Origin of the sequence: Enterococcus sp. DIV0755f (assembly GCF_051713725.1) — a bacterium.
In the GTDB taxonomy this organism is placed as follows: Bacteria; Bacillota; Bacilli; order Lactobacillales; family Enterococcaceae; genus Enterococcus_D; species Enterococcus_D casseliflavus.
In genome coordinates, this window is the sequence record NZ_JBIOQL010000001.1 from 1,912,672 (window position 1) to 1,970,342 (window position 57,671).

At 42.3% G+C, this 57,671-nt stretch carries 45 protein-coding genes, 1 pseudogene, 1 riboswitch and 1 other annotated feature (2 of these 48 only partly in view); of the genes and pseudogenes, 3 read left to right on the forward strand and 43 right to left on the reverse strand.

From position 1 onward, the window contains the following. Together IGI73_RS08705 and IGI73_RS08710 are read right to left on the reverse strand one after the other, a co-directional pair. Window positions 1-212, reverse strand: partial view of a cyclophilin-like fold protein gene (locus IGI73_RS08705; RefSeq protein ID WP_428207234.1) — the beginning only. Its footprint begins 301 nt before the window's first position; 212 of the gene's 513 nt are visible here — the first part of the coding sequence; the start codon lies at window positions 210-212; the stop codon falls past the left edge of the window. A 122-nt stretch (window positions 213-334) separates the two neighbouring features. Next, window positions 335-1,432, reverse strand: a complete 1,098-nt coding sequence (locus IGI73_RS08710; RefSeq protein ID WP_428207233.1) for an alpha/beta hydrolase — start codon at window positions 1,430-1,432, stop codon at window positions 335-337. Between the two features lie 211 nt (window positions 1,433-1,643). On the opposite strand from IGI73_RS08710, the gene IGI73_RS08715 reads away from it, so the two are divergent. Next, window positions 1,644-2,528 carry a LysR family transcriptional regulator gene (locus IGI73_RS08715; protein ID WP_428207232.1) on the forward strand — a complete coding sequence of 295 codons (885 nt, stop codon included), beginning with the start codon at window positions 1,644-1,646 and terminating at the stop codon, window positions 2,526-2,528. A gap of 157 nt (window positions 2,529-2,685) precedes the next feature. Here the strand turns inward: IGI73_RS08715 and IGI73_RS08720 are convergent, their stop codons facing one another. The 26 genes from IGI73_RS08720 to IGI73_RS08845 all read right to left on the reverse strand — a co-directional run bounded on the left by IGI73_RS08720 (window position 2,686) and on the right by IGI73_RS08845 (window position 36,375). Further along, the gene (locus IGI73_RS08720; protein ID WP_428207231.1) at window positions 2,686-3,030 is read right to left on the reverse strand and encodes a VOC family protein; all 345 of its coding nucleotides are present in this window, start codon (window positions 3,028-3,030) and stop codon (window positions 2,686-2,688) included. A 316-nt stretch (window positions 3,031-3,346) separates the two neighbouring features. Then, entirely contained in the window at window positions 3,347-3,805 is a 459-nt protein-coding gene (locus IGI73_RS08725; protein WP_428207230.1) for a DUF3788 family protein, read from the reverse strand. 48 nt (window positions 3,806-3,853) lie between these two features. After that, window positions 3,854-4,318 (reverse strand): hypothetical protein, encoded by a 465-nt coding sequence (locus tag IGI73_RS08730; protein ID WP_428207229.1) that lies wholly within the window; start codon window positions 4,316-4,318, stop codon window positions 3,854-3,856. Window positions 4,319-4,376: 58 nt separating this feature from the next. After that, window positions 4,377-4,679 (reverse strand): antibiotic biosynthesis monooxygenase family protein, encoded by a 303-nt coding sequence (locus IGI73_RS08735; protein WP_074535245.1) that lies wholly within the window; start codon window positions 4,677-4,679, stop codon window positions 4,377-4,379. Between the two features lie 179 nt (window positions 4,680-4,858). Beyond that, complete coding sequence (locus tag IGI73_RS08740) at window positions 4,859-5,203, reverse strand: hypothetical protein (protein WP_428207228.1); 345 nt, start codon at window positions 5,201-5,203, stop codon at window positions 4,859-4,861. A 287-nt stretch (window positions 5,204-5,490) separates the two neighbouring features. Beyond that, entirely contained in the window at window positions 5,491-6,474 is a 984-nt protein-coding gene (locus IGI73_RS08745; RefSeq protein WP_428207227.1) for a serine hydrolase domain-containing protein, read from the reverse strand. A 140-nt stretch (window positions 6,475-6,614) separates the two neighbouring features. Then, the gene (locus tag IGI73_RS08750) at window positions 6,615-7,166 is read right to left on the reverse strand and encodes a CDP-alcohol phosphatidyltransferase family protein (protein WP_428207226.1); all 552 of its coding nucleotides are present in this window, start codon (window positions 7,164-7,166) and stop codon (window positions 6,615-6,617) included. 128 nt (window positions 7,167-7,294) lie between these two features. Beyond that, window positions 7,295-7,987, reverse strand: coding sequence for a M23 family metallopeptidase (locus IGI73_RS08755; protein ID WP_213336471.1), 693 nt, complete (start codon window positions 7,985-7,987; stop codon window positions 7,295-7,297). 323 nt (window positions 7,988-8,310) lie between these two features. Then, window positions 8,311-10,284 (reverse strand): FtsX-like permease family protein, encoded by a 1,974-nt coding sequence (locus tag IGI73_RS08760; protein ID WP_428207225.1) that lies wholly within the window; start codon window positions 10,282-10,284, stop codon window positions 8,311-8,313. A 3-nt stretch (window positions 10,285-10,287) separates the two neighbouring features. Further along, complete coding sequence (locus IGI73_RS08765; RefSeq protein WP_010749611.1) at window positions 10,288-11,046, reverse strand: ABC transporter ATP-binding protein; 759 nt, start codon at window positions 11,044-11,046, stop codon at window positions 10,288-10,290. 93 nt (window positions 11,047-11,139) lie between these two features. Then, window positions 11,140-12,123 carry a sensor histidine kinase gene (locus IGI73_RS08770; protein ID WP_074932632.1) on the reverse strand — a complete coding sequence of 328 codons (984 nt, stop codon included), beginning with the start codon at window positions 12,121-12,123 and terminating at the stop codon, window positions 11,140-11,142. Further along, entirely contained in the window at window positions 12,116-12,808 is a 693-nt protein-coding gene (locus IGI73_RS08775; RefSeq protein WP_428207224.1) for a response regulator transcription factor, read from the reverse strand. The genes IGI73_RS08770 and IGI73_RS08775 overlap by 8 nt, the downstream gene beginning before the upstream one ends. A 109-nt stretch (window positions 12,809-12,917) precedes the next feature. Further along, window positions 12,918-13,748: a prenyltransferase gene (locus IGI73_RS08780; protein ID WP_438759185.1), complete on the reverse strand. Its 831-nt coding sequence runs from the start codon at window positions 13,746-13,748 to the stop codon at window positions 12,918-12,920. Window positions 13,749-14,082: 334 nt separating this feature from the next. After that, the gene (locus IGI73_RS08785) at window positions 14,083-14,511 is read right to left on the reverse strand and encodes a VOC family protein (protein ID WP_010749608.1); all 429 of its coding nucleotides are present in this window, start codon (window positions 14,509-14,511) and stop codon (window positions 14,083-14,085) included. Between the two features lie 73 nt (window positions 14,512-14,584). Next, window positions 14,585-16,246, reverse strand: a complete 1,662-nt coding sequence (locus IGI73_RS08790) for a phosphoenolpyruvate carboxykinase (ATP) (protein ID WP_438759186.1) — start codon at window positions 16,244-16,246, stop codon at window positions 14,585-14,587. A 424-nt stretch (window positions 16,247-16,670) separates the two neighbouring features. Continuing rightward, window positions 16,671-18,038: a 23S rRNA (uracil(1939)-C(5))-methyltransferase RlmD gene (gene rlmD, locus IGI73_RS08795; RefSeq protein WP_428207221.1), complete on the reverse strand. Its 1,368-nt coding sequence runs from the start codon at window positions 18,036-18,038 to the stop codon at window positions 16,671-16,673. 240 nt (window positions 18,039-18,278) lie between these two features. After that, on the reverse strand, window positions 18,279-20,117 hold the full coding sequence (gene typA / locus IGI73_RS08800) for a translational GTPase TypA (protein ID WP_005230064.1): 1,839 nt from the start codon (window positions 20,115-20,117) through the stop codon (window positions 18,279-18,281). 127 nt (window positions 20,118-20,244) lie between these two features. Further along, window positions 20,245-21,582, reverse strand: coding sequence for a GHKL domain-containing protein (locus IGI73_RS08805; protein WP_428207220.1), 1,338 nt, complete (start codon window positions 21,580-21,582; stop codon window positions 20,245-20,247). Between the two features lie 27 nt (window positions 21,583-21,609). After that, window positions 21,610-22,311, reverse strand: a complete 702-nt coding sequence (locus IGI73_RS08810) for a LytR/AlgR family response regulator transcription factor (RefSeq protein WP_087627605.1) — start codon at window positions 22,309-22,311, stop codon at window positions 21,610-21,612. Between the two features lie 197 nt (window positions 22,312-22,508). After that, complete coding sequence (locus IGI73_RS08815) at window positions 22,509-22,970, reverse strand: hypothetical protein (protein ID WP_128488913.1); 462 nt, start codon at window positions 22,968-22,970, stop codon at window positions 22,509-22,511. Continuing rightward, a complete protein-coding gene (locus IGI73_RS08820; protein WP_428207218.1) occupies window positions 22,967-26,038 on the reverse strand; it encodes a glycoside hydrolase family 3 C-terminal domain-containing protein in 3,072 nt (1,023 codons plus the stop codon). Before IGI73_RS08820 ends, IGI73_RS08815 begins: the two co-directional genes overlap by 4 nt. 81 nt (window positions 26,039-26,119) lie before the next feature. Then, complete coding sequence (locus tag IGI73_RS08825; RefSeq protein WP_142973270.1) at window positions 26,120-27,694, reverse strand: MFS transporter; 1,575 nt, start codon at window positions 27,692-27,694, stop codon at window positions 26,120-26,122. Then, a complete protein-coding gene (locus IGI73_RS08830; RefSeq protein WP_428207217.1) occupies window positions 27,691-30,252 on the reverse strand; it encodes a family 78 glycoside hydrolase catalytic domain in 2,562 nt (853 codons plus the stop codon). The genes IGI73_RS08825 and IGI73_RS08830 overlap by 4 nt, the downstream gene beginning before the upstream one ends. Before the next feature lie 10 nt (window positions 30,253-30,262). After that, on the reverse strand, window positions 30,263-32,647 hold the full coding sequence (locus IGI73_RS08835; protein WP_428207216.1) for a glycoside hydrolase family 2 TIM barrel-domain containing protein: 2,385 nt from the start codon (window positions 32,645-32,647) through the stop codon (window positions 30,263-30,265). Window positions 32,648-32,840: 193 nt separating this feature from the next. Further along, the gene (locus tag IGI73_RS08840) at window positions 32,841-33,851 is read right to left on the reverse strand and encodes a glycosyltransferase family 2 protein (RefSeq protein ID WP_144809155.1); all 1,011 of its coding nucleotides are present in this window, start codon (window positions 33,849-33,851) and stop codon (window positions 32,841-32,843) included. A 91-nt stretch (window positions 33,852-33,942) separates the two neighbouring features. Next, window positions 33,943-36,375: a glycoside hydrolase family 3 C-terminal domain-containing protein gene (locus tag IGI73_RS08845; RefSeq protein WP_428207215.1), complete on the reverse strand. Its 2,433-nt coding sequence runs from the start codon at window positions 36,373-36,375 to the stop codon at window positions 33,943-33,945. Window positions 36,376-36,609: 234 nt separating this feature from the next. On the opposite strand from IGI73_RS08845, the pseudogene glf reads away from it, so the two are divergent. Next, window positions 36,610-37,738: pseudogene (glf, locus tag IGI73_RS08850) on the forward strand (UDP-galactopyranose mutase). 135 nt (window positions 37,739-37,873) lie between these two features. On the opposite strand, the gene IGI73_RS08855 reads toward glf, so the two are convergent. The 3 genes from IGI73_RS08855 to IGI73_RS08865 all read right to left on the reverse strand — a co-directional run bounded on the left by IGI73_RS08855 (window position 37,874) and on the right by IGI73_RS08865 (window position 40,035). Next, entirely contained in the window at window positions 37,874-38,641 is a 768-nt protein-coding gene (locus IGI73_RS08855) for an inositol monophosphatase family protein (protein WP_142974091.1), read from the reverse strand. Between the two features lie 8 nt (window positions 38,642-38,649). Next, window positions 38,650-38,922 carry a UPF0223 family protein gene (locus tag IGI73_RS08860; RefSeq protein WP_008381425.1) on the reverse strand — a complete coding sequence of 91 codons (273 nt, stop codon included), beginning with the start codon at window positions 38,920-38,922 and terminating at the stop codon, window positions 38,650-38,652. Between the two features lie 207 nt (window positions 38,923-39,129). Further along, on the reverse strand, window positions 39,130-40,035 hold the full coding sequence (locus IGI73_RS08865; RefSeq protein WP_087627612.1) for a hypothetical protein: 906 nt from the start codon (window positions 40,033-40,035) through the stop codon (window positions 39,130-39,132). A 188-nt stretch (window positions 40,036-40,223) separates the two neighbouring features. On the opposite strand from IGI73_RS08865, the gene IGI73_RS08870 reads away from it, so the two are divergent. Beyond that, window positions 40,224-40,748 (forward strand): type 1 glutamine amidotransferase domain-containing protein, encoded by a 525-nt coding sequence (locus tag IGI73_RS08870; RefSeq protein ID WP_005230058.1) that lies wholly within the window; start codon window positions 40,224-40,226, stop codon window positions 40,746-40,748. Window positions 40,749-40,820: 72 nt separating this feature from the next. Here IGI73_RS08870 and IGI73_RS08875 read toward each other — a convergent pair whose 3' ends face one another. The 12 genes from IGI73_RS08875 to purH all read right to left on the reverse strand — a co-directional run. After that, window positions 40,821-42,020 (reverse strand): MFS transporter, encoded by a 1,200-nt coding sequence (locus IGI73_RS08875; protein WP_428207214.1) that lies wholly within the window; start codon window positions 42,018-42,020, stop codon window positions 40,821-40,823. Between the two features lie 162 nt (window positions 42,021-42,182). Continuing rightward, entirely contained in the window at window positions 42,183-43,454 is a 1,272-nt protein-coding gene (locus IGI73_RS08880) for an O-acetylhomoserine aminocarboxypropyltransferase/cysteine synthase family protein (RefSeq protein WP_438759187.1), read from the reverse strand. A gap of 50 nt (window positions 43,455-43,504) precedes the next feature. Beyond that, window positions 43,505-43,758, reverse strand: a binding site (T-box leader). A 110-nt stretch (window positions 43,759-43,868) separates the two neighbouring features. Then, window positions 43,869-45,275 (reverse strand): dihydrolipoyl dehydrogenase, encoded by a 1,407-nt coding sequence (lpdA, locus tag IGI73_RS08885; protein ID WP_005230052.1) that lies wholly within the window; start codon window positions 45,273-45,275, stop codon window positions 43,869-43,871. A 7-nt stretch (window positions 45,276-45,282) separates the two neighbouring features. Beyond that, on the reverse strand, window positions 45,283-46,929 hold the full coding sequence (locus IGI73_RS08890; protein WP_005230050.1) for a dihydrolipoyllysine-residue acetyltransferase: 1,647 nt from the start codon (window positions 46,927-46,929) through the stop codon (window positions 45,283-45,285). A 25-nt stretch (window positions 46,930-46,954) separates the two neighbouring features. Further along, entirely contained in the window at window positions 46,955-47,932 is a 978-nt protein-coding gene (locus IGI73_RS08895) for an alpha-ketoacid dehydrogenase subunit beta (RefSeq protein ID WP_005230047.1), read from the reverse strand. Between the two features lie 2 nt (window positions 47,933-47,934). Then, on the reverse strand, window positions 47,935-49,044 hold the full coding sequence (gene pdhA, locus IGI73_RS08900; RefSeq protein ID WP_005231936.1) for a pyruvate dehydrogenase (acetyl-transferring) E1 component subunit alpha: 1,110 nt from the start codon (window positions 49,042-49,044) through the stop codon (window positions 47,935-47,937). 434 nt (window positions 49,045-49,478) lie between these two features. Continuing rightward, a complete protein-coding gene (mgtA, locus tag IGI73_RS08905; RefSeq protein ID WP_010749598.1) occupies window positions 49,479-52,070 on the reverse strand; it encodes a magnesium-translocating P-type ATPase in 2,592 nt (863 codons plus the stop codon). Between the two features lie 187 nt (window positions 52,071-52,257). After that, window positions 52,258-52,429, reverse strand: a riboswitch (M-box (ykoK) riboswitch). A gap of 390 nt (window positions 52,430-52,819) precedes the next feature. Continuing rightward, window positions 52,820-53,920 carry a non-hydrolyzing UDP-N-acetylglucosamine 2-epimerase gene (gene wecB, locus IGI73_RS08910; RefSeq protein WP_284591660.1) on the reverse strand — a complete coding sequence of 367 codons (1,101 nt, stop codon included), beginning with the start codon at window positions 53,918-53,920 and terminating at the stop codon, window positions 52,820-52,822. 121 nt (window positions 53,921-54,041) lie between these two features. Then, window positions 54,042-55,019: a GMP reductase gene (gene guaC / locus IGI73_RS08915; protein WP_005230038.1), complete on the reverse strand. Its 978-nt coding sequence runs from the start codon at window positions 55,017-55,019 to the stop codon at window positions 54,042-54,044. 210 nt (window positions 55,020-55,229) lie between these two features. Then, window positions 55,230-56,144, reverse strand: coding sequence for an aldo/keto reductase (locus IGI73_RS08920; protein WP_016611032.1), 915 nt, complete (start codon window positions 56,142-56,144; stop codon window positions 55,230-55,232). A gap of 169 nt (window positions 56,145-56,313) precedes the next feature. Further along, entirely contained in the window at window positions 56,314-57,600 is a 1,287-nt protein-coding gene (purD, locus tag IGI73_RS08925; protein WP_225001098.1) for a phosphoribosylamine--glycine ligase, read from the reverse strand. Window positions 57,601-57,616: 16 nt separating this feature from the next. Next, on the reverse strand, window positions 57,617-57,671 hold the 3' portion of the coding sequence (gene purH / locus IGI73_RS08930; RefSeq protein ID WP_015509884.1) for a bifunctional phosphoribosylaminoimidazolecarboxamide formyltransferase/IMP cyclohydrolase. The gene runs 1,481 nt beyond the window's last position; 55 of the gene's 1,536 nt are visible here — the last part of the coding sequence; its start codon lies off the right edge, out of view; it ends in the stop codon at window positions 57,617-57,619.

Sequence of the window (57,671 nt, forward strand, 5' to 3'; positions counted from 1 at the left end):
GACGCCTCATTTTCATAAAACTTCGCTATAAAATCCTGTTGACCAACCGTAATGACCACAGCTGTTGCTGATTCAATCGTCGGTTGATCATGATCCTGACTTGCCTCAGAGGAAGTTTCGCTGGCAGACAGCGCATGCCTCTCCTCTGTTCCACTTGTCCCACAGGCACTTAGTAGGAACAGCAAGACAGCAGGGATGAGTTTTATCAACATGGCTTCGCTCCTTTCTGCTGATGATTCGATGTAGCGGCGGGCAACGGAATGCTTATTTTCTAAAACACGACTGCTCAGCAGAAGATATGGGACTGAACAGTCGTGCAGCTGGTTGTTGCTGTTTAATTCAAATGCTCTTGGAAGAATTCGGTCATTTGGCCAAAAGGAATCACCTCTATTTGATCGTATAGATCAACATGCGAAGCATTAGGAATGACAGTCAGCTCTTTGTTATCGCCTTGTAATTGCTCAAAGGCGTCTTGACTGAAATAAAGTGAGTGGGCTTCTTCTCCATGAAGCAATAAAACGGCGCTTTGGATCTCATCAATGTAAGACAAAAGTGGCATATTCAAGAATGACAGCGAAGACGTGACATTCCAACCATCATTAGAGTTCAAGGAACGTTCGTGGTAGCCTCGTTCTGTTTTGTAATAATCAAAATAATCCTGCATAAAGACCGGCGCATCTTCTGGCAGTGTATCTGGTACCCCACCTGCTCGTTCGTAGCTGCCATTGGCAAAATCAACTGTACGTTGGGCGTTTAGCTGCTGGCGCAATTCATGGCGTCCTTCAGCCCCCATTTCATCAAAATACCCTTGAGCATTGACTCTCGACATGTCATACATGGTGGCAGAAACAGTCGCTTTCACACGGGTATCGATAGCTGCGGCATTCAAAGCTAGACCACCCCAGCCACAAATCCCGATCAAACCGATTCTTTCTTCATCTACGTTTTCTTGGACAGATAGAAAATCGACGGCTGCTTGAAAATCTTCTGTATTAATGTCTGGGGAAGCCACATAGCGTGGTTCGCCACCGCTTTCACCTGTATAGGACGGATCAAAAGCGATCGTAACAAAACCACGCTCTGCCATCGTTTGCGCATATAGACCAGATGTCTGCTCTTTGACTGCTCCAAAAGGTCCGCTAACGGCGATTGCTGGAAGTGGTCCTTGCGCATCAATTGGTTCATAAAGATCCGCAACTAAAGTGATCCCGTAACGATTCTGGAAAGTCACTTTTCGGTGATTCACCGTGTCACTTTCTGGGAAAACTTTATCCCATTCATCTGTCAATGAAACATTTTCTGTCATCGTTTCTCCTCCTGAGCTGGCTTGCGGCTCTTCATTCGTCTCCTCATTATTGCTGCTACAAGCACCTAAAACCAACGGTGCCAGCACAACTAAAGACACAAGGGCCTTCTTTTGCCAGTTTTTCATTTCATTCGCCTTCTTTCTCGGTCAACTATCCTGTACCTTAGGGCGATTCTCCAATGTTTCTCAAATGATCAAGGTCTGGATGATCGTTTTTTCTTGATCGCTTGAGCTATTTTTGGATAAACCTATTGTACTTGCCGCATCTTTCTATGTAAAATACTAATATTAAATACCTAACTATTCATATATAGCATAGAAAAAGGAGTATAGACCTATGGAATTAAAAAGTTTAACCACGTTTCTAGCAGTTGCAGAAAAAGAAACGATTTCAGCTGCCGCAAAACATCTGCATCTCTCGCAACCATCCCTGTCACGACAGTTAATGGAGTTAGAAAAAGAATTAGGTGTCACGCTGTTCACCAGAGGCAATCGCAAAATTACGCTGACGGAAGATGGCCTCTTGTTTCGTAAGCGGGCGGAAGAAATTGTAGAATTGTTAGAAAAGACCCGTTCTGAATTTTTGTCGCCTCGAGATACGATTACCGGTAACGTGTCGATCGGTGCTGGAGAAACCTACGTGATCCAGCTGTTGGGAAAAATCATCAAGGAGATTCAAGTTGAGTACCCTAACGTCAAATTTCATTTATTTAGCGGCAATGCTGACGAGGTCAAAGAACGGTTGGACAAAGGATTGTTGGATTTTGGCGTCGTGATCAGCCCCGTCGACGTCAAAAAATACCATTCCTTGCGCTTACCTGCCAGAGACACCTGGGGCGTCTTGATGCGAAAAGACAGTCCCCTTGCTAGTAACGAAGTCATCACACCAAAGGATCTCTGGGAGGTTCCCTTGATTACTTCACGACAAAGTCTGGTCAGCAGTGAGCTTTCTAAATGGTTAAAAAAAGACATGAACAACTTGACTGTCGTTGCCACGTATAATCTCGTGTACAATGCGTCAAAGTTGGTTGAAGAAGGCGTCGGCTATGCATTGACCCTCGACAAATTAATCAACTTCACCCCTGACAGTCCTTTATGCTTTAGAAAATTGAGTCCCACTCTTGAATCAGATCTTGCAGTCATTTGGAAGAACACCCAAGTTTTTTCAAAAGCCTCTGGATTTTTCTTGGAGCGGATGAAGGAACGCTTTATAGAGGAATGATTTCAAATAAAAAAAGATTTATCTCAAAACAATTATGAGATAAATCTTTCTTTACGTTTTTTTCTGATTCTTTTTGAATGTGAACTCTTTAGACACCGCCATCCTCCAAGCTTAGCAAATTTCCTTCTGGATCGCGGAAATAGGCAATATGAAAAGCTTAGTCCCCTTCCCCCAAAATGGTTTTACTCACTTCAAACACTACACCAGCATTGTTCATTCTCGTATAATCTTCTTCAAAATCCGTGGTGTGAAACGTTGCCGAAAGCGTATCAGATGAAATCCGATTATCCGAAATCGGATAGCCCTCCATTTGATCGATCACGGCATCCACTTGGAACATACCAAAAAAAGGCGCCTCCTCTTTCTTCGATGCAAAGCTTGTATAAGGACCTGACTCATCGCCATAAGTTGGTACCAAACCAACTTTTTCCGTATAAAAATGATAACACTTCTGATAGTCTCCTTTGACTTGAACGCAAGCTGTGATTCGTTGAATAGTCATTTGTCTTTTCTCCTTTTCCAATGTGTCTTCCATCAATTCAAAAGTAATTAAAGCATATTTTACCCATAATAGCATATTTAGCGAGTAAAATTTGTTTCATTGTGAATTTTATTCGATAATCTAATCAAAATTAGCGTTGGTTTTCCCAAGAGTTACTTATATTAAAACCCAATCAGAGGAAAGGCGATAAACTTAGAGTCTTCTGATTGACTTTTACTTTTCTTAACCTAAAAAATGGGTAAACTATAACGAAGATTCCTTTTTGATAGATGTAATAAAATCAGACTATCCAAGTTAAATAAATCATACTCTTACTTTATTTACTTTTTTTGAACACGATCAATTCGGTGATATCTTCAAAGACTGATGGATTAGCGACATCAAAAATCACAGAAAAAAACTTCATTTTCGTGCCATTAGTTGGCGCCTTAAGAATGGTTTCCTTTGTCTCATCGCTGACTGGTAAAGACAATAACTGTGTTCGGACTTTCTCGCTAAAGTGAAAGGAGACTTTGAAGAAGTCCTCCCACATCGAGAGCCAAAAAATTGGTTTCACTTTATTCGTTCCACGAGTCGTTGTCCATTTGTATTCGCCTTTGGACAACCACGCTTTTCCATCTTGGTAATAGCGCCAATCCATAAGAGAGATGCCCTCGTTTTCAAGGGTTTCGATAAAACGTTGATAAATGACATATCCTTCACCCAAAGATTCTGCAATCAGCTGCTCTGTTGGTTTCACGTTTTTGTCTCGAAACAATTGCTTTTTGCCTTCCATCCTTCCACTCAACTCCTTTGCGCTTCGTTTTTTAAGGTTTTCGCTACGTTACAATTTGATTTTGTTGATATCATCTGTGATGACCCAATCATCCATATTTTTTTCACGATTGTACTGAAATGGTGTTATTTCTTCTAATTCAGCGATTTCATAGACCGCTAGATACTTTTTCCCTGCCCAACGATCGACTTGTTTTTTCGATAAATTCAACTCTTTTTCATAGCGTTTTACAAAATCTATGGATTCTTCTTTCGTCATCTTTTCAGATTCAATCACGTTGGCAATGATGCCCCGATGAGTGATGGTCAAATCGCCGCCAGTCTCCACAAAATACACAAGATCGTTGATTTTGGCTCTTCCTCCTAAAGGTGATTTTCTGCCGGCTGCCCCCCGAATGATCATTGTTTTGTCACCGTGAATCAGTTTCTCAAGCTCTTTGGCTTCCTTATTTAAATAGACCAAATGTTCTGCCCGACCGACTTTTCCTTGATACCATTCTGCTGGTTTTGTCATAAGAAGTTCCTCTTTTCATATGAATTGTTTTTTGAGCTGTTCATTCCATAGTGGCTAGTTATTGGAACGTTTTTTTAATGGTGTATAGGTGAGAGGTGCAACTGTTTAGATTGATGAATGAATAAAACTTTTGTGCAAAGGCATTAGGCGTGCCGCATCGGGCAAATGTTTCCGCATCTTCTTTCGTTTCGAACTTGGTGATGTCCGCCCAAGTTTCTCCATCTACGAATAATTCAAAAGAAAGGTATCCTCTTTGTTTGGAAATGTATTCTCGGTTTAATTGTTCAACGACACGAACAAATTCCGCTGTTGAAACGCCTTTTTTTAATTTGTACGAATTATGAAAAGCAACCTGTGCCATCGGGGCTTCCTCCTTTTAGATTCCATCAAGTAATAGAGCGTTTAAAAAAAACTAACAGTTCTCCATTCAACCGTTCAAATGACTTTTTTAACGTCCGTTGTATTTCTACCCTGTCCTTTCTTAACAGTTGCAACAAAAAGTCCGTTCAGCAGGAGAGCATTTGGTACTAAAGCGAGCACTCAAGAACTTCCCCCCAATAGTTTGTCGTGGGGAACGATCAAACATTTCTCCATTGCTTTCCAGTAACTTTCATACAACTTTTTTTGAGCTTTGCCATAATTTTCTTCGCTATCAAACTCCCAATAGTGAGCATATTTCACACATTTTATGACTCTCGTCAATGGATCTGGCAGGCGACCTTCCTTGATGGTCCTCATTTCTTTGATGTAATGGGTTCGTTTCATTAATCGAAAGAACAAAGCCCCCTCCATGGCCTTCATTGCCTCTGTTGCTTCTTGCTTGACTGCTTCAAAGGTCTCAACACTACTGGGTTTCACTTGATAGATACTGATTTCTGAAAACACCCCGACCGCTCCTTTCACTTGTGATTTTCTTCTCAATTATAGTATACCAAGTTTACGTCGTTGATAGTTTGGTCATTTTATTCATTTCTCATTTATCTTCCGTTTATTATTGATTTAGCCTCCTACCTGCGGGATCAAATTGCTAAATTATAATTTCATAAAAGGCTAGCAGCCGAGCTTTATCAGTAGGTCACCTGCCTGCCATAGTCACAAAAGGGATCATTAAGCTTTCGCCTACAAAAAAAGCAATCAACTTTTGACAGCAGACTGCTTTTTCTTAACGCTCATTAGTGCAAAAGGAACGGTTTTAGCTCTGTCTCGATAAAGTCGATGCGATCAAAGACAGTTGGCTTAAAATACGCCGTAATGGCGATAACAGTCTCTGATTCGGGATCAATATAAAGGACATTTCCACTATTGCCGATGGCGGCATAGGTGCTTTTCTCAGCATCCAAGATCCACCATAAATACCCATAACTCATATTTTGAAATTTCTCTATGTTTGTCTCTAGCGGATTGACCATTTCAGTGAGCCATTGTGAAGAAATCACTTGTTGTCCTTGATGGATGCCTTGGTTCAAGCATAGCTCACCGATTTTGGCTAAATCTTTTGCTGAAAGACAAAGCCCGTAACCTGCAGTGCCAATATTTAAAGGATCGCAAAACCAAACCGGTTTTTTTGGTGCCTTGCTCATCGTAAAGTGCTTATGCTCTTGTGCCGTTTCCGCATAATAATTGGTCAGTTCGGCTACACCAAGAGGTCGAAATAAATAATGGTTCGCATAATCAACGGTCGTCATTCCAGAAGCTTTCGCTAACAAACCAGTGAGGATCTGCAGACAAACGGTTTGATAATTGAATTCATTTGTCACCCCTTTTCTTCCTCCCAATAAGTCAAGCGAGGCGCTGGTCCAGTCGTCACTCGAACAAACCTTTGTCCATGGATCACCTTTGCATTTATACGGGGCTCGCATCGTTAATAGGTGTTTGATCGTAATATCCTGAATCGTTTTTTCGCCCCGTTTTACTTGATAGTCTGGAAAATAATCGAGGACTTTGTCATTGACACTCCTGATGAGGCCTTGATCGATCGCTATCCCAACTAGTAGAGAAACGATACTTTTCGTAGCGGACATAAGGTGGCAAGTATCCTCTGGCTTATACTCATGCCATTCATCCGAGTAAACTTCCTTTCCATTTTGGTAGGCAGCAATTTGGCAAATATTAGGCTGGTTTTTACTGATACATGCATGCAGTTCTTGTCTATTCATTTGTGAAGCCTCCCTTCAAAGATAAGCATAATACCATTAAAAATTGTTTTCAATGTTATTTTTAAAATTGTTTTTGAAGGGTCTTTTAAAAGACTATTAGCGATGAATACGCAAAAAAGGCCCTCAATGATAGAGGCGCCTTACTTAAAACTTACGAATATCGATTTTTGATTTCTATCCAGATTTTTTGAGAGGATCGTTATCAGCAATTCTTCTATTGCGGAAACAGTGGCGATGGTCCCCAAAATCAAGACAACAATTTTTGCATGACTCACCATGAGCAGCAATGGGTAAATACCTAAAAGAAAACCGACTGCTTTGTTGAGCCATGTATGCAGACTACTAAAAGACCGATATTTTACATAGCCAATCAGATAACTGACAAAACGAATCATAGCAATCACTATTAGCCAGACCCAAAGCGTATGTGCCGCCAACAGCTGTGGTAGAAAAGAAAGAAAAACTGCGAGAAAAAAGCTTACATCTGCGAAACTATCTAGTAAGGCACCCACCTCACTCGTAAGATTCATCCTTCTTGCAAGCAGCCCATCGACGAGGTCGCTTAAAAAACAATAGGAATAGAGCAGCCAAAACCAGCCAGACATTGGCTGAAGGAATAGTATAAGTGGTGCGAGAATCAGTCGAGAAGTGGTAAGGATATTGGGTAAATGATTCATTTGTTCTCCCTGCATTTCATTTTCTTCACAAATTTTGAAAACCTAAGATTATTTCACGTACTTAAAAGTAGTCCAAAGACTTTTAAACGTTTTTTCTTTTGAGCATCCTACAAGCCCTGATCCGAATGTTTCAAATCTGGTCCTTAGTCTTCCTTCAACAATCGTATCCGATCCGTACTTCCTGGTATCCGATTCTGCACCTTTGTCCATCTCCCTGCTTGGTACACTTCATATTCTTCAAAGCGGCAAGGAAGACCTTTTGCATGGGCGATATCACTTGTGTCCATCACTTGAAAATGCAGATGAGGCGAAGTCGAATTTCCTGAATGGCCGACGTTTCCGATCACCATCCCTTTGGTGATGTTTTGTCCTACGGAAACAGTGACAGATCCTTTTTGCAGATGGACAAATGCCATATAAACGCCCTCAGAAGCTTTTATCACAATGTAGTTGCCAGCTATTTGTTGATAATCATCTTTGTGTTCATTAAAAAACAAACCATTTTTTACAGCGATCGAAAAGTCTCTGATCCAGTGAACGATTTTCCGTTCCCGATAGCCATCTCTTGCAACAATTACTTCGCCATCACAAGGTGCATAGATTTTTTCGCCCCAACAATAACAGCTCTCCAGCGGAACCCCTAAGAAGAAATAGCGCAGAAAGCTTCGATTATGAAAAGCTTTGGTTTTCCCCTCAAAATTAACTTGTAAAAAATCAAAGGCATAACGCAACCCCATTCGATCGGTACCATGGCTAGGAATCTTCTCGGCTGGTGTAGTCGGCGCAAGCCACTCACCTCTTAAGGGGAATCCAATGGTTATCGGCTGCTCTTTCATAAGGCTTTCTCCTTTTTGGATCACATGATCTCTTTTATTTTGAAATGACTATCAATCGCGCGGCACTCTATACCCGTGATTTACTCCTTTTCACTATAGGTCACCTAAGGCTTTTTTTCAACTCTAAAAAAGTGGGCTAGCGGGCGTGCCTATCAAAAAAACACCTCAATCATGTAGTGATTCCAAACTGTTAGACCAAAAATTCTAACTTCTGAGCGTCGCTTCATGGATGAGATGTTCTTACATTTTATTTTTTTGTAGCTCTTGGCGGTGACGACTAATCCATCTAGCTATCGTCTGACAAAATAACATTTGTCCCCCCGCTACTGTTTGCGCTCCACCAATCGATAGTAGACTCTTGCGGTGATGAAATACACCAGTAGATAAATCATTGTAAACAATAGGACAGAAATAATCGTTACCGTGATCAATAAGTTACGATCCGTCAGACCAAAAAGAATCAGTAATTTTCGAATCATTGGTAAAGCAAACGCCAAATGGATGATCGCTGCCACCAAAGGAAATGAGAAGATCATCAAAACTTGCTGCTGGATCACTTGCTTGACTTCCTTATGGCTTAACCCAACTTTTTGCAAGATCTCGAAACGTTCTTTGTCCTCCATCCCTTCGGAAACTTGTTTATAATAAATGATCAATGCAGCAGCTAAAATAAAGATCACACCAAAAATCAAGCCTAAGAAGAAGAAGCCGCCGGTAAAGGTTTTTGTCTCAACTTCAAAAAGATCTTTTGATTCAACGCTCGCATGAGCATCTGCTGCCAGAAGTTCGCTGCGAATCTCTTTTGCGATGGCTTCGCGATCGCTTGCTTCTTCTGTTTGAAAATTAAAGACTGTTGTTGTCACTGGTTGCTGGTAAAGTTGAAACTCTTCGTTTTGATACCAAGAGCTTAGCTTTTCGGCAAGCCACTGATCATCCGCCACGAGAACAAGATGCTGAACGGGGTTTTCTACTTTCGTGAATGTTGGCAGTTCTTTCAATTCCCGCAAGCGAAATTGACGATCATCGATCGTCGTCTTTTCTGGTAACGCTTGATGCGTCCAGGTGGCAGGAAAAACGAATAATTCGTCGTCAGCGGGTCCTGTTTTCCCGGTGATTTCATGGTATTCAGAACTGGTAAGAAAAATAAGATACACGGCTTTATCTAAACTACCGCTATTTTCTTCAAAAGTGGTTGAGGGAACAAAATTTGGTTCCTCAAAGGTAAAAAGCAACGGTCTTGTTGTAGTGACTTGCTGGCGCTCTTTGATCGTTAGCTTCTCTTCAAGTCCATTAATTGCTGTGTTGATTTGCTGGGAATCAGCCGCTGACTCAATTTGAACATCGTAAGGAAAACGGGTTTCGATCACATTCTTTTGTCCAAAATAAAGACTGGCGGTCGTAGCAACGGTCACTAACACCATTGTTGATAAAATACAAATACTTGCTAAACCAGCCGCATTTTGCTTCATCCGATACAACATGGTAGAGACATTGATAAAATGAGTCGTTTGATAATAATAGGTCGTTCGTTTTCTTAAAAACTGCAATGCTTTGATACTGCCCGCAATAAACAACAAATAGGTAGCCAAGATTACGAGGACGACGGCGACAAAGAACAGGCCTAATGCACTGATAGGAGACTTGATCGTCACAGAGATCGTATAGCCCGCCACTAAACAAAGGACACCTAATAGTGCCAAAATACCTTTTGCTCGTGGTTCTTTTTCATTTCGCTTGCTTCCCTGCAGTAATTGAAGTGGATTGGTTTTGCGTACTTGCAGTATGTCAAATAAAAATAAACAACCAAAGACGAACATAAAATACAGGATCACCAAGCCAATACTCTCAAATGACAGTTTGAAGACAAAGAACTCGCCTACGGCTAAGATTTTCTTCAGTATCAAAAATCCTAATCGTGCAAACAATAAGCCACTGATCAGTCCGGCGGCAAGGCTAATGAGAAAACTGTAAAAGAGTTCCCAAAAGACCACGAAGGCTATCTCACGTTTTCCTAGTCCTAAAACATTGTAGAGACCAAATTCTTTTTTTCGCTGCTTGATCAAAAAGTTATTGGTGTAAAAGGAAAAGATCGCCGCAAAAATCATGAGGATGATATTTCCTAAACGAAACATGAAGATGGCGCTTTGACTACTAGGAAGTTCCTTCATTCCTGGATTGTTCACGATGATTTGCGTCATCATCAAAACAGCCACCAAGAAACTCATAGATAATAAAAAGGGTGTGTAAGCTTTGGCATTTTTACGCAAATTGGAGAAGGCGATTTTTTGAAAGAACATTGGTTACTCCTCCTTTGCAAAGACAGCAGTCATTGTTTCGGCTATTGCTTCTAGAAAAGCGGTATTGCTGCGATCCCCTCGATACAGCTGGTGAAACACATACCCGTCTTTGATAAACAAGACGCGTTGTGCGCGACTGGCTGCGATCGAACTGTGAGTGACCATCACGATCGTCTGTCCATTTTGATTGATCTGTTGAAATAATGTCAGTAATTGATCAGAGGTTTTCGAATCCAGCGCTCCGGTTGGCTCATCTGCTAATAGCAGTTCCGGTTTTGTGATGATTGCTCGTGCGACAGCAACTCGTTGTTTTTGTCCGCCAGACAATTCATACGGATAGTGCTGCAATAAATCGGCGATCCCTAAAGTTTGTACGATAGGCTGAAGCTGCTTTTCCATTTGTTTGACGGAAACTTTTGATAAAACTAATGGCAATAAAATATTGTCTTTTACCGAAAAGGTGTCCAATAAATTAAAGTCTTGAAAAACAAAGCCTAAGTGATCCCGTCGAAAACTCGCTGCGTCTTTTTCTTTGATCGTGGTCAGATCGATGCCATTCAGCTGCATTTCACCCGCTGTTGGTTGGTCTAACGTCGCCATCAAGTTCAGCAACGTACTCTTTCCCGAACCTGATTCCCCCATGATAGCGACATATTCCCCTTCTTCTACCATAAAGGTAATATTTTTCAACGCTTCAACGGGTTGTCCGTTCAGCTGGCTTTGATAGATTTTTTTTACTTGTTGAATGTTTAAAAGTGTCATCTTGTTCCCTCCTTCCTTTTTAGAATAAGCTGACTGGCAGAAAAAAGCGACTTACAATAAAAACCGCAAACTTACAGTGTTGAAAGTTTGCGGCTATCGGTTATTTGTGGTGGGAAAATGAAGTGTGACGATGGTTCCCTGTCCCACTTCAGAATCAATCGCTAAACGGCAGCCGATTTTTTCAGCCGCTTGTTGACTCATATATAAGCCTAGCCCGCTCGCTCGTTGCTGAAAGCGACCATTTTGTCCCGTATATCCTTTCTCAAACACCCTTGGCAAGTCTTCCTTACGAATACCAATGCCGCTATCTTGAATCACTAAGGCATTGTCTTTAGTGAAAACGTTGATGCCACCAGTTTCGGTATATTTCAAGCTGTTGAAAAGAACCTGTTCAAAAATAAAAACGAGCCACTTTCGATCGGATGTCACCGTCAAATCCACCGCCATGTCCAGTTGCAGATTCTTTTTCGAGAAAAACAAGGCATACTTTTTGATCGTTTGACGAACGAGGGGCGCTAAAGCAATCGACTCAAAGACAAAATCTTCATTCGCTAAATTTTGTCGTAAATAATTCAACATCATTTGCAAGTAATCATTCACCTTAAATAATTCCGCTTTGACCTCCGTCGGTGACAACGAATCGCTTTGGACCAAAAGATCTAGCGCAGCTAGAGGCGTTTTGATTTGATGAAGCCATAGGCCGAAATCTTCATAAATTTCTTCATTTTTTAACGCTGCCTTGTAATCAGAAGTGGTTTTTTCTCTTGCCAATTGTTTAAGAAGGGCTTGGTATTCGTCTTCTAAACGATTTCGAGTGGCAGGCAAGAACGCCAACGCCGCTTCCGTCATACGTTCTTTTCTTAATAAATGCTGCAGCTGCTTTCTTTTTTGTGCGTAACGAAAATAATGAAAAAGGGAAAGTCCCCCTAAGATCACCCCTGAAAAGACCACATAGTCAATGAAGGGCTCCAACGAAAGGCTGTGGAGAAAGAATAGCCCAAATAGGCCCGCACTAAACAGCAGGTAAACGAGATAAAACTTTCCATAAAGGACGAAATATTCTTTCACGTTAGTCATAGGCGTGTTCCTTTTCTATCAAATACCCTTTATTCTTTACCGTCTGGATCAAATCGGATAGTTCGATCTGGCTTAATTTTTTTCGCAAGCGGGTCATATTGACCGCTAATGTGTTATTATCGATGAATTCTTCACTATTCCAGAGCATTTCAATGATGGTCTCTTTGGCTACGATCTTCCCTCGATGCTGCAAAAGCAAGGAAAGAATCCGAGCTTCATTTGGAGACAGTGGCAACTGTTCCCCCTGTTTTTTTAATACATTTTCTGTGGGATAAAAGGTTACTTGCCCTATCTCAAAGGTCAGCGCTTGTTGGTGGCTATACTGATAGCTCCGCCGCAGCAATGCTTGGATTTTTGCCAAAACGAAGGCTAAATCAAAGGGTTTTGTTAAATAATCATCTGCTCCCATGTTCATCGCCATGATCTGATTCATCTGTTGATCCATCGACGAAAGGAAAATGATCGGCACTTCTGACTTCTTGCGAATTTCTTGGCACCAATGATACCCGTTGTAATAAGGCAGCGAAATATCTAAAAGAACGAGATCCGGTTTGATCTCATGAAACTCTTGCAAGATGCTAGCAAAATTCTTCGCGGAAAAACATTCGTACCCCCATTGCTGCATATATTCTGCTAGAACAGAGACGATCGTTGCATCATCTTCAACAAGATATATTTTTTGCATGTCTTTCTCCTCTCTGTTGATTAATCACTTGCTTCTTTACAGACAGTGTACCAGAAAAGAAAAAGAATCGTCTAGATGGGGGAAACCTTTCAAAGGGCTGTTTTTTTCCTCAATCCTCTGCCAATCGAGCAAGAATTTCTTGGTAACGCTGTGTGGCAAAGGGACTGATATGCCCTTTTTGGCAAAAATTCAGTTTCCCCAGTTTGGGTACGACCCGTTCTACGATGACATTGCCATTTTGAACTTTCGATTCAAACTGCTGCAAAGCCTCCAAAAATCGTGCGTCTTTTCTGGCAGAAGGATAAAAAGACAAGACATACAGATAATAAAAAAGATTGTATCCTCTAAAGGGATATTCTGTCTGCATAAATAATGTACCCATCCCATAATGACAGGGACTGATTGGCTGACGGATCTCCCAATGAGCAAGCAAAAATTCGCTTGCTTGCTTAAGCGTTTCCATTTGTTCACGATCATGAGTATAGCGAAAAGCATCAAGGACCGTTAACGTCGCCATTGGCGTGGAAAAGTGGGTCTCAGGGCCGCGACCAAAACTATACTTATTGCACTTCCAGCCGCCATCTGCTTCCTGAGTAGCAAGAAAATAGTGAAAGGTCTGTTGCAGCCGCTGGTCCCTTGTGTAACCAAGAGCACACAGCGTTCGCAAAGCCAACGCTGTATGACATGGATAGATCCCCCCTGACGGAGAAATTTTAAATCTGCCGTCTTCTCTCCATCCTTGAAAGATCAATGCGGCTGTCTCTTTTAATAAGTTCTCCTCACGTGACATGCCAAGTTCAAGTAAATAAAGAGGACTTTCTAAGGTCGTAAAGGGTGCTCCTTTTAGTAATTTATGGTCTGACGTCGACCATAAATCGGCGCCATGATCATATTGATGGGAAATGATTGCTTCGATGTCTTGCTGAACCCTCTGATCCATATTGATCTTCCTCCATCTCTTAAGTGTCGTGCAATCAACCCAATAATCCTCATTAACCCACGGTGCACTCGCTTCTAGAATGATAAAAATTCGAACGTTTTTTAACACATGAGTTAAGTTTTTGTTTTTGAATTGTCCAAATGAATTTTAGAAATCAAATAGTTTTTCCCGACGGACGTACTTTTAAAAAGAATGTTCTAGTTTTCCTGATGACAGGTTTTAAAAAAGTTTGTCTCTGAAATCGCATGATCATCCGAACCCCATAATGAAAGATCACCTGAATAAGAACACGCTCACGCAACAAGTTCATGCCCCACTCTTTTAGTAAAAGGAATCAGGCATAATGAAATAATTCAAAACGAATGCCTTCTGGGCTTTCAAAGAATAAGGCATAGTAGTTAGGGGCGATGCGCTCTTTGTATTCCATTGGTCGATCGTGAAGGATCTTTACCCCTAAAGCTTTTATTTTGGGAAAGATCGCATCTACGACTTCGCGGCTTTCCGCCTTAAATGCTATGTGTTGAACAGAGCCCGGTTTTCTTGAATCGATTTTCTCGTTCTTCCATTCTTTTCGTGGGGAACAAATGCCGAAATCAAATGAATCGCCTATATATTCTACAACTTCCATATCGGCATGTTCTAAGTACCCAGAATATTTCTTCTGAAGGTCAAAACCTAATAGTGCAAATAATTGATCATAAAAGCCTTCTGCTTTTTTTACATCATTGACTGTGATTTGGATATGGTGAAACTGAATGTTCATATTCGCTCCTTTCTGGCTAACAAATTAAGTGTTTCAGGAAAAAAGCCGCTTGCGGAAGTTTGATTCAACTAAATTAGCTAGGAAGCTCACTTAATGTAGAAATCACCTTTTCCATTGCCGTTGCTACTTCTTTAGGCAACTTATTATAGCCATCATTTTCTGTCTCTTGAGCCAAAATAAAGTCCAGCCGACCTTGCATCCGCTCTCTTAAATGAGCCACATAGGAGGCATCTTGAAAATCGACTTTAAAGCCTGTTACTGGCAGGAAACTCATTTCGGTGATCCCACCGAAATTTTTAAATTCAGCCTCGCCTTCCACAATTTTTTCAATCGATGTTAGTGTGACTTCAGGCGTGACTTTCTTGCCTTTGTAAAAGCCTGTATTTAGAATGTAACAAGCCGTTTGGTTTTCTTTAAACAAATGCATGAAATGGGCAAAATCTTCCCCCAAAGGATAGACTCTAAATGGATTGGCATAAGGTTCGATGACCAGTTTATCTATGTCCGTGGTCTCGACAATATGTTCAGCTGTCGTGCGCTTCGTAGCTAAGGTCAAACCAAAAACAGCGGCTAATATCGGATCGTCAATTTTTACTACAGGAGGCAGCGTGTCATCTTTCATGATCCAACATACGGCATCGATCGGCGAATCTAAATGGTCCACCCGATTAGGTGTGACATACCGTGATTTGACGGTTCGACCATTCCCATTACGAATATCTTGGGTCACGAGGACCTTTTTTCCTTTCTCGTCTAAAGTAACCCCAACATTTTGACAGGTGATAAAGTAGCGGACATTTGGGTTGGTTAGTGGATAGTCTTGCGTTTTATCAAAATAAGAAGGCTCCAGTGCAGTGGAGGCACCATTTGTTTGATTAATCACAAATGCATCGTCATGCAGAACCTTGATCTCATATTTGCCACCATGTTCTGCCAATGTGATAGTCGATTTTCCTGATCCTGAAAGACCAAAAGCAGCCATCGTAAATGTTCGATTCGGTAACTGATACTGCTTCATTCCCCCATGACACGCCACAAAGCCATGGCGATGCGCGGTAGCCCAAGCCAAAGTTAATGTCGCTTTTTTCAATTCACCAAAATAGTTTAAACCTAAGACTGCCGCAACATTGTGTTCAGGATCAAAAAGAGACAGTCCATAAGGAAAATCAGGATGAGACCAATCTGGATCAGCGTACAAAAAAATGTCCGTCTCTGGATATTCTTTGGAACGTTGGTACCTTTCTTCCCATGATTTCGTCATCAATTGAAAATTCAACAAATAAGAGTAAAAGTTGGTTTCATAGTGCTCTGGTATCAACAGGTGAGCTTTGACCATAAACGCTTCATCTAATCCTACAACAACTTCACCACCATAAAATTGCTTGCGGGTTCCTTGGTATAAGGCATCTCGCAAAATGTCTTCATATAATTCTCGCTGGATTCCAGGATGCCCGATGATGCGTCGAGCTGCCGCTGTCCGTCCAACCACTTTTCCGTCATTAAACACGATGACTTTTGCATCCTCTGGTAGTCCTAACTCCTTGGTGTGTGTTACCGGCATATCCGTAAGAATAGCGCCAGAAGATTCTTTTGCTAAGTGATAGGCAGTGGCTAGATCAGCGATCCAAGTGACATTGTTCCCATAAAAAGCTGACTCTATCAACACTTTAAAACTCGACAAATGCGTATTTTGTGGTGTAATCTCTTTGTGTGAAAATGCACGAATCGTTGCCATGTGCAATCCCTCCTAACAAAAATTTTCTATTCACTACGTTTATTATAATACTTTCTAATCACGCTATGCCATATTTTTATACACATTAACTATAAATTGCCGACAAACCATTTTGTTAAAGGATTTGGCTGTCTGCATATTTGTAGCTTCCCTGCTTTTTGCATTGTTTTTGTCCCCGCTCATCAATAGTGAGAAAGAACAAAAAAAACTGGAACAAAAAAGAATGTCTTTCTGTTCCAGTTTCTGGTTTTATATTTCATCCATTCCAAACGTCACAATCGACGTAATTAGATAGACAGATGGGTTATAGTTGCTTATTTCTCAATTGATTCGCCTTCTCTAGTAACTTTGTTATCGTAAGACTTTATGACAATTACCATAAAAAGAACTCACGGTCAAAATCACTGAAAAGAACTCGTTTTTCTTAACGACGTTCTAACAACACGACACACTCCACATGGGTCGTTTGTGGGAACAAATCAACAGGTTGGACTTTTTTTGTCACATACCCTTCTTCTTCAAACAACGCGAGGTCACGAGCCAAGGTTGCTGGATTGCAGGAAATGTAAACGATGCGCTCTGGTTTAACTGCAGCGGTCGTTTCAATAAAGCTGGCATCTAAACCTTTGCGAGGTGGATCAACGAAGACGACTGTCGGTTGAATGCCTTCACGTAGCCATTGCGGCATGATTTTTTCGGCTTTACCGATAAAGTAATGCACGTTTTCGACACCATTTCTTTTGGCATTGGCTTTGGCATCGTTCACTGCTTCAGGAATGACTTCCATCCCTAACACTTCTTTCACGCGATCAGCCAAACTGATTCCGATCGTTCCGATTCCTGCATAGGCATCCACAACGATATCATTTTCAGACAGTTGTGCCATCTCGAAGGCGGTTTGGTACAAGACTTCTGTTTGCGCTGTGTTGACTTGGTAGAAAGATTTCGCTGAGATTTGGAAGGTTTTGCCTAATAATTGATCATCGATCGATGACTTGCCATACAAGACACGCTCGAACTCGCCCATGATCACATTGGTTTTTTCTTCATTGATGTTTTGAATGACAGAAACAACTTCTGGAATCTCTTCGTGGATCACTTCCGCGATCTCTTCTCCCTTGAAGAATTTCGGTTTACGTGTCACTAATACGACCATCATTTCACCTGAGTGATGCCCACGACGAACGACAATGTGGCGTAAGAACCCTTCATGGGCTTCTTCATTGTAGGCTTTGACATTGAAGCGCTGCAAAATATCTCTGACTTTGATGATTGCTTGATCGATGTTTGGATCTTGAATATAAAAGTCTTCGATCGGTACCAGAGTATGGCTGTTTTTGCGGTAAAATCCAGTCGTTAATTCTCCATGAATCTTTTGCACAGGGATTTGCGCTTTGTTGCGGTAACCAAATGGTTTTTCCATTCCGATTGGTGCCTTGACCTTGATTTCAGGCAGTTTGGCGATTTTAGCCAAAACATTCTCTACTTGCTGCTGTTTGAAGGCTAATTGTTTGTCATAGCTCAAATGACTCAATGGGGCGATCCCGGTGCGCAACAATGCTTCATTCGGTAATTCTTGCCGATCAGGACTTGCTTGCAACAGTTTCATCACTTTGGCAAAACCAAATTTGTTGCCGACTTTCAATACTTTGACTAAGGCACGTTCATTTGGCAGGGTGTTTTCAATAAATAATAAGTAGCCATCGACTTTAGCGATCCCATTTCCTTCATGGGAAAGGTCCAAAATATCGACTTCAAGTTCCTGATTCTTTTTAACAGGATAATTTTTCATAGATTTCTCCTTTGTGCTTACTTTCTCCATTTTAAGAAGGAATGGTCGAAATTGCAAGCGCTGCTTATTTTAACGGTTCAACAGATCGGGTAGACGTGCAAAAAAGAACCGAAGGAGGGAAATCGGCTGATTGCTTTTCTAGGGGTTGCGGCGAAGAGCCGCTGCACCACAGGAGCAATCCCTTTTCCATCCTTCGGAAAATCGAACAGATCAGAAGTTGGTAAAAACCTCGATCATTGTTTATTTGTCAGCTGTTTTTTTCTTTTTCTGTGATTTTTCCCGTTCGCTCTTGTTCAAGATTTGTTTTCTCAAACGAATGCTTTCTGGTGTTACTTCACAGTATTCGTCATCGTTCAAGAACTCCAATGATTCTTCTAGTGAAAGGATTCTTGGTTTCTTGATGACAGATGTTTGGTCTTTCGTCGCTGAACGGACGTTGGTCATTTGTTTTGCTTTCGTAATATTGACCGTTAAGTCATTGTCACGAGAGTTTTCGCCGACGATCATTCCTTCATATACTTCAGTACCTGGTTCAACGAAGACCGTTCCACGTTCTTCAATACTCATGATTGAGTAAGTCGTTGCTTTTCCTGTATCGATCGATACAAGTGCGCCGTGGTGGCGTCCGCCGATTTGCCCTTGAATCATTGGCAAGTATTGGTCGAAGGTGTGGTGCATGATACCGTAGCCGCGAGTCATTGATAAGAATTCTGTCGTATAGCCGATCAAGCCACGAGCTGGTGCTAAGAAAATGATCCGTACTTGTCCATTTCCTGTATTGATCATATCTTGCATTTCTGCTTTACGAATCCCTAGTGATTCAATCACTGAACCCATGTATTCTTCTGGTGTGTCGATTTGCACTCGTTCAAATGGTTCGCATTTCACGCCATCGATTTCGCGTTCGATAACTTCTGGACGAGAAACTTGCAATTCAAAGCCTTCACGACGCATGTTTTCGATCAAGATCGATAAATGAAGTTCGCCACGTCCTGAAACAGTCCAAGAATCTGGTCCGATTGGTTCAACACGTAGAGACACGTCTGTTTGTAGTTGCGCCATCAAGCGTTCTTCAATTTTACGAGCGGTTACGAATTTCCCTTCACGACCTGCAAATGGTGAGTTGTTCACGACAAAGGTCATTTGTAACGTTGGCTCATCAATGTGTAAAACAGGTAATGAGTCTTGGTGATCAATCGGTGTGACTGTTTCACCAACGAAGATGTCTTCCATCCCAGAAACAGCGATCAAATCGCCAGCTTTCGCTTCTTGGATCTCTAAACGTTTCAAACCGAAGAAACCAAATAATTTTGTGACACGGAATTTCTTCACTTGGCCATCAAGTTTCATCAAAGCAACTTGGTCACCAACTTTGATCGTTCCACGGAAGACACGTCCGATTCCGATACGTCCAACGTAGTCATTATAATCAAGCAACGATACTTGGAATTGCAATGGCTCATCGCTGTTGTCGATTGGCGCTGGAATGTGTTTTACGATCGTATCAAACAATGGTGCCATCGTTTTTTGTTGATCGGCAGGATCATCTGATTCACTTGAGGTTCCGTTGATCGCTGAAGCGTAGATCACTGGGAAGTCCAATTGGTCATCGTCTGCACCTAATTCGATAAATAATTCTAATACTTCATCTACCACGTGCTCAGGACGAGCAGATGGTTTGTCGATTTTGTTAACAACAACAATTGGTACTAAATGTTGTTCCAACGCTTTTTTCAATACGAAACGTGTTTGAGGCATCGTTCCTTCATAAGCATCAACAACTAAAACAACACCATCGACCATTTTCATGATCCGCTCTACTTCACCACCGAAGTCCGCGTGTCCTGGGGTATCCATGATATTGATTTTGGTTCCGTTGTATTCAACCGCTGTATTTTTCGCTAAGATCGTGATACCACGTTCTTTTTCGATCGCATTTGAATCCATCGCCCGTTCTTGTAATTGGGTATGGCTATCTAACGTTTGGGATTGTTTCAATAATTCATCAACTAATGTAGTTTTTCCGTGGTCAACGTGGGCAATAATAGCGACGTTGCGGATATCATTTCTAATATTCAATTTATAAACTCCTTTTTTGGTGACATTGCACTCGACAAGCCATTATACCAGAATTTCTTTCTGAAATATAGTGCAAAGTTTTCATTTTTACAGAAAAAGCAGACATCTTGTCGATATCTGCTCCAATTCATCCTCGTTTTGGCATAGAATGCTTAACGGGAAACAGCAATTTCAGTTCAAACCAGCCATCTTCTGTTTGGATCACCATCGTTCCTTTGTATTTATTCACCGTTTCGCGGACACTTTTTAACCCATACCCATGAAAATGTTTGTCTTTCTTGGTGGTGATCGGCAAGCCGTTTTCAAACGTCAAGGGTTCTTCGTAGCGATTTTCTAGGCAGATCAAAAGCATCTCCCCTTTACGGCTGATTTTCAATTGAATCAAGCGATTATCTTCTTTGGTAATTTTGCGGACACTTTCAATGGCGTTATCGATAATATTACCGAAAAGCGTACTGATATCCACTGAATTCATAAAAGAAAGGCTTGCCCCATCTGCAATCACGGTGAAGGTAATTTTTTCTTTCTGACAAAAGATTTGTTTTCCTGTCAAAACAATATCTAACACACTATTGCCGGTATCCATCCTTAAGTCGTACGAGTTGATTTCTTTTTCCATGACAGCCAAATAATCCTGTGTCTCCTGTGAGAGAGGATCATTTTTCAAAACATTGATCAAATGTTTCAGGTCGTGATACTTTTGATTGATGATCTCAATGCTTCTTTCCGAGGTTTGATAATTGATCATTTGATTTTTTAGCAAGCTTTCTAACTTCTGTACTTCAAACTTTTGTTTCATTTCATTCAATTGAACGTGGTAGGCAAATAGCAGCGCCACTCCCCCAAAATCCACCATCGTTCGAATATTAAAAATATCTCTAGCCATACTCCCACTAAAAGGGGTATTTTGATACACATAGCTGATATTGCTCATGGTGAATACCACGATCACGATAATCATCACCGAAGAGATTTCTCGATAGGTGATCACTTGTTCGGCACTTTCGATCACAAATCGTTTTTCCAATTTGTACAAAAGGCCTAACAGCATACTGCATCCCAAAAAAATAAACGCATAGGTTCCGATATAATCGAAGGAAACTTTGAAATCCAATACAAGAAAATAGTAGATTTGATACGTGAGTGATGCAGCAAATTCACCTACGATAAATGCCCGTGCAGTGAAATACAAGGCATTTTTCCACGGAATCTCAGCAGTGGTAAAAAGAAATAGAAACATTATAAGTGCTGAAATGATAATGATCGGAATAAAATAGACTTGTGAGACATCGGAATTAATGATTTCCATATGCAGATACAAGATCAAAAGGAATACAAAAACCCGTCCAATTTTTTTCTTGGTTAGCTTCTCTGTTTTCGTCAGTAATACGAAAAGTAAGGTACTCATCCAATAAGCGATCGCATAAAAAATACCTGGAGTTTCTGATAGTTGATACGGGGACAAAATTGCTTCACCTCATCTAATAGTCATTTAGACATGCCATTGTTTCGCCAGTGTATCCATGATCAATTTGCGTTTTCCTCGGCTGATAGGCAACTCTGCTTCTCCAACGATCACAGTCGAATGATTAATACCCGTGATATGCCTCAGATTGACAATAAACCCGCGATGGATTCTCAAAAAACGATCCGGTTGTAACTGCTGCTCCAATTCCCGCATGACACCGATCGATTCCAATTCTTGATCAGTTAATTTAAAAATCAATTTATGTCCTTGGCTTTCCACGTACTGAATCGCATCTTGATTGACGCGATAATAATTCTGTCCGGCTTTGATACGCAGAAAACTGTCTTCTTTCATCTTCAGTCGCTTGATTGTTTTTTTTAAATACTCCGACAACGAATAATAATTAAAGGGTTTAAGGATATAGCCAATTGCATTGACATCATAGCCTTTGACTGCATATTGCGCCGTACTGGTAATAAAAATGACGAAGACATCAGAATCCCGCTTGCGAATTTCCTCGATCGCTGACATTCCATCGATCAATGGTAGATGGATATCCATCAGCAGCAAATCAAATTCCGAGTCATAACGTTCTACGAAATCATACCCATCATGAAAGGTTTCTACTTGAAAAACGACTCCTTCTTTTTCTTGAAATGTCTGTAAATATGACAAGAGCTGTTGCCGATATTCTTCTTGATCTTCCACGATTCCAACACGGATCATGCGCTCACCAGCCCGCTGCGTTTTTTTATAGTCATAGTGTTTAATCTCCCTTCTTTAAAAAAAGTAAAGCGTTTTTTTCGTCGTTTTTCTTCTTTTATTTTAACATAATTTGTTATTTATGAAGCGATTATTTTTACGCAGGAAAAGCATAGAGAACGAGCGCTTTCACGTCTTCTCTATGCTTTATTTTTATCGCTTTACTCGGTAACTGTTTTCTTCTGTCCAACATCGAAAAAGGCTGCGATGACAGAGATCAACCAAGTGGCTACGAAGATAACAATGATCATGATGGCTTGAGAGCCAGCATCGAACGCCGCTTCATTGTTCATTTCAAGGTTAGAACCGAAAATATAGCCAAAGGATTCAAGTCGCATGCTGATGAAGCGCACACCACCTAAGATAATCAATAAACTAGCTACGATACGGCTGATATCAGCTGCCATTAACAGTGATTTGGTTTTTGCATGAAAGGATAGCCCAATCGTCAAAAGCAGGAATACTAGCGCTGCTGCTAACAAATACAAAACATTGACTTGCATGTCTTGATAATACGCTTTATTAACGTTGGAGATATACAAGAAGACCAAACTCGTCGTAAGGACGAAAACCAGCAGATAGATATACAAACTGATTTTTTGTTTCTTTAGCATTGTCATCATTGTTCCGCTCCCTTCTTCTTCATTGAAATAAAGACATAGCCACCAAAGCTAATAACTGCTACTGCAAGGCCGCCATAGATTCCGACGGTCATGGCTGTCTCCCACCATGGTGTAATTCGGATCGTCTGAACATTTTGGGCGGCACTTTGGGCATAGGCATATAATTGATACTTCATGTTTTCTCTCGCTTGTTCAACAAATTGCGCATCTTGGGCTGCCAAATCAACGGTCAGATAAGGCCAAGCCTCTAAGACATTCGCCATCGTCTCATTTGAGGCAAAATCTGCCATCATCGTAACGCCTGCCATAATAATGGATTCTGGACGGAAGTAGCCGTTGTTGTTGACCATATCTGTCGTCAGTAAGCCATTGAAGCCCCACTCTTCTCGTAAAATATTGATCAACATTGGGACAGAATTATTCCCGTTCGTTGCACCGATCCGGCTGAAGGTCACCATTGCGCCTAACGCGCCGGCATCTTCAAATGATCCTTGGAAGGCACGTAAATCACCTTCACGGGCTTTTTGCTCCGTCATATAAGGCGCGATGCCACTTCGTTGTGTTTCTTGATCATTAAATGCCAGATGTTTTGGACCAATAATGATTCCGTAGTCCAAGGCACCTTTGACTGTATTTGCCGACATATAATTAGACAACATTGGGTCTTCAGAATAGTATTCATGGTTTCTTCCGTTGTAAGGGGTCCGATGAATATTAGCTGCTGTGCCCCAAATCAAGTAATTTCCACTCCATAGACCGTCATTACCAAGTAAGTTGCCCCATTCTTCTGCCAGCTCATGACTAAAGGTGCTGCCGATGATCGTAGCATTTGCCATCGTTCCTAGATGGTAATCAGCATTTTCATCCTCTTCATTTAACCCTCGACCACTTAGCGTTGTGCCGAAACCATTCGGACCGTCATTTTGATAAACGAGTGGCGAATTGATTTCTTCAATGACATCACTCGTACTTCCACCTTTAGCGATTCGCGGTATCAAGATGTCTAAAGGAATCTGATTAACTAGCTGATCCCAACGAATATCATCAATGTCAGTAACCCCTGCCATATCAGAAAACATCAATGGGTCTTCGATTCCATCTACATTGGCTTCCCCATTTTCCGTAAATTGATAGTTTTCATTCGCAAGGTTTTGGACCCATTCTTCCACTTTGTCACCGTCGATCGTCAAATCGTCATAGGTTCGAGGAAAAGTTCCTGCCCAATCTTGTCGAGTAAGATAGGTGGCATAGTCTGGTTTGTAGTAGTTGATGTCGGCATCTTCCAGCTGATTCACGATCGCTGTGCCATTTTCAGAATAAGCAAATGTTTCTTCGTCAACGGTTCCTTCTTCACCGATCGCCACACTCACTACCTGAGCTTCATTTCCATCGGTATCATGCCCTTTAGCTGCCAATACTGCATTGACGGCTTCGTGTGCTCCATCACCAACAGCAAAATAATAATCGCCGCCATCTAAAATATACCCGCCTAATCCGTCTTTCGCTGTCGAATCCCAGCTAGCCATATATTTCATGTCAACTTCGATCGTAACTGTTTGCGATTCAGAAGGCTCTAATAGCTCCGTTTTCTCAAATCCGATGAGATTGACAGCTGCCTTTTCGATGTTTTGCTCACGATTATAGTCCGTGTATGGCGCATTAAAGTATAGCTGACTAGCAAATTTACCGCTTACATTTCCTGTATTGGTAACAGTCACTGTCGCAGTTACTTTATTATTTTCTTCGTCGATATCGATCGCATCTAAACGCTGGTCAAAGGTCGTATAAGAAAGACCAAACCCAAAATCATAGGTCACTTCATTGGCATAATCCCAAACGTCTGCCCCATCGATCGCACCAACGTTGCTATCGGCTTGTCCAGCACCGACCACTGTATCATAATAGCGGGTTTCATAATATTTATAACCGGTATAAATTCCTTCGGCTTGGATCAAGTAGTGGTCGGCAGCTAATGACGCATCCCCACCAAAGCTTCCTAAAGGAGAAGTTGCTGGCAGTTCCCCCATCAAAGATTCCTCAAAACGAATTTGAGATAGATCATCCAACTCAATTTTACCAAAATTCTGCATCGCAGGGGAATTCGCAGTTGCAACAGCATAGGTGTCCGTCAAGCGTCCTGAAGGATTGACTGCTCCCGTCAAAATATCGGCAACACCTAAGAAGCCATAAGCACCAGGGAACCCAACGTACAAAATAGCATCAATGGCATCGTCTTTTTCCAGCTCGTCGATTTCCATCGTCGAACTGCTGTTGATCATAACGATCACGCGATCGAAGTTTTCTTTCGCAAGCTCAATCAAGGCTTTCTCGTTTTCAACTAGACCTAACGGCGTATCCGTACCATAAACTTCTTGATCGATGCCTTTTTCTCCAGGATAGTAATCACTACCCTCAGAGCCTGGTCGTGAAATCACCACAATGGCGGCATCATTATACTCAGCAAAGCTTTCTGTAAAGTCGGAATCATCATTTTGCGCCGTCTCATAAAGATCTGTTGCTGGTTCAGATGGTTCATAAGGGGTTGAAAAATTAGCTGGACGATGCCCGTAGATCGGAACGGTATTCCCAAAACGCTCAAAAGAGCCGGTCTGGATCTCCCCCAGACCATTGTAGATCTCCGTCATCGTAGGATTTAATTCAAATCCTCGTTCCTCTAAAGCTTCTTGCAGATTGATTTGGGAATCGCCAACGACGGTACTCCCCATTGTCCCACCTAAAAATGGATAAGCACTCCCCATCCCCAACAAGGTGACACGATTCTCTTTTTCCGCTAGGGGCAACGCTTGATTTTGATTTTTTAATAAAACGGTCCCTTCTGCTGACATTCGTTCACCCAGGTCACGATGTGCTTGGATCAGCTCCGCACTAGTTTCGTAATCAGAAGTGAATTTGTCATCATTGATGATTTTGGTACTTGAAGTCCCAAGGGCACCATCAATGATCGGGCGCCACTGATCCGCAACGCCGGTCAAGCCCATCAAAGCACCTGACATCGATAATGACAGTGCAGTCATCCCTCTGCATAGTCGTGATAGATTTTGATTCATGTAGATTTCCTCCTTTTTTTCAACTCTTGTTTTCCCACTGGATACGTTTCTTGAATGGTATTTTCTTATCTACTCCCTCCTTTAGGTTTTCATCGCTTCTTGCGATTGTTTTGCCCGTTGTTCTTCTAAAATCAATCGTTCTTGGGGATCGATCCATTCTCCGCCAGATTGGAGAACCTTTTCCTTCTGACTAGCTAAGATCAGCGCCTGATCTTCTTTCGTGTGCTTTTCTACGGTTAGAAAAAGGAGCAAGATCGCGATACCCGCATAACAAATCAGCTCAAACCCTAAAAATGCCCAAACAAGAACGGACGAAACTTGTGCGTTTTGGGTGATAGCAGTCGGGTCATAGCCGCTGAGCGTCAGCAAACTGTTGACTAAGGCATTCCCAACCCCTGTCAGACCTACCATGATCGAACCGTAAACAGACATCGTAAACCCATCGCTACGAAAGCCATTTTTGGCTTCTAAGTGATCCAGCACATCTGAAAGTAGCGCTAGTGTCACAAACATCGCAGGCACAGCACCGATCCCTTTTAAAACTAAACCGATGGCAACCGTTGTGAAATCATGGACATCGATAAAACTGATCAGGCCACCTACCACAGCAAAAACGATCCCTAGCAAAACGGAATTGCGTTTACCCAGTTTGTTTGCCAGCGGCCATGCCACCAACATCCCAATTGCGGTCGGTAAACCAGCGATCAAACCTAGTGAGCCCATTGCGACACCGGCAGAGGCTTCGTCGACCACGGAACTAAACATCCAGCGAGCGTAATACCCCATCGATCCGTTTTTTACGAGCCCACCGAACTGGAACAAGAAGAAATAAGAGATGATCAACCACCAATACTTATCCGAAATACAGGCGGAGAACTGCTTTTTTAAAGAAATCTTCTCTTCTTTGATCGCTAGTTTGGCGTTTTCTTCAGTGATTCGTTCTCGGGTAAAGTAATACTCTAAGAAAATGGCTAGAAACGTCGTGACACATAAAAAGATCATCATCACGCGCCAGTTGTTATAGCTAGCTGCTCGATCGATCACACCCTCCGTCGAAACGAAAAGATAGCTTTGTAACAAGATCGGCACTAAGATACTTCCGCCTAACCCGACAGCCGCTACACCCGAGGCATTAGAAAATGTCGCTAATTTGCCGCGCTGATTACTATCTCGTGTGGATAAGGCGACCATGGAACTATGTGCTGTGTAAAAGAATGGATAGGCTACGGCGTAATAAAAATTATAGGAAAACGCCAGCCAGATCATCTGTAACGTCGGGGATGCGTTCGTTGGTGTAATGAATAGAAATACGATCGCTATCACCAATAACGGTGCAGAAATCAACATATACGGTCGAGCTTTTCCCTGGCTGGTTCGCGTATTATCGATCAATCGACCAACGAATAAGTTACCCAAAATGACAAAGACCACTGAGATTAATGGTAATAAGGCTGAAAAATGCCCGAACTGATTTGTATCTGTCCAACCAATCACATCTGAATAATAACGGTTCAAATAGGCACCGAAGATCGCATTGGAAAGCAATGCCAAAAAAGGCCCAATAAAATATCCTAGAAAAACTTCTTTCTTTTCGACTTTTGCGGTGGTGATTTTGGTCTTGAAGGCGGGCGCTTCAAAGAGTGTTTTGACTTTCATGCGCTGCTTCCTCCTATTGCTTCTGAAAAATGATACTGTCCGTTGGTCAACTGATGGCGCTGACCACTAGGCATTTGTAAATAAGCGGTCGTCCCGATAGGTACCTGCACTTCAATCGAAAAGTAACCATCAGCGATCTGCCAATTGCTGATAATTTCGCCATAACTACACCTTACTTTCGTCTTGGCAAAGGTTAGATCACCACCAATGATCGGTCGCACAGTGAACGCTTGATAGCCGCCTTTGATCGGTTCGATCCCGGCGATCCGCCGATAGAAGAAGTCACCGACTGCCCCGCTGGCATAATGATTGAAGGAAACCATTCCATTGGTTCCATCATCGGCACCCGTATTACTAGTACCGTCTTCTCTCAAGGCATCCCAGCGTTCCCAAATCGTTGTGCCGCCAGCTTTTACTTGAAAAAGCCAAGATGGGCAGGTATCTGTTAAAAGCATTCGATAGGCTTCTTCTACATACCCATTATCTGCCAATGCAAACAAAATATACGGGGTACCAGGAAAACCGGTGCCGATATGATATTCGTTTTCTCGTACCAAACGTGCCAGGTTGGCTGCCGCTTTTTTCGCATCTGTCTCTGAAAGCATTTGGTAATACAGCGGTAAGACGTACGCCGTTTGAAATTCTTTTTTCACACGGGCATCTTTGTCCATCAGTAATTGGCGATAAGCAGTGGATGTTTCATGAAAAATTTTCTGATAGTACGTGCTATCTTCAGAATAGCCCAAGATCGTTGCAATCTGTGCTAAAAGATTGCTGGTGTTGGCAAGGCTAGCCGTGCCTGTCCATTTGCCCCGCAGCATCCACGTCCAAAGTTTGCCTTCAGGGGCGACCCAATCGCCATAATGATGCAGCAAACGCCAAATTCGTCGGTGCTTGCCAAAGGAAAACAGTTGTGCCCAAAACAGACACGCTTTGTGGTATTTCTTCATCGCATGGTATGTGGTGCGCAGGATTTCTGGATCACCACTACTTAAGTACTCCGCCCATGGAACCAAAATCACGGCATCTCCCCAGTGATCAACGGCCATTGGGATCATGATCTCCCATTGAAAAGGCACGACCACCAGCGGTACGGTTACTGGAATTCCGCCACTTTTTCTTTGTTCTGAACGGACATCTTGAAGCCACTTCTCATAAAAACGACGCATATCAAAGTTAGTAGAAGCCGTTCGAGCAAACAAAGCAATATCCCCGGTCCAGCCCATTCGTTCATCCCGTTGGGGGCAATCGGTGGGAATATCGACAAAATTAGATTTTGCTCCCCACAAAATGTTGCTTTGCAGCTGATTCAACTGAGGATTAGAACAAGTAAAAGAGCCGGTTTCCCTTACGTCAGAATACAAAGCGATTCCTTCAATGGTGATTGCTTCTGGATCGATTCCTTCGACACTCAGATAGCGAAAGCCCATGTAGGTCAACCGTGGCTGATAGACTTGCTTTCCCTCCTTGCAGGTGTAAATAATTGCTTGCTTCGCAGTCCTGAGCGGTTCGGTAAACAGTTCGCCATCCATCAAAATTTCAGCATGTCTGATCGTTAGTTTCTGACCTTCATTTCCTTGAATGGTCAGCTTGACAATACCGGCAAAATTTTGCCCCATGTCATAGAGCCATTTTCCACTCGGTGATCGTGTAATTGACGTTGGCTCAAAAACCTCATGCTCTCGCACAGGTACACCAATTTGGGCAATGATCCGCGGCTTGATTTTGACTGTTTCAAGGGAAGCTGGTTGCCACGAGCGTTGCGTTTCATGGAACCGTGCATCGTAAATTTCGCCGTTGTAAAATTCCGCCTCTTTTAACGGACCCTCCATTGCTGTTTGCCAGTTTGTATCAGTAACGATCTTCTCAAAAGACCCATCACTGTATTCAATGTGAACCTCCGCTAAAAAGGCTTGTCTTTTGGCATAGACGCGGTTGCGTCGTGCGTAGGTAAACGCACCAGAAGCCCATCCTCCTGCCACGACAACTTCCATTTCGTTGCTCTTTGCCAACTGTTTTGTGATGTCATACGTTTGATACTGCAACTGATGTTTATAAGAGGTGAAACCTGGAGCAAAATAGTCGTGACCAATTTTTTCTCCATTAAGGGTCATCTCATAGATCCCTAACGCTGTGGCATAAATCCGTGCCTTGACAACTGACTTTTCACAGGAAAAGGTATGTTTGAAGTACATCGGTTTTGGCGATGCTTTCTTCTCCGTAAAACGATAACTTCCATTGGTGATCCATGATGCTGAAAATGAACCGTCCATCTTCCCCGTCTCAAAATCGCAACTGGCTGCTGCTTGATTTCCTTGATCATCTTCTACTGTCAAATGGACGGTATAGGTGGCGAAAGGCTCCAATGGCGGACCATCGTAATAATGATGGTTCCCACTGGTCGCATCACACGTCCATTCCCCCAGCGTTAAGACTGCTTTTTTGATCGTTGTATTTTGTCTTTGACTGGCAACGGTATAGGAAAAACAAGGATTGGACTTATCAGTGACGCATTCTTTTTCTAAATCTTCAACAGTAAAACGCGTAATCTCTAGCATACATCCTCCTTTATTTCGTGTCATTGCTTTTTTTCACTACTTCGTTTATCTGAATGGCTGTACGCTCAGACCTACTTCCGTCAGCTGCCATCAGTTCGATTTCGTTTGCTTCAGGATCAGCTTGCACGATCGCTAGTGCTTCGCCATAATAGGTTTTCGTTTTCGAACCAGTATAGCCTTCTGGGTTGTAAGGACAAGCATGACCTAACCCTAATAGCTTACCGCCTTTGACAGAAACCGCGACTTCATGGTTTTCCATCGGCTTTAAAATGCCGTTGCGATCGGTATACCGCAAACGAATAAAGGCCAGCCCTCGAGGAGAAACAGTACTACTTTCAGGTTCAAGCGTTAACTGAGTTTCTTTTTGTGCGGTCACTAAAGAACTACGGCCAATTTCTTGCTCATTTTCGTCATAAGCAACAACGGTCAATGTGCCACTTTGATAAGTGGTCTTGACGACGGTTCGACAATCATTTTTCATTTTTTTCTTAACGACAAGCTGATCATTCAAATAAAGAGCGATTTGAGCCGCTCGAGCATAGACTTCGACTTCGGCTTTCTGACCTTCGCAGCCCGGCCAAGTCCAAGAAGGCATCGCATCCGTCAATTTCCATGCGGATGGTGAATGTTTGCCTTTTTGATAAACAGGCTTCACCGCTAAAAGGGGCGTTGTGGTTTTTTCGAATGCCACTTTTGTGTAAAGGGTTTCGCCACCTGCTGCACCAGTGATATCCAAGCGACCGCTTCCAGCGGTCAACCAACCAGCTGGACTGGCATTTTTAGGATAGGCATCTTCATAAACCCACGAACCAATACCGGCTTCACCGATATAGTCCATGCCTGCCCACACGAAATCTCCAATAATTCGAGGGTGTTTTTTTGCCAGTTCCAAGAAATAAAAAGCATCCTTACAGAAAGTTTCTGTCCCTAAAATCAGCCGCTTCGGATATTTTTTCAAGTCTTTTTTATAGCGTAAAATGCCGTAATTGTAGCCGGCTATGTCCATATTGGCAAATGATTCATAGGTCGTACGGTCACTTCCTCTGAGGGTTGCCCCCAACTTCATGGTCTTATCGCCCAACAAACCAGCCAGCTTATTATAAAACTCACTTCCGACAGCTTTTTTCTTTTCTTTTTGGGCTTTTTCATCAGTATAGACCCCAAAGCCTAGTGAGCTTAGATAATTGAAAAAGATGTTGACACCACATGTTACCGGTCGCGTTGGGTCCAACCCATGCAAATGTTCCGTTAACTCTTTCGTCAGCTCGATTCCCCGTGGCTCGGCTGTTTCCGAGACTTCATTCCCCGTCGAATAGAGGATCACGCTAGGATGATTAAAATCTTTGTCCACCATATCAGCAAGATCCTGACGCCACCAATCACTAAAATCATTGGCATAATCGTAACGGGTTTTATGGGTGTACCACATATCGACATATTCATCCATGACCAGCATTCCCAACTCGTCACAAGCATCAAGTAGTGCTTTTGAGCAAGGATTATGAGCTGAACGAATCGCATTATAGCCAGCTTCTTGCAAGAGTTTGACTTTTCGTCTTTCGGCATCTGGAAAAGCAGCGGCGCCTAACAAACCGTTGTCATGATGTATACAGGCACCTTTTAAAATGCGACGAACCCCATTAATCAAAAGCCCCGCTTCCGAATCCCATGTCAGCGTTCGTAAGCCGAATCGAGTTTGATACTGACTGCCTTCATACTCAATTTGACACTGGTATAAGTTCGGCTCTTCTGGTGACCATGCCTTTGCATTGGGCAGCGGTAGGTTGATCTGTGCTGATCCGTCGATCGAGACATTTGACCTTGCGATCACTTCCTCCCCATCGATAATCGAGACCAGCGCTTCGCCTTTACTGTTGGATTTTAAAGTCAATGAAATGACTGGTGGTTTTGTTGATACAGTAGTGATTTTTATGCCATTTAGCAAAAGATGCTTTTTCGGTAAAACGAGTAGATTGACGGGACGGTAAATCCCTGTGCCCGTATACCAGCGACTATTTGGCTGATCGGAATTTCGAGCAATGACCTCTATAGTATTTTCCGATCCAAAATGCAAAAACGCATCCGCTTCGACATAAAAGTTGGTGTATCCGTATGGACGAAAACCAGCCTTTTTTCCATTGATGATCACTTCGGCGTTGCGATAGACTCCTTCAAATTCAAAAACGACTTTTTTATCTTGGTAGTCCACAGGCACGAAAAATGTTTTCTTATAGAGGTAATCAAGTCCTTCATACCAGCCGATGTTGGCAGCGCCTAAACTCGATTCGCTTCGTGACTCTTCGCGCATTGCATCATGTGGGATGGAAACAGGTTTCTGATTGTTTGTGCCTAAAACACCACAGACCCAACCTTCATTAAAATTTATGATCTCCAAAAGAATCCCTCTTTCTTCCTCAATTCTTTACGAAACCAATTATAGCGTGCACAACAAGCGAAAAAACGCTTTCTCACGAATGGTCGACTTTTTTGCACGAACGGTTATGATTCTAAAAAGAAAAAGGACAAACCTCATTTATCCGTAAGGTTTGTCCATAGTATTGAAACGATCTCATCTAATATAAGTTGCATCAATTAAAGCCATAAAATTTTTGAGCAAGGTGGTAAAAGCCTAAGGAAGCTTTTCGCCCGATGGCTCCTGGAAAATGGACGCCGTGTCCTAAGAGACCGAACCGTAAACGAAAATACAACAGCTGATCTCGAGAGCGAATCAACTTCCAAAGATCCTTTTTCTTTAGCAAACTTTCTTTCGACCCTTCTTTGATCAACAAAATCGTTGAAACAGTTGTGATTGCTTCTAAATATCGTCGCATATAACGAGTGACTTCTTTGCCAGCTTGATCCAGTGAAAGATAGTAATCGATCATTGTCCGATTGACTTTCAATTGCTGGTCGATACGACTGATCATCACTTTTTCATTGACGGACTGATCCGATCGACCAATATAATAGCGATAAAAATCGACATTTAAGTAGACCATTTTTTTGACGTACGGCAATGGTTCATAGACATACAGATTATCTACATAAAAGGTATGTTTGGGCAACTGTAGGTTTGCTTTTTCTAATACGCTTTTGCGATAGATCACTGAGTGCATCAATAGGTACTTACTGAACGGAAAACGCACGTCCGCCCAGCCGAATGGTTCATTTTCTGGCAAGAAGCGCTGATAATGGATGCAACGCTTGTTTTTCTTCCACTGGGTTTCATAGACGTAATTACTGATAACCATATCGATCGAATTTGCCTGTGAATCGCTTGTCAAAAAGGTCAAAATTTGTCGATACGCCTCTTCATCTACCCAATCGTCGCTATCTACGATTTTGATGAAGGTGCCACTAGCAACTTCTAAGCCCGTATTGATCGCTTGACCATGTCCGCCGTTTTCTTGATGGACTGCTTTGATTTGCTTTGGGTAAGAACGCTGATAGCGTTCAGCGATCGCTCCGGTTTGATCATGGGACCCGTCATTTACAATAATGATCTCAACGGTTTCCCCTCCTACTAATAATGAATCAATACAGCGTTCCATATAATCTTGCGAATTATAGCATGGAACAATTATACTTAAAGTTTTCACGCTTGATCCCTTCCCCACATTTAACTTTTTTGCTTCTTTCCCCAAAGTGTTGCAGCAGATTTATTTTTGTCTTTTGAAAAACATGAAACCATCAGTGAAGCTGCGATAGTTGTTTCTTATACTTTCTTTGTAGCTTTTTGTTGCGGATAAATGCCCGACAAAGCCCGAAGCTTCCTTTGAAGAAGTGCCCGTTGCATATTATCAACAATTGGTCGATCATTGCCATGCTGACCATCCCATTGGTCATTTTGGCGATGCCACGAAACGGCATGTTCCAAATGAATAATAAGTTTAGATCCAATTTTCCTTTTTTTTCGTTGCGCTTCCTCATGGTATTCAAGACAAGAAAAACCAAACGACCTAGAGGACTTTTTGCCTGCTGCAACTCTGCAATAGTACTGTTTTTGGCTAATGGCTGATCGCTTGATTCTTGCGGTAATGGTTGGTTCAAAAACTGTACAAAATCATGTAGCGTTGCTTGTTCGATCCGCTCAGGATAAATAGCTTGTTCGTTCACCGTTCTTGGTCGTAAAGTGGCGGCTTTCTGATCGATCAAAAGCGTGCCTTGAAGTTGACTCTCTTCACAATTCCCACCAATAAATAGGGTATATTCTCCTGCCTCAACTGCCCAGCAATTTTGTTGGCTGTCATAAACACGAAAGGTCTCATCATCAAAAGGCAATGTGACCGTGCGTTTTTCACCACTGGCTAAGGCTACTTTTTTGAATCCTTTTAATTCTTTTTTCGGTCGCATCAGTTGACTTTCTTTCAAACCAACATACAATTGGACTACTTCTTCACCATCTCTGTCTCCAACATTTTCAATTGTAAATTTTACCTGATTTTCTTCAATGATTAAACCACTATAAGCAAATTCCGTATAACTTAGACCGTAGCCAAACGGAAACAAAATTGGTTTTTTAAACGTGTCATAATAGCGATAGCCGACAAACAGTCGCTCTTTGTAATAGGCAAAGCGGCTTGTTGCTGGGAATTCTTGACCGAACAAAACATCGTCATAGGAATATGGATAACTTTCTGCTAGTTTTCCGCTCGGATTATATCGACCGAAGATCACATCCAGCATCGCAGAAGCGCCTGCTTGTCCACCTAAGTAGCCATGAAGCACACCATCAGCTTTATCCAGCCAGGGCATTTCAACAACCCCTCCCGCAGATAAAACAACAATTACTTTTGCAGTCGTCTGACAAAGTTTTTCAATCAACTGATTTTGATTTGCGGGCATCGCCAACGTCTCACGATCGATCCCTTCACTTTCATAGCTCTCATCAAGTCCGGCAAAGACCAGCACAACCTCACAGTCATCTGCTAAAGAAACAGCTTCTTCGATCAATGCTGCTTGTTTTGTTGCTGTTTTACTACTACTTTTTCGGACATAGCCTTGTGCATAACCTGCCATTTCAGGAGTATAATCGCCAATCTTTTCTAAAATCGACTCGACTTGTTTCGCATTTACCATCGAAGACCCCGCACCTTGGTACCGAGGTGTTTGAGCAAAATCGCCAATAATTCCGACCTTTTGCTTAGGATTTAAAGGCAAGCAGTTGTCATCATTTTTAAGCAGAACCACGCTGCTTCTAGCTGCTTCTCTTGCGACTGTATGATGGTGTGCCCAATCGATCGCATCTGTTCCAGATTGCTTCTTCGTCTCTGAGAAGACCGCTGCTAGTTCAGCAACCCGTACATCAAGCTCCGACTCAGCCAAACGATTCCTTTCAATTGCTTCAATAATTTCTTGTGCGCCAGCGATCCCTTGCCCTGGCATCGCCAAATGACAGCCATTTCTGACCCCTTCAACATGGTCATTATCACCGCCCCAGTCGGAGACAACAAAGCCAGCAAATCCCCATTCATCTCGGAGAATCTCTTGTAATAAGCGTTTGTTTTCATTGGCGTAAATGCCATTGATCATATTATAGGCGCTCATGATACTTTTAGGTTTTCCTTCAGTGACGGCGATTTCAAAATTTGTTAAATACATTTCTCGTAATGTCCGCTCATCAACGATGGAATCCGATGCCATTCGTCTCGTTTCTTGACTATTGACAGCAAAATGCTTCGGGCAGGCAATCGTCCCGTTTTCTTGAATACCTCTGATATTTGCAGCCGCCATTTTCCCTGCCAAATAAGGGTCCTCACTGAAATACTCAAAATTGCGCCCGCCTTTAGGATTTCGCTTGATGTTCAGACCTGGACCCAAAACGACATCAACCTCTAACGCTTTTGCTTCTGATCCAATACATTCACCAACCTTCGCAGCAAGTTCACAGTCCCAGCTGTTTGCAATTGTTGCCGCCGGCGGAAAACAAGTTGCTGGAACGCTTTCATTCAGTCCCAGGTGATCTGCTTCTCCCATTTGTTTACGAATACCGTGCGGACCATCTGCCATAAAAATCGATGGACAGATCGCTGGTAGCTCATGTGTCTCCCAAGTATTTTTTCCTGAAACAAACAATGCCTTTTGTAAACGTGTTAATTCTGCGATTTTTTCTTGGCTATTCATCTAAACCCAACTTTCTGCTATGTATAAATCATACGTCTATAAATCTACTAGCAGTAGTTTATCATGGAAACGCCAAGCAATGAGCGCCCTTTCATGAACGGTCGCTTTTTGCTCATGAATAACCAGCCAATTATAAAGATTCTTTGACTCTTTTAGAAAACGCTTGCTTTGATCGGTGGCAGCCTTTATCTTAGAATTTGTATATCTTAAACAAAAGCTGAGAGGAGCGAACACATGAAGACTGGCAACTACCAGTACTTGATCGTTGGTGCGGGCTTATTCGGGTCGATCTTTGCCCATGAAGCAGCCAGAAAAGGGCATCGTTGTCTGGTGATCGATAAGCGTGACCACATCGGAGGCAACTTATATACTTATCAAGAAGACGGCATCACCGTTCATCAATACGGCGCCCATATTTTCCATACGGATAGTAAACATATTTGGGCATACATGCATCGCTTTGCTGACTTCATTCCTTTTACCAATCAAGTCTTAGCGAACTATCAAGATCAATTTTATAATTTGCCTTTTAATATGAACACCTTTTATCAACTCTGGGGGGTACGAACACCGACAGAGGCACAAGCGATGATCGCTCAACAGATTGAAAGTGCTGGAGTGAAAGGAAAGCCTAAAAATCTTGAAGAACAGGCGATCCAATTAGTGGGAACCGATATTTATCGTAAGCTGATTGCCGGCTATACTCAGAAGCAATGGGGAAAGCCCCCTCGTGAGCTGCCGAGCTTTATCATTCGTCGACTGCCGATTCGTTTCACCTATGATAACAATTATTTCAATCATCGGTTTCAAGGGATTCCCGAAGGCGGCTATACGCCGATTTTTCAGAAATTATTAGATGATGATCGGATCGATGTTTGTTTGAAAACGGACTTTGAAGCTGAAAAAAGCAGCCTATTTAGCACGTTTTCCTAAAATAATCTATACAGGACCGATCGATGCCTTTTTCGACCAAAGATACGGTCCTCTAGAATATCGTTCGTTACGTTTTGAAACAACCAAACATCCATCACCAAACCTTCAAGGAAATCCCGTAATCAATTACACGGATGAACGGATTCCCTATACGCGCAGCATGGAATGGAAACACTTCGATAAGCAAGGTGATCCTGGCACATCCATTCTGACCAAGGAATATCCAGCGCCATTCACGACGGATGCTGAGCCCTACTATCCAATCAATGACGAAAAAAATAACCAGCTGTATAAAAAATACAAACAGCTGGCAGCGAAACAGTCGCAAGTCTTATTCGGGGGACGTCTCGGCTCCTATCGGTATTTAGATATGGATCAAATCGTCAGTGAAGCATTAAAGCTGGTACAAAAAGAACTTACTGCGAACTAAAAAGGCTGGGCTACCGTTTTCGCTACTTAAGGACAGCGTTGACTCCCACCAGGTCCAACGAGTGGGAAACGGAGTTTCCAGCCTTTTTTTCTATGCGTATCAGTTCATCGATTATCAGATAGTACGCAAGCTTTCTTATTGATTGACGATCGCCAATAATTCTTCAAAAGCTTTCGGTGTACCGCCTACGAACAATTCCCGTCCATTCAAGGATAGCGGATCTCCTTTGATGTTTGCCATCTTTAATCCAAGGGTTTCTAACAAAACGCCCCCTGGCGCATAATCCCATGGCGCAAGATGAGAAAGATAGCCTGCTCTTTGTCCTTTAGCGAGGGCAATCAGCTCTACCCCAGCACACCCAGTCATACGAATGCCTAATGCTTTGTCACTGACCTCGGTTTCGTGGTGGCGGTTATGGATCAACATAGGCGAATTCAAGCCAACGAGACCTTCGGATAAGGCAATATCTTTCGGCGGTTCGATCTTCTCGCCATTGTTATAGACACCAATCTCTGGACCACCCCATAAGAATTCATCTTTCATAACATTATAGACAAAGCCAAAGCGCCCTTTGCCCTCTTCGTAAATCGCGATCATGATACAAAAGTTTTCTTTTTCTAACACGAAATTCATCGTTCCATCGATCGGATCAATAATGAAGACCCGCCCACTCATGTCGGCAAGTGTGTCCAGTCCGTTTTCTTCACCTAAAATTTTGGCATCCGGATCATAGGATTGGATCTTACCAATCAGAAAATCTTGCGTGGCTTTATCCAATTCTGTCACTAAGTCTTTCCGTCCTGATTTTGTCTCGACCACTAAGTCTTCTTTATTTAAATTGTCTTTGATCGTTTCACCTGCAGCGATCATCCACTGGCGAACTTCATTAACGATTTCATGCATTCGTTGATCTACCCTTTCATTTTTAGTTTTCCCTCAGTCTTTTTCGCTGCCTGCACAGCATGGTACAGCGAATAGCCTGATAGTTCTTCAAATTCTCTGCCTAAACGGCGTTCCTCGCCAATGCTAGGAACGACTTTCTTAAAGGCTTGATACGCCTCAAGAAACGTGCTACTAGGAAGGCCTTTTTCATAGGCTTGTTCTAATCGTTCCCACATCTTCATGACGACGACCATTTCATCTGTCGACCAATCTAAGTCAAGAGGATATTGATAATCCCGCATATTACCACTCCTATTCATCTTATTCAGTGTACCACAAAATTAAAAATAGGTCAGAGCCTCCGCTGCAAAAAAGGTACATCCTAGCAATGAATGTACCTCTTGTATACAAACTATTGAGATTTTTAGAAGCTGAAACCCATGAATCTCAAATAAGAAGGAAATTCCTTTGTTCTTTCAACGAGATTGCTTATTAGAAAATGACCGATTTCAAAAAGGTTCGTCTAGAAAAGCCTGCAAAAACAAAAAATTTTTAATGATAGTAATTGATTTCCACCACTGTTTACTTATGAAAAACTCTGGGTAATCCGTTCCCCATTGCCATGGAATGACAAATGATCCATCTTCTTGTTGGTATTTTAAAATTTCTTGGGCTTCTTTTTTACATAATTCTTCACTAAAGATCCCAAGCAGCTGCTCTCTTGTAAAGAAAAAATTTGAAGGTTTGCTGACATAAGACGTGAACCACTCTTCTGGCTCGTTTGAGACAGTATGGCGAATTTGCTGGAATAAGATCTCGCGAAAGCGTTCATTTGCTAAAACAGGCTGATACTGGATTTCTTCACAGTCTTGTAATAATTCTAGATAGACGACTAATGTGTGCATTTCACTGGTTGGCTCCTTAAGGAAACTTGCAACTGCTGTTTCGACGATTTCTTGTGCTTTTTGATAGAGGGTAGCTTCCCCTGTTTTTAAGATCATACCAGCTAGACTTACTGTTGGGTTGTCTGCTGGCACGCCTACAGGACTCTCCCACCAAATCGCATGCGGATAGGATACCGTTGACGGCACTTGGTTGAACCATTTCCCTTCAGAAAACTCTTTTCCACTAGCTAAATACCTTAAAATCCCTTGGACTTGTGGATTTGTCGAATGAAGGCATTCAAGCTCTCTTAAAATTCGACATGCCTCCCACACTGCAATCGGTGTACTGTTGGGATTCCAATGATCAGGTTCCAAACCATGCCCATACCCACCATCTTCATTTTGGTAGAATTGTAACGCCTGTAATACAGCCTCGCGAGATCCATTTTCAAAATGATACTGCCAACGAGCAAGGTCTAAAGGGCGCGCGTTTTTGTAAATAAATTTTCGAGCATTTTCGAATGCTTCCACATCTTCGCCTCCTTTGGCTTTCTTTCATTATCTCTTACTTTCCTAATGATTACAACGCTTACATCACTACCATTTCTCTGAATGACCATTCTCAAAATAGCTTCTTGGCATTTTTTAAGAAGCATACTTTTGGTGTTTCTCTTTGCATGATGTTACAGTAAGAATAACAAGAAAAAGGAGGAATTCTCTTGCGTTTAGAAAACAAAAAAATCATTGCCTTAGTCGACAATGATTTCGAAGATTTAGAACTGTGGTACCCGGTCCATCGGTTACGGGAAGAAGGCGCGCAAGTCGATTTAGTCGGTGAAGAAGCGCATAAAACGTATATTGGCAAATACGGTGTACCCGCAGAATCAGCCTATGCTTTTTCTGATATTCATGCCGATGACTACGATGCCATCTTAGTTCCAGGTGGTTGGGCGCCTGATAAATTACGACGTTTCCCAGAGGTCATCTCTTTCGTGCAAACGATGGACAAAGACGAAAAAGTCATTGGTCAAATCTGTCATGCAGGCTGGGTCTTGATTTCTGCGAATATCCTGCAAGGCAAGACGGTCACCAGTACACCAGGCATCAAAGATGATATGACAAATGCTGGAGCCACATGGGTGGATACACCTGTTGTTACGGATGGACATATCGTTTCCAGCCGCCGTCCTCCAGATCTACCAGACTATATGCGGGAATTTATCGCTGTATTAGAAAAGAAATAGTACCCGTTGATCAGATTCAAAAGAGTTGCGACCGAAGCAAATACGGCCGCAACTCTTTTTTCTACCTATCGATCATTCGCTTACGATCGCTAGTTTCTTGTTACTTTTAGGGATTTTTTTCACACCGATAAAGGTCAATGCAGCACCAAGAACGGCAAACCCAGTCCCGATCAAAAGCATTTCCCAAACACCGAAGCTTTGGATCAGCATCCCGCCCAAAAGATTACCGATCACGCCACCGATCGTGGTAGCAATGATAATAATCGTTTGTCCAAAAACCCGATCTTCATCTGCCAAACTATGGTTGAACAAATAAGCCGAAGCTGGAATAAACAAAGCAAAACTAACCCCTTGCATCAAATGGCTCAATTCCATCAAGATGATGGAGCTGATCAACAGCATGAGCACCCCACGAATGGCAAAGGCAACACTGGAAAACAACAGCCAAAAACGGCTAGACCGTATCCTCACTAACTGTTCAAAGAAAATCATGCCAGGCAATTCGCATAACGCCGCAACCATCAGGGCGATGCCAACTTCCTTACTGCCACCGCCAATATCGGCAAAAATTTGTGCCAAAAAGCTGTTGATCATCGTGTGGAAGCTGAAAAGAAAGCTAAACCCGACAAAGAGAAAGAGTAAAAAAGGATATTTTTTCAAAAAGGCACCTGAATGACTTTGTTCTGTATGCATCACGGGCATTTCTGGCTTCTTGATCGCTGGCAGCAAAAGCAAAATAATGAGAAACAAAACGGCCTGCCCGATAGCGATCATTGGCAAAAGGGCTGCCGAAAACTCCTCCAAGAGCTGCCCCAGTAAAAAGGAGGTCCCCGCAAATCCTAGTGACCCACCCGCACGCGAAAAGCCAAAATTGATTTTGTTGCCGCTATTCGTGTATTCGAACGCCAAGGCGTTGAGAAAGGACTGCATGGAAACGAGCAAAATCCCTCCTAAGACATAGGTCAGTATTGATAATGCAGGGAAAATCACACCTGCTAAGAGCACCGCGACCACGCCGATTGTCATCGTTTTCAAGACAACGATCAGCGGTACTTTACTTTTTTTGATAATGATTTGACTGATGAAGGGCTGCAAAATCGTAGACGCAATATTGACTAAGGCTAAAATACCGCCAATTTTTGCTGGATCGACCTTGAAATAAATCAAAAAAAGGGTCGCAAAGCCATAGATTGAGCAAAACATCATCCAATAAAGAAATTGCAAACTTGTGTAGTAAAACCGAATCCTCTTGTCACTTGCATGATTACGCATACATCCCCCACCTTATCCATATTCCTTAGCAACTAAATATAGCATAGAACCGATGGATTTACTATCCTTCTAACAACAGAAACCGCAGTTTTATTTGAAACACTAACCGACAACAAAAAAGCGCAGCATAGTATCCTGCGCTTTTCCTACTGCTTCAACTATTTAGAGCTGTTGGAAGGCTTGCGTGAGATCTTCCAATAGATCGTTGATGTTTTCCAATCCAATGGATAGGCGAATCGTCTCTGGACGAATTTTGGCTGCTGCAAGTTCTTCTACGCTAAGCTGGGAATGGGTCGTCGAAGCTGGATGGATGATCAAGGACTTTGCATCCCCGACATTTGCCAGCAAAGAGAAGAGCTTGGTTGCGCCACAAAAGGTTTTGCTTGCTTCTGCTCCACCCTTTAATCCAAAGGAAAAGACGGAACTGGTCCCTTTGGGGAAATACTCCTGCGCCCGTTCAAAATAGGGGCTGTCCGGCAGTGTTGGGAAATGAACCCAAGAGACTTCCGAGTGCTTGGCTAAAAATTCAGCAACTTGTTGCGCATTTTCTACATGACGTTCCATCCGCAACGAAAGCGTCTCGATGCCTAACAGCAACACCCATGAATTGAAGGGAGAAATCGCAGCGCCTGTATCCCGTAAAAGAATCGTTCGTGCTCGAGTGATATAGGCAGCGTTACCAGCGGCTTCTACCCATGAGATTCCATGGTAGCTATGATCGGGATCGACCAGCTTGGGAAATTTGCCATTTGTCCAATCAAAGTTGCCGCTATCGATAATGGCCCCTCCCAAAGCAGCACCGTGACCACCGAGGTATTTTGTCGTGGAATAAACGACGATGTCCGCCCCATGCTCAAATCCTCGAAACAGATAGGGAGTCGCAAAGGTATTGTCAATGATGAGGGGAATCCCTGCTTCATGAGCGATCGCTGCAATCTTTTTAAAGTCGGCAATATCAATATCTGGATTGCCTAAAGACTCTAGAAAAACTGCTTTAGTATTTTCTTGGATGGCTGCTTTTAGTGCTGCCAGATCTTCACTATCAATAAAGCTTGTAGTGATGCCAAAATCTGGCAACGTATGAGCGAATAAATTATAGGTCCCCCCATAAATTGAAGCAGCAGAAACGATATGATCTCCTGCTTGTGCAAGATTTAAAATCGAATAGGTGATCGCTGCTGAGCCAGAAGCCGTTGCTAACGCACCGACACCGCCTTCTAAGAGGGCTAATCGTTCTTCTAGAACAGCCGTTGTCGGATTGGTAATACGGGTATAGATATTGCCATTATCACTAAGACTAAATCTCGCTGCCGCTTGATCTGCGTCCTCAAACACATACGATGTGGTTTGATAAATGGGTACGGCGCGACTCCCTGTGGTAGGATCTGGTGTTTGTCCTCCGTGTAATTGAATCGTCTCAAATCTTTCTGTCATACTATTCCTCCTTAATAATACAAATAAAAAAGCCCTCTGATATCGAGATATCAAAGGACGTGTTTACGTGTTACCACCTTTATTCAAGCAGACTTTCCAGCATGCTTCTCAGCAAGTACGCGACAAATAAACGTCGTTATACTCTGACGCGATAGCGGGCGCACCCGGATCTCCTTATCTTTCGTACAAGTTCAGAAGATCACCTCTGAGGCCATTTTCGATTGATTCTACAAGTTCTTCTTGCACCCTACGAAGACTCTCTAGGCTTGCCAAATCAATGTACTTTCCTCATCAACGGTTGAAATATTAAGAGCATCGTATCATTTACAGAAGATTCTGTCAATAGCTTAGGATCGCTTTATTTTTGGTGATAAAAAAACTCGTTCACCAAATGATGAACGAGTTTCAAAAAGCTTAAATGTGGATTGGTAAACCTAGAGCTAACTCAGCAGCATCCATTGTGATCTCACCTAGAGATGGATGTGGATGGATGGTTAACGCGATATCTTCTGCGTTCATGCCAGATTCAATAGCAAGAGCAAGTTCTGAAACCATATCGCTTGCTCCTAAACCAGCAATTTGCGCACCGATGATCACATTGTCTTCAACCGTTGTTACTAAGCGAATGAATCCTTCGGTTTTTCCTAGAGATAACGCACGACCGTTACCTGAGAATGGGAATTTGAATGCTTTTGCTTCAATTCCAGCATCTTTGGCATCTTTGATGGTCATACCGACAGAAGCCAATTCTGGGTCAGTAAAGGCAACTGCAGGCATCGCTTTGTAATCAACAGCAACTTTTTTGCCAGAGATTGCTTCAGCAGCGATTTTTGCTTCGTAGCTGGCTTTATGTGCTAATGCAGCACCAGGAACGATATCACCAATTGCGTAGATGTTAGATACGTTGGTACGGCCTTGTTTGTCAACCGTGATCAATCCGCGTTCGCCTACTTCAACACCTGCTTGTTCCAAGCCCATGTCATCAGTATTTGGACGACGGCCAACAGTAACCATCACGTAATCAGCAGTAACTGATTCTTCTTTACCATCTACGGCATATTTCACAGTTACGCTATCGCCATTGTCAATTGCTTCTTTCGCCATTGCGTTGGTAACGACTGTTACACCTTTTTTCGCAAAGTCTTCTTCAACCAATTTGACCATGTCTTTTTCATAGGTTGGCAAGATTTGAGGAGAACCTTCAAGGATCGTTACTTCTGCACCTAGGTTTGCATACGCTGCACCTAGTTCAGAACCGATGACACCGCCACCGATAACAACGAATTTTTTAGGAACTTCTTTTAATGCCAATCCGCCAGTTGAATCAAGGACACGTCCGCCGAATTTGAAACCAGGGATTTCAATTGGACGAGAACCTGTTGCGATGATTGCATTGTTGAAAGAGTAAGTTTGTGCTGAATCTGGGTGGATGACACGCAATGTGTGATCATCAACGAAGAAAGCTTCTCCTTCAATTGTTTCAACTTTATGTTTTTTCAATAGGAAACCAACACCAGAAGTTAACGTTTTAACGACTTTGTTGTCTTTCCATTCTTGTGTTTTGGTAAAATCAAGGGAAACATTTTCACTTGTTACACCAAACATTGTTGAATCCAAAGATTCTTGGTAATGATGACCTGCAGCGATCAAAGCTTTTGAAGGGATACAACCAACGTTTAAACAAACGCCGCCGATGTATTCTCTTTCAATGATTGCTACTTTTTGTCCCATTTCAGCAGCGCGGATGGCAGCTACATAGCCGCCAGGTCCCGCACCGATTACAACTGTATCTAATTCAACAGCAAAATCTCCAACTACCATTTGTTAATCATCCTTCCATCATTAATAGCTCTGGATCAGCTAATAGACGTTTGATATTATTCATTGCTTGTTGCGCTGTTGCGCCATCAACGATACGGTGGTCGAAGCTTAATGAAAGTTTCATCACACGTCCGACAACGATTTCGCCTTCAGCGTTTACGATTGGTTGTTGCGCGATCGTACCTACACCCAAAATAGCTACTTCAGGGTAGTTGATTACTGGTGTGAACCAGCCGCCACCAACTGAACCGATGTTACTGATCGTGATGGTACCGTTACGCATATCATCTGCAGCTAATTTGCCGTCATGAGCAAGTTTTGCTTTTTCGTTGATTTCATCAGCGATAGCAAACATGCCTTTACGATCTGCATCTTTTACGTTTGGTACATACAAACCATGGTCAGTATCTGTTGCGATACCGATGTTGTAATAGTTTTTGTATACGATCTCTTGTTTTGCATCATCGATCGACGCATTCAAGATAGGGAATTTTTTCACTGTTGCAGTCAATGCTTTCACAACATATGGTAAGAAAGTAAGTTTTGTGCCGTTTGCAGCAGCAACTTCTTTGAATTTCTTACGGTTATCCCATAGGTTTGTTACTTCAACTTCATCATGCAAGGTTACATGAGGTGCTGTTTGTTTGCTGTTTACCATCGCTTTAGCGATTGCTTTACGTGTAGGTGTTAAGGCCACACGTTCTTCTAAATCACCTAAGTTTGATTTGAAGGCTTTTGCTGGAGCTGCTGGTTTGCTTTCAGTTGCTGCAGCTTTTGTTTCTTCTTTCGCAGGAGCTTGAGTTTCAGCTTTTGCAGCTTGTCCGCCACCTGATAGGAAGTTTTCGATGTCTTCTTTTGTTACACGGCCGCCTTTACCTGTTGCTGATACTTGAGAAATATCAACATCTTTTTCACGAGCAAATTGACGTACAGAAGGCATAGCCAAGACGCGTTTGTTAGGATCTGCTGCTTCAACAACACTTGCTGAACCAGAAGTTTCCACTTTTTCTTTTGGTGCTTCTGCAGATGTGCTTGATGAAGCAGGCGCACTGTTGTGACCAGGTGCGTCGATTTCAACTAAAACATCCCCAACATTTGCGACTGTTCCTTCAGCAACAACGATGTTTTTCACTGTTCCTGTTACTGGAGATGGAATTTCTTCCACTGATTTGTCGTTTTGAACTTCAAGCAACGTATCATCTTCATTGATGGTATCTCCTGCTTTAACGAACCATTTTACGATTTCACCTTCTGCAATACCTTCACCGATATCTGGTAATTTGAATTGGAAAACGCCTGCGCCTTCAGAAGAACCAGCTGATGCTTCAGCCGTTTCCGTTGTAGGTTCTGCCGCTGGTTTTGCTGGTGTTTGAGACTCTGCTGCTACACCTTCATCGCCTTCGTTGTCTTCATGTCCTGGTGCATCGATCTCAACAAGGACATCCCCAACGTTTGCGACTGTACCTTCAGGGACAACGATGTTTTTCACTGTTCCTGTTACTGGAGATGGAATTTCTTCCACTGATTTATCATTTTGAACTTCTAGTAAGGTATCATCTTCATTGATGGTATCCCCTGCTTTGACGAACCATTTTACGATTTCGCCTTCTGCAATTCCTTCACCGATATCCGGTAATTTAAATTGAAATGCCATTTTCTATTCTTCCCTTCTTCAACTATTAAAAGTTCACGATTTCTTTCACTTTGTCTTCGATGTCTTTTGCATTTGGCAACCAAATGTTTTCAGCTTGACCGAATGGGAAGATCGTATCTGGTGCAGACACGCGTCCGATTGGAGCTTCTAGTGATAGAACCGCACGTTCAGAAATTTCAGAAACGACTTGAGCGCCAACACCTGCTTGTTTTTGTGCTTCTTGAACGACAACCACACGACCAGTTTTTTCAACTGATTTGATGATCGTTTCAACATCAAGAGGAGCAACTGTACGCAAGTCGATGATTTCAGCGTTGATGTTTTCTTTCGCTAAGTTGTCAGCAGCTTTGATTGCTTCACGAACCATCGCACCATAAGTGATGATGGAAACATCAGAACCTTCACGAGTTACTGCTGCTTTGTCTAAAGGAACTTCGTATGCTTCTTCTGGCACTTCTTCACGGAATGAACGGTAAAGTTTCATGTGCTCTAAGAAAACAACTGGGTCATTGCTGCGGATAGAAGCAATCAATAATCCTTTTGCATCATATGGGTTTGATGGAATAACGACACGGATACCAGGTGATTGAGCGATCAATCCTTCCAAGTTATCTGAGTGCAATTCTGGTGTATGCACACCGCCACCAAATGGTGAACGAATAGTGATTGGTAAATTACGTGTACCACCCATACGGTAACGAGTACGCGCCATTTGACCAACGATTTCGTCAAAGGTTTCAAATACGAAACCAAAGAATTGGATTTCTGGAACTGGACGGAAACCTTCTAATGCTAAACCGAAAGCCAAGCCGCCGATACCAGATTCAGCAAGAGGGGTATCGAAGACACGATCTTCGCCGAATTTTTCTTGTAAACCTTCTGTTGCACGGAAAACCCCGCCGTTTTTACCGACATCTTCACCAAAGACTAAAATCTCTTTGTCATTTTCCATTTCAACAGCTAAGGCATCTGTAATTGCTTGAATCATTGTTTTTTGTGCCATGACTATTTCGACTCCTTCGCTTCGTAAGTTGCAATTTGTTCTTTAATGTTTTGTGGTTGAACTTCAAACATGTTTTTCAAGAAATCTGAAACTTTTTGTTTTGGCACGCGGTCAGCTTCAGCGATCGCTGCTTTGATTTCTTCTTTTGTTTGTTCAATGACTTGTTCTTCTTTTTCTTCAGACCAAAGTCCTTTTTCAGTTAGGTAAGTACGGAAACGTACCAATGGATCTTTTTGTTGCCATTCGCTGTCCATGTCTTTTGAACGGTAACGGGTTGGATCATCACCAGACAATGTATGTGGACCGTAACGGTAAGTCAAGGTTTCGATCAATACAGGACCGTTGCCGTTTGCTGCCCATTCACGAGCTGCTTTAGAAACATAGTACACTGCCAATGGATCCATACCGTCAACTTGGATACCAGGGATCCCAGCTGCTGCTGCTTTTTGTGCCAATGTTGGTGCCGCACTTTGTACTTCACGAGGTGTAGAGATCGCAAAACCATTGTTTTGGATGTAGAATACAGCGTTTGCATGGTATGCCCCTGCAAAGTTGATTGCTTCATAGAAGTCCCCTTGTGAAGAACCGCCATCACCTGTATAAGTGAATACAACATTTTTCTTATTGCGTTTTTTCAATCCTAAAGCAACGCCGGCTGCTTGGACGTATTGTGCACCGATGATGATTTGTGGTGGCAATGCTTTTAAATCTTCTGGGTAAAGGTTCCCAGCAACGTGACCACGTGACCATAAGAACGCTTCTTTCAATGGCAGACCGTGTTGGATCAATTGTGGTACATCACGGTAACCTGGTAATAGAACGTCTTCTTTTTCAAAAGCAAATTGACTTGCTAATTGGCTTGCTTCTTGTCCAGCAGTTGGCGCGAAGAAACCTAGACGACCTTGACGGTTTAACGCAGTTGAGCGTTGGTCTAATACACGAGACCATACCATACGAGTCATCAATTCAACTAATTCGTCGTCACTTAAATCTGGTACTAACTCTTGATTTACAATTTTCCCGTCTTTGTCCAAAGCTTGGTAAGTTGGAAAATCTGCATTGACTTGCTCCAAAATCGCTTGGAAATCAAGTGCTTTTTGTTTTTTTGCCATCTTGACACACTTTCCTCTCTGATATAAAAATTCACTTTCGTATGTAACAGGGTTTAAATCTGTACTATCGAAATTTCATTTACTCTTATAAATTATCATTTAACTTCGAAAATGACAAGTGAAAAGGGTATTTTTTTTAATAAAACAATTCCCACTGTAGCAACTCTTAAGAAAACATTAGTGAAATTAATCACATTAAAGCAATCGCTTTCTTCAATTTTTTCTTTTCAGATTCTTTTTTTTATTTAAGAATAGTACAGCAATCATCATTTGGCTAAACAGATTTACCATTAACCTCCTTTTATTACTTGTGAAGGATTCGACTTGAATCAAAAAGAATTTTCTTAAGATGAGAAAAAAATAATACAGAGATTGGATAAAAAGAAACAGATCGGCAATTCTCCCCTCCATAGGAAGAACGCCGACCTGTTTTTTTAAATCCATTCTTTCGTCACATGAATGTAAATGCGTTTGGCAAATTCAACTGTTACTAAATAAGCGAAATTGATACCAATAAACCATGGCCAGTAGCTTGATGGCAGCGCCGCAAAATCGAAGACTGTGTGCAATGGCGTCAAGATAACTAAGAAGCCAACTGCAATTGCTAGGACGCTGGAGATCAAGACTGCCGGTGAAGCAATACTATTGATAAATGGTAATTTTCTTGTTCGGATCATGTGAACGACTAAGGTTTGTGTCGTTAAGCCGATCATAAACCATCCTGCTTGGAACAAGGCTTGCTCTTGGATCGTATTTGCACTAAAGACATGCCACATCACAAAGAAGGTCAAAATATCAAAGATGCTGCTGACCGGTCCAATGCCGACGGTAAACTTCAATAGTCCGCCTACTTGCCATTTGACTGGTTTTTCTAACTCTGCTTTGTCTACGTTGTCCCATGGAATCGTCAATTGTGCCATATCGTACACCAAGTTTTGAACCAACAATTGAATGGACAACATTGGTAAGAAAGGTAAAAAGGCACTAGCAACTAAGATCGAGAAGACATTCCCGAAGTTCGAACTCAACGTCATTTTGATGTACTTCATCATATTGGTAAATACTTTGCGCCCTTCGATGACCCCTTTATCAAGGACATTTAAACTTTTTTCTAATAAAATGATCGAGCTGGCATCTTTGGTGATATCCGCTGCTGTATCAACCGAGATGCCAACATCTGCCGTGCGTAAAGCAGGCGCATCGTTGATGCCATCTCCCATAAAGCCGACTGTATGGCCTGCTGCTTGAATGGTTTCAATGATTCGTGATTTTTGCATTGGGTTTAATTTTGCAAACAGATTGGTTTTTGCAGCTTTCGCTGCTAACTCTTCATCTGACAGATGATCAATATCGGTTCCCAATAAGTATTCATCTGCATCGATACCAACATCTCGGCAAACTTTTTGCGCAACGATCGCATTATCTCCAGTCAACACTTTGACATTGATGCCATGACCGTGTAAAGAAGCAATCGCTGTTTTGGCTGTTTCTTTTGCTGGATCTAAGAAGCCCATAAAGCCAATCATGATCATGTCTTGTTCGTCTGCTACAGAATAAACGGCATCTGCGTGAGCATCGCGTTTTACGGCAACTGTCAACACGCGCATTCCTTGTTTATTCAAGCGCAGGTTCACTTGACGTAATTGCTCTCTCAATTGAGGAGTCAATTCCATCACTTTGCCATCAACTTCTACGTATTTGCAGACTTGTTCCATTTCTTCAGCTGCACCTTTTGTGACCATCAGTTGATGACCATCCGCATTGACAACAACCGTCAAGCGACGACGTGAAAAGTCAAAAGGAATCTCATCGATTTTTGTCACATCGTTAAATGGCGCTGCCAAACCTTCTTCTTCATAGTAGTTTAGCACTGCGATATCCATCAGGTTTTTCCACCCTGTTTGATAGTAAGAATTTAAATAGGTCATATCAAGAACTTGTTTATCTTCTACGCCAAACGGGTTTAAATGTTGTACCAGCACGACACGATCTTCGGTGATCGTACCCGTTTTATCGGTACATAATACATCCATTGCACCTAAGTTTTGAATCGAAGGCAATTCTTTGACGATCACTTTTTCTTTTGACAAAGAGATCGCCCCTTTGGCTAAGTTACTGGTAACGATCATTGGTAGCATTTCTGGCGTCAAACCAACTGCTACTGCAATCGCGAAGAACAACGCTTCGCCCCAATCACCCTTGGTTAATCCATTGATCAATAAAACGATTGGGAAAAGAACCATGACCATTCGCAACAATAGTTTGCTGACTTTCGTTAAGCCATCTTCAAAGGTTGTTTTGCCGCGTTTCGTGGTCGCATTTTTAGCAATATCGCCAAAGAATGTACTTTGACCGGTTTTCAAAATAATGGCTTTTCCTTGACCACTTAAGACATCGGTACCCATGAAAACAAGATCTTGCATATCTAGTGCAGAAATTTGTTCATCGCTTTCTTTGATCCCAGCGTCGACAAATTTTTCAACGGGCATTGATTCGCCTGTTAATGAAGATTGATTGATAAATAAATCTTTGGTCCAAATCAAGATCGCATCCGCAGGGATCATGTCGCCAGTTGCTAAGGTGACGATGTCTCCAGGAACGACTTCATCCATTGGAATTTCTCTCGTGATTCCATCTCTGGTTACGGAACAAGTATTTTCAATAAGTTCTTTTAACGCTAAGCTTGCTTTTTGGGAACGGTATTCTTGGACGAAAGTAATCATGACACTGGCTAAAATCATGATTCCCATCACGATCACTGCTTCAATATCGCCTGTTACAAAAGAAATAATCATTAATAGGGCTAAAACTAACACAAAGGGATCTTTAAAAGCGCCTAAGATCATCAACCAAGCGGGTGTTGGTTTTTGTGCGTCGACTTTGTTTGGACCATACTCTGCTAAACGCTCTGCAGCATCTTCTTCCGATAACCCTTGAAAGGAGGTCCGCATCTCCATCAATAATTCTCTTTCGGTCAATTTTGCAAGTAATTTTAGTTCTTGATCTTTCGATAGTTTTTTTAACATCTTTTTTTCCTCCTAGCACTTAGGAGTTGCTTACGCCACCCCTAGCGATTCGATAACTACTCCGCTGTTTCATCTGGGGACTGGGGTATTCCATGTGAATCTTCCTTTCTTTTTATTAGGTAAGTCACTGTGGAACGCGCGCAAAAGACACAAAAAAACGCACGCTCCCAATAAGCATGCGTAAAAAACTCATGATCATTGTAGAGCTTTAGCACTATAGGGCGTAGATAGCAAATTTGCTATCAGCTGCTTTGGGTTTAACCTTCACGATTAGACCTGTCCTACCAACTAAGCATCTCTCGATGCTTTTGCGGCAGCAGCTTGTGTCCATATAGGAGCCTCACCTAACAATTATTTGTATAAAATGTCAGTTCGTCGGAAGTCTTTCTTCCAACTACCCACATAATAACTGCTATCCTAACCAATGTCAACAGCATCTAAGGAAAAAAGTACCCTTTTTTCAAAGTTTTCCATAGGTTTTCAAATGAAAGGTCTTACAATAAAATAACAACATTAAAGAACCGATGTGATTTTATACTTGATAAACCTTTATATACGAGCAGATGAACAGAAACCCTTTCAAAGCGAAACTCACACTTAATCAAGCTTCTTCGTTTGTCACAATCAACGAAAAAATGGAAACGGCGTTCCCGCAGGTTTCATGTATATAAAAAGACAGCCATTTAACAAACAGCTGCCTCTTTCTCTATGTTCACCTATACTGGGAGAATTATTATTCACTCTAGCTCTCACGAAAAATGATCGGCTAAAATTTGCAGGATTCGCTGGCTTGCTTTCCCATCGCCGTATGGATTTTCTGCATGTGCCATGGCATTGTAAGCTTCTGGATCTTCTAGCAGTCGCTTTGTTTCTTGATAAACCGCAGCTTCAGACGTACCGATCAGTTTTAACGTACCTGCAGCAATGCCTTCGGGGCGCTCTGTTGTATCTCGCAAGACCAAAACAGGAACGCCTAATGACGGTGCTTCTTCTTGGACACCACCGGAATCCGTCAAAATCAAGGTACTTTGATTCGCAACGTTATGAAAATCAATGACATCTAAAGGCTCAATCAACGTAACATTTGCTAGTTCCCCAAGAATCTCCTGAGCAATCCCTCGGACTTGGGGATTCTTGTGCATAGGGAAAACCAATTTGATCGTTGGCTTCTCCTTTGCGATCTGTGCTAAAGCACGAAAGACCTGCTGCATCGGAGCACCTAAGTTTTCTCGACGATGCATTGTTAGTAGGATCATGGTTTGATCTGCTGCGGAAAGTTCTGGATGCTGGTATTCCTCCGAGATCGTATAACGCATCGCATCAATGGCGGTATTACCTGTTACATAAATCGCAGCCTCATTGCGGTTTTCAGCCAGCAGATTTTTTTTGCTTTGGGAAGTTGGCGCAAAGTAAAAATCAGCTAAGACATCGATCAACTGACGATTGGCTTCCTCTGGATAAGGAGATTTTTTGTTCCATGTGCGCAAACCGGCTTCCACATGCCCCACAGGAATTTGCTGATAAAAGGCGGCCGTCGCGGCTGCATAAGCGGTGGTCGTATCCCCATGAACCAGCACGATATCAGGAGTTTCTTTTTGCAGGATCGGTTCTAGATCCAGTAAAACTTTGGTGGTGATCCCTGTCAAGGTTTGCCCTAAAGTCATAATATCCAGATCATAGTCTGGTGTGATCTCAAAAACCGTTAATACTTGATCCAACATTTCTCGATGCTGCGCCGTCACCACAACGATCGATGCAAAACGCGGGTCGTTTTCCAATTCCTTTACTAGTGGCGCCATTTTGATGGCTTCCGGTCTGGTACCGAACACTGACATCACTTTGATTGTCATTTGGTCACCCGCTCCTCTACTCTTCGTTGCTTCTATTATAACGAAGAAAACAGAAAAACAAAATGGTTCTTCTTACAAAAAAAGAAACGACCAATAGAAGGTCGCTTCTTTAGTATCCGGTTTAGATCGTATCTCCATTAAAAATCGAATTTTTCACGATTACGTAATCCACTTTACGAATCGATTCTAAATCTTTTCCACCTGCATAAGAGATCGATGACTGCAAGTCTTGCTGCATTTCAACTAACGTGTCTTTCAAAGAACCTTTGTATTGAATCCAAATTTTCTTTCCTTCCACGTTTTTCTTTTCACCTTTTTGAAATTCTGATGCAGAACCAAAGTATTCTTTCATCACAACGCCGTTTTCTACCTTGGTTTCCCCTGGTGATTCTTCATGACCTGCAAACAATGAACCGATCATGACCATTGTTGCACCGAAACGGACAGATTTAGCGATATCGCCGTGTGTCCGAATGCCGCCATCTGCAATGATTGGTTTGCGAGCAGCTTTAGCACACCAGCGTAGTGCTGCTAACTGCCAGCCGCCAGTTCCGAAACCAGTTTTGATTTTTGTGATACACACTTTCCCAGGTCCAATGCCGACTTTCGTTGCATCTGCACCAGCGTTTTCCAATTCACGAACTGCTTCTGGTGTTCCAACATTTCCAGCGATCACAAACGTTGCTGGCAAATGCTTCTTGATGTGTTGGATCATATTGATCACGGCGTTTGAGTGGCCATGAGCAATATCGATCGTAATAAAATCAGGAACAAGCTCTTTGTCAGCTAGTTCTTCCACAAAGGCATATTCATTTTCTTTGACACCTACGCTGATAGAAGCAATCAAGCCACGGCTTTTCATTTTTTTGATAAATGGAATCCGCGCTTCTTCATCAAAGCGGTGCATAATATAAAAATAGCCATTTTCAGCTAAAAATTCTGCGATCGAATCATCAATAATCGTTTGCATATTTGCAGGAACGACAGGCATCTTAAAAGAGTGTCCGCCTAATGTCACCGTGGTATCACATTCTGAACGGCTGTTCACGATACACTTGTTAGGAATCAGTTGTATATCTTCGTAATCAAAAACTTTCATGTCAAACATAAAAATATCCTCCAAATCTTACTAAGAGTGAAGCAAGCATCAAATGGCCTCAGCCTATTTTTAACGCCCACAACAATTTAAACCACCTAGAAGTGAAATACAAGCTTTTTAGAAATACTTTTTGAAAAAAAAGGATGAATGTTCGTCTTTTGCGAACATTCACCCTTATAAGTACTGAAAAAAACGGGATTTACTAATAAATTACGGCAAGATGTTTCCTGCTGCTTTATACACCTCATACCATTCATGGCGGGTCAATACGATCGAAGATGCTTGCGCGATTTCTTCGATCCGATGTGGGGTCATCGTTCCAGCAATCACTTGCATGTTTGCAGGGTGACGTAAGATCCACGCAGAAGCAATACCTGTCGGTGTCGTTTGATACTTGTCCGCTAGTTCAGTCAATTTTTCGTTCAACTCGGGGAATTTCTCGTTACCGATAAAGACACCTTCGAAGAAACCATACTGATACGGAGACCAAGCTTGGATCGTCATCTCATGCAAGCGAGAATATTCAAGAATTTCTCCATCATGATCGACACTACCAGCATCCGTCATGTTGACATGAATTCCTTGATCGATCATTCCCGTATGCATGATCCCGAATTGCAGCTGATTCGCTACTAAAGGTTGGGAAACATATTTTTTCAACAATTCGATTTGACCAGGTTTTTGATTGCTGACACCGAAGTATTTCACTTTGCCGTCTTTTTCTAATTGATCAAAGGCAGCTGCCACTTCTTCTGGTTCAAACAAAGTGTCAGGGCGATGCAATAGTAGCGCATCCAAATGATCGGTTTTCAAACGCTGTAAACTACCTTCCACGGAAGAAATGATATGCTCTTTCGAAAAATCAAACATTTCACCTGGAACGATGCCACATTTTGATTGAATGAACAACTCTTCTCTTTTGGCATCCGTTTTTGCTAACGCTTCCGCAAAAATCGTTTCACACTCCCCGCGCCCATAGATATCGGCATGGTCAAAAAAGGTAATGTCATTTTCAATCGCTGTCGTCAATACTTTCACTGGGTCTTTGGCATTGTTGATTCGCATCAAACCTAAAATCACGCTAGATACTTCTAAATCAGTGGGACCGAATTTAATTTTTTTCACGTAAAGTTCCTCCTTATTTAAACTACATTCTTATTTTAGCACAACAAGATGAAAACGCTACACCAACGTCAAAAAAACCTCCTATAAAATGAAAACCACCAGCACAACCGATTGGTTCTACTGGCAGTCATCCTTTACTTTCAATTTGCATTACGCATTGAAACGTTCTTTACTTCATCGCCTTTGATGAGTTGCTATAGTGTAAGGCTTTGTCACCAATGTCATTTCGATAAAACAAACCCGACAAAGGCAATTTATTGATTGCTTCATAGACGTTCTTTTGTGCAGTAGCTAAATCCTCAGCTGAAGCTTCCACAAGAAAAACACGACCACCAGCTGCCGTCAAATCGCCTTGATCAGCAGTCTCCTCCACTCCTGCATAAAAGAATTGTGTTCCTTCTCCTTGAGGAGATGGAACAGGCATTCCTTGCTGATACTTGCCAGGATATCCTTGCGATGCAATCACGACACCGATCGAAGCCGCTTGATTCCAGCGGATCGCGGGCTCTCGATCCTGCAAGAGATCATCAATGATCTGTGCCAGGCTACTATCTAAACGACTTAACACGACTTGCGTTTCTGGATCACCAAAACGAGCATTAAATTCAATGACTTTCGGTCCATCATTAGTAGCAATCAGACCTGCATAAAGAATACCAGTAAATGGTGTCTTATTAAGAATCATCCCTTTTGCTGCAGGAAGTAAAACTTCTTTGACCGCTTGATCGACCATTTCTTGCGGAATCTGCGGTACTGGTGTGTACGCCCCCATACCTCCTGTATTCGGCCCTAAATCGCCATCAAACGCACGTTTATGGTCTTGGGCAATGACCATTGGATAGACGGCTTCGTCCTTAACAAACGCCAAGAGCGAAAACTCTTCGCCAGCCAAAAACTCTTCGATCACCACTTTTGCACCACTTTCACCAAAAGCATTTTGCTCCAGCATCGCTTCGACAGCTGCATTCGCCTCATCAACGGTTTCAGCAACAACTACGCCTTTGCCTGCCGCTAAGCCATCCGCTTTGATAACGATCGGTGCACCTTTAAGTTGGATATATGCTTTTGCTTGCGCACTATCTGTAAAGCTTTGATAGTCAGCTGTTGGAATGTGATTGGCACGCATCAATTCTTTGGCAAACTCTTTTGATCCTTCGATCATCGCTGCTTGTCGATTGGGACCAAAAATTTCCAAGCCCGCCGCCTGAAAATCATCTACGATGCCATTTAGTAATGGAACTTCTGGACCAACGAAGGTCCAATCAACCTCCTGCTCTTGAGCAAAAGCAATCAAACCTTCATGATCGGACTCTTCAATTGCGACTGTCACAATCCCGTCTTTTCGCATTCCAGGATTGCCCTTTGCACAAAAGACTGTTTCAACTTGAGGGTCTTGCAGAAACTTTTTTGCGACGGCATGTTCTCTGCCACCACTACCAATAACAAGTATTTTCATCGTCTTCTCCTATTTCTTAGTGTTTAAAATGACGAACACCAGTAAAGACCATCGCCACACCGTACTTATCT

What these genes read in the sequence shown, in the direction of transcription:
- IGI73_RS08710 (WP_428207233.1), bottom strand. Translation starts at nt 1,432, where the DNA reads ATGAAAAACTGGCAAAAGAAGGCCCTTGTGTCTTTAGTTGTGCTGGCA.
- IGI73_RS08715 (WP_428207232.1), top strand. Translation starts at nt 1,644, where the DNA reads ATGGAATTAAAAAGTTTAACCACGTTTCTAGCAGTTGCAGAAAAAGAA.
- IGI73_RS08720 (WP_428207231.1), bottom strand. Translation starts at nt 3,030, where the DNA reads ATGACTATTCAACGAATCACAGCTTGCGTTCAAGTCAAAGGAGACTAT.
- IGI73_RS08725 (WP_428207230.1), bottom strand. Translation starts at nt 3,805, where the DNA reads ATGGAAGGCAAAAAGCAATTGTTTCGAGACAAAAACGTGAAACCAACA.
- IGI73_RS08730 (WP_428207229.1), bottom strand. Translation starts at nt 4,318, where the DNA reads ATGACAAAACCAGCAGAATGGTATCAAGGAAAAGTCGGTCGGGCAGAA.
- IGI73_RS08735 (WP_074535245.1), bottom strand. Translation starts at nt 4,679, where the DNA reads ATGGCACAGGTTGCTTTTCATAATTCGTACAAATTAAAAAAAGGCGTT.
- IGI73_RS08745 (WP_428207227.1), bottom strand. Translation starts at nt 6,474, where the DNA reads ATGAATAGACAAGAACTGCATGCATGTATCAGTAAAAACCAGCCTAAT.
- IGI73_RS08750 (WP_428207226.1), bottom strand. Translation starts at nt 7,166, where the DNA reads ATGCAGGGAGAACAAATGAATCATTTACCCAATATCCTTACCACTTCT.
- IGI73_RS08755 (WP_213336471.1), bottom strand. Translation starts at nt 7,987, where the DNA reads ATGAAAGAGCAGCCGATAACCATTGGATTCCCCTTAAGAGGTGAGTGG.
- IGI73_RS08760 (WP_428207225.1), bottom strand. Translation starts at nt 10,284, where the DNA reads ATGTTCTTTCAAAAAATCGCCTTCTCCAATTTGCGTAAAAATGCCAAA.
- IGI73_RS08765 (WP_010749611.1), bottom strand. Translation starts at nt 11,046, where the DNA reads ATGACACTTTTAAACATTCAACAAGTAAAAAAAATCTATCAAAGCCAG.
- IGI73_RS08770 (WP_074932632.1), bottom strand. Translation starts at nt 12,123, where the DNA reads ATGACTAACGTGAAAGAATATTTCGTCCTTTATGGAAAGTTTTATCTC.
- IGI73_RS08775 (WP_428207224.1), bottom strand. Translation starts at nt 12,808, where the DNA reads ATGCAAAAAATATATCTTGTTGAAGATGATGCAACGATCGTCTCTGTT.
- IGI73_RS08780 (WP_438759185.1), bottom strand. Translation starts at nt 13,748, where the DNA reads ATGGATCAGAGGGTTCAGCAAGACATCGAAGCAATCATTTCCCATCAA.
- IGI73_RS08785 (WP_010749608.1), bottom strand. Translation starts at nt 14,511, where the DNA reads ATGAACATTCAGTTTCACCATATCCAAATCACAGTCAATGATGTAAAA.
- IGI73_RS08790 (WP_438759186.1), bottom strand. Translation starts at nt 16,246, where the DNA reads ATGGCAACGATTCGTGCATTTTCACACAAAGAGATTACACCACAAAAT.
- rlmD (WP_428207221.1), bottom strand. Translation starts at nt 18,038, where the DNA reads ATGAAAAATTATCCTGTTAAAAAGAATCAGGAACTTGAAGTCGATATT.
- IGI73_RS08810 (WP_087627605.1), bottom strand. Translation starts at nt 22,311, where the DNA reads ATGATCCGTGTTGGAATCGTGGAAGATCAAGAAGAATATCGGCAACAG.
- IGI73_RS08815 (WP_128488913.1), bottom strand. Translation starts at nt 22,970, where the DNA reads ATGATGACAATGCTAAAGAAACAAAAAATCAGTTTGTATATCTATCTG.
- IGI73_RS08820 (WP_428207218.1), bottom strand. Translation starts at nt 26,038, where the DNA reads ATGAATCAAAATCTATCACGACTATGCAGAGGGATGACTGCACTGTCA.
- IGI73_RS08825 (WP_142973270.1), bottom strand. Translation starts at nt 27,694, where the DNA reads ATGAAAGTCAAAACACTCTTTGAAGCGCCCGCCTTCAAGACCAAAATC.
- IGI73_RS08830 (WP_428207217.1), bottom strand. Translation starts at nt 30,252, where the DNA reads ATGCTAGAGATTACGCGTTTTACTGTTGAAGATTTAGAAAAAGAATGC.
- IGI73_RS08845 (WP_428207215.1), bottom strand. Translation starts at nt 36,375, where the DNA reads ATGAATAGCCAAGAAAAAATCGCAGAATTAACACGTTTACAAAAGGCA.
- IGI73_RS08855 (WP_142974091.1), bottom strand. Translation starts at nt 38,641, where the DNA reads ATGCATGAAATCGTTAATGAAGTTCGCCAGTGGATGATCGCTGCAGGT.
- IGI73_RS08860 (WP_008381425.1), bottom strand. Translation starts at nt 38,922, where the DNA reads ATGCGGGATTATCAATATCCTCTTGACTTAGATTGGTCGACAGATGAA.
- IGI73_RS08875 (WP_428207214.1), bottom strand. Translation starts at nt 42,020, where the DNA reads ATGCGTAATCATGCAAGTGACAAGAGGATTCGGTTTTACTACACAAGT.
- IGI73_RS08880 (WP_438759187.1), bottom strand. Translation starts at nt 43,454, where the DNA reads ATGACAGAAAGATTTGAGACGATTCAATTACACGGAGGACAAACACCA.
- lpdA (WP_005230052.1), bottom strand. Translation starts at nt 45,275, where the DNA reads ATGGTAGTTGGAGATTTTGCTGTTGAATTAGATACAGTTGTAATCGGT.
- IGI73_RS08890 (WP_005230050.1), bottom strand. Translation starts at nt 46,929, where the DNA reads ATGGCATTTCAATTTAAATTACCGGATATCGGTGAAGGAATTGCAGAA.
- IGI73_RS08895 (WP_005230047.1), bottom strand. Translation starts at nt 47,932, where the DNA reads ATGGCACAAAAAACAATGATTCAAGCAATTACAGATGCCTTAGCTGTT.
- pdhA (WP_005231936.1), bottom strand. Translation starts at nt 49,044, where the DNA reads ATGGCAAAAAAACAAAAAGCACTTGATTTCCAAGCGATTTTGGAGCAA.
- mgtA (WP_010749598.1), bottom strand. Translation starts at nt 52,070, where the DNA reads ATGTTAAAAAAACTATCGAAAGATCAAGAACTAAAATTACTTGCAAAA.
- wecB (WP_284591660.1), bottom strand. Translation starts at nt 53,920, where the DNA reads ATGACAATCAAAGTGATGTCAGTGTTCGGTACCAGACCGGAAGCCATC.
- guaC (WP_005230038.1), bottom strand. Translation starts at nt 55,019, where the DNA reads ATGAAAGTTTTTGATTACGAAGATATACAACTGATTCCTAACAAGTGT.
- purD (WP_225001098.1), bottom strand. Translation starts at nt 57,600, where the DNA reads ATGAAAATACTTGTTATTGGTAGTGGTGGCAGAGAACATGCCGTCGCA.